General features: G+C 39.7%; 45 protein-coding genes, 6 tRNA genes and 1 riboswitch (3 of these 52 running past the window's edge). Of the genes, 37 read left to right on the top strand and 14 right to left on the bottom strand.

Annotation, left to right across the window (positions count from 1 at the left end; translation table 11 throughout):
- Window positions 1-3, top strand: the 3' end of a protein-coding gene (thrA, locus tag GM920_RS13000; RefSeq protein WP_182957927.1) for a bifunctional aspartate kinase/homoserine dehydrogenase I. Its footprint begins 2,445 nt before the window's first position; only the last 3 of its 2,448 coding nucleotides appear in the window; its start codon lies off the left edge, out of view; the stop codon is at window positions 1-3.
- Window positions 1-935 carry the 3' portion of a homoserine kinase gene (locus tag GM920_RS12995; RefSeq protein ID WP_182957924.1) on the top strand. 1 nt of this gene lie to the left of the window's left edge, so the window shows 935 of its 936 coding nt (coding positions 2-936); its start codon straddles the left edge of the window (only 2 of its three bases are visible, at window positions 1-2); its stop codon occupies window positions 933-935. The genes thrA and GM920_RS12995 overlap by 4 nt, the downstream gene beginning before the upstream one ends.
- A 5-nt stretch (window positions 936-940) precedes the next feature.
- Window positions 941-2,260, top strand: a complete 1,320-nt coding sequence (thrC, locus tag GM920_RS12990) for a threonine synthase (protein ID WP_182957921.1) — start codon at window positions 941-943, stop codon at window positions 2,258-2,260.
- Here the strand turns inward: thrC and GM920_RS12985 are convergent.
- The 6 genes from GM920_RS12985 to murQ form a co-directional block, all read right to left on the bottom strand.
- On the bottom strand, window positions 2,238-2,669 hold the full coding sequence (locus tag GM920_RS12985) for an META domain-containing protein (protein ID WP_182957919.1): 432 nt from the start codon (window positions 2,667-2,669) through the stop codon (window positions 2,238-2,240). The two genes, thrC and GM920_RS12985, sit on opposite strands and share 23 nt — an antisense overlap.
- 74 nt (window positions 2,670-2,743) lie before the next feature.
- On the bottom strand, window positions 2,744-3,700 hold the full coding sequence (locus GM920_RS12980) for a methylenetetrahydrofolate reductase (protein ID WP_182957917.1): 957 nt from the start codon (window positions 3,698-3,700) through the stop codon (window positions 2,744-2,746).
- A gap of 36 nt (window positions 3,701-3,736) precedes the next feature.
- Entirely contained in the window at window positions 3,737-7,396 is a 3,660-nt protein-coding gene (gene metH / locus GM920_RS12975; RefSeq protein ID WP_182957914.1) for a methionine synthase, read from the bottom strand.
- Between the two features lie 119 nt (window positions 7,397-7,515).
- A riboswitch (SAM riboswitch) is annotated at window positions 7,516-7,626 on the bottom strand.
- Window positions 7,627-7,898: 272 nt separating this feature from the next.
- A complete protein-coding gene (locus GM920_RS12970; RefSeq protein WP_182957911.1) occupies window positions 7,899-8,651 on the bottom strand; it encodes a Bax inhibitor-1/YccA family protein in 753 nt (250 codons plus the stop codon).
- 55 nt (window positions 8,652-8,706) lie between these two features.
- On the bottom strand, window positions 8,707-9,276 hold the full coding sequence (locus GM920_RS12965) for a hypothetical protein (RefSeq protein WP_182957908.1): 570 nt from the start codon (window positions 9,274-9,276) through the stop codon (window positions 8,707-8,709).
- 11 nt (window positions 9,277-9,287) lie between these two features.
- The gene (gene murQ, locus GM920_RS12960; RefSeq protein ID WP_182957905.1) at window positions 9,288-10,094 is read right to left on the bottom strand and encodes an N-acetylmuramic acid 6-phosphate etherase; all 807 of its coding nucleotides are present in this window, start codon (window positions 10,092-10,094) and stop codon (window positions 9,288-9,290) included.
- Between the two features lie 184 nt (window positions 10,095-10,278).
- Here murQ and GM920_RS12955 point away from each other — a divergent pair, with 184 nt between their 5' ends.
- Window positions 10,279-11,853, top strand: coding sequence for a S41 family peptidase (locus GM920_RS12955; protein WP_182957902.1), 1,575 nt, complete (start codon window positions 10,279-10,281; stop codon window positions 11,851-11,853).
- Between the two features lie 8 nt (window positions 11,854-11,861).
- Here the strand turns inward: GM920_RS12955 and der are convergent, their stop codons facing one another.
- Both der and era read right to left on the bottom strand, forming a co-directional pair.
- Window positions 11,862-13,163 carry a ribosome biogenesis GTPase Der gene (der, locus tag GM920_RS12950; RefSeq protein ID WP_182957899.1) on the bottom strand — a complete coding sequence of 434 codons (1,302 nt, stop codon included), beginning with the start codon at window positions 13,161-13,163 and terminating at the stop codon, window positions 11,862-11,864.
- 47 nt (window positions 13,164-13,210) lie between these two features.
- Window positions 13,211-14,089 carry a GTPase Era gene (era, locus tag GM920_RS12945; protein WP_182957896.1) on the bottom strand — a complete coding sequence of 293 codons (879 nt, stop codon included), beginning with the start codon at window positions 14,087-14,089 and terminating at the stop codon, window positions 13,211-13,213.
- A 111-nt stretch (window positions 14,090-14,200) separates the two neighbouring features.
- Between era and GM920_RS12940 the strand changes: the two genes are divergently transcribed.
- From GM920_RS12940 to GM920_RS12895, 10 genes are all read left to right on the top strand, one after another.
- Window positions 14,201-14,276 (top strand) — tRNA-Met (locus GM920_RS12940).
- Between the two features lie 40 nt (window positions 14,277-14,316).
- Window positions 14,317-14,388 (top strand) — tRNA-Glu (locus tag GM920_RS12935).
- A gap of 70 nt (window positions 14,389-14,458) precedes the next feature.
- Window positions 14,459-14,534, top strand: a tRNA-Met gene (locus GM920_RS12930).
- Between the two features lie 39 nt (window positions 14,535-14,573).
- Window positions 14,574-14,645: transfer RNA gene (locus GM920_RS12925), tRNA-Glu, on the top strand.
- A 69-nt stretch (window positions 14,646-14,714) separates the two neighbouring features.
- Window positions 14,715-14,790 (top strand) — tRNA-Met (locus GM920_RS12920).
- Window positions 14,791-14,830: 40 nt separating this feature from the next.
- A tRNA-Glu gene (locus tag GM920_RS12915) sits at window positions 14,831-14,902 on the top strand.
- Window positions 14,903-14,998: 96 nt separating this feature from the next.
- Window positions 14,999-15,163: a hypothetical protein gene (locus tag GM920_RS12910; protein ID WP_182957894.1), complete on the top strand. Its 165-nt coding sequence runs from the start codon at window positions 14,999-15,001 to the stop codon at window positions 15,161-15,163.
- A gap of 138 nt (window positions 15,164-15,301) precedes the next feature.
- Entirely contained in the window at window positions 15,302-15,775 is a 474-nt protein-coding gene (locus GM920_RS12905; RefSeq protein ID WP_182957891.1) for a hypothetical protein, read from the top strand.
- A 483-nt stretch (window positions 15,776-16,258) separates the two neighbouring features.
- Window positions 16,259-17,533: a YeiH family protein gene (locus GM920_RS12900; protein WP_202986106.1), complete on the top strand. Its 1,275-nt coding sequence runs from the start codon at window positions 16,259-16,261 to the stop codon at window positions 17,531-17,533.
- Window positions 17,534-17,605: 72 nt separating this feature from the next.
- Window positions 17,606-20,152, top strand: coding sequence for an ATP-binding protein (locus tag GM920_RS12895; RefSeq protein ID WP_182957888.1), 2,547 nt, complete (start codon window positions 17,606-17,608; stop codon window positions 20,150-20,152).
- 1 nt (window position 20,153) lies between these two features.
- Here GM920_RS12895 and GM920_RS12890 read toward each other — a convergent pair whose 3' ends face one another.
- Together GM920_RS12890 and GM920_RS12885 are read right to left on the bottom strand one after the other, a co-directional pair.
- Window positions 20,154-21,482 carry a sigma-54-dependent transcriptional regulator gene (locus GM920_RS12890; protein WP_182957885.1) on the bottom strand — a complete coding sequence of 443 codons (1,329 nt, stop codon included), beginning with the start codon at window positions 21,480-21,482 and terminating at the stop codon, window positions 20,154-20,156.
- Window positions 21,483-21,571: 89 nt separating this feature from the next.
- Window positions 21,572-21,883 (bottom strand): hypothetical protein, encoded by a 312-nt coding sequence (locus GM920_RS12885; protein WP_182957883.1) that lies wholly within the window; start codon window positions 21,881-21,883, stop codon window positions 21,572-21,574.
- A gap of 332 nt (window positions 21,884-22,215) precedes the next feature.
- Between GM920_RS12885 and GM920_RS12880 the strand changes: the two genes are divergently transcribed.
- The 17 genes from GM920_RS12880 (at window position 22,216) to GM920_RS12800 (ending at window position 42,035) form a co-directional block, all read left to right on the top strand.
- Entirely contained in the window at window positions 22,216-22,653 is a 438-nt protein-coding gene (locus GM920_RS12880; protein WP_182957880.1) for an RrF2 family transcriptional regulator, read from the top strand.
- Window positions 22,654-22,745: 92 nt separating this feature from the next.
- On the top strand, window positions 22,746-23,537 hold the full coding sequence (cobA, locus tag GM920_RS12875) for a uroporphyrinogen-III C-methyltransferase (protein ID WP_182957877.1): 792 nt from the start codon (window positions 22,746-22,748) through the stop codon (window positions 23,535-23,537).
- Between the two features lie 187 nt (window positions 23,538-23,724).
- On the top strand, window positions 23,725-25,320 hold the full coding sequence (locus tag GM920_RS12870; RefSeq protein ID WP_182957874.1) for a S8 family peptidase: 1,596 nt from the start codon (window positions 23,725-23,727) through the stop codon (window positions 25,318-25,320).
- Between the two features lie 223 nt (window positions 25,321-25,543).
- Window positions 25,544-26,272 carry a tyrosine-protein phosphatase gene (locus GM920_RS12865; protein WP_182957871.1) on the top strand — a complete coding sequence of 243 codons (729 nt, stop codon included), beginning with the start codon at window positions 25,544-25,546 and terminating at the stop codon, window positions 26,270-26,272.
- A gap of 101 nt (window positions 26,273-26,373) precedes the next feature.
- A complete protein-coding gene (locus GM920_RS12860) occupies window positions 26,374-27,189 on the top strand; it encodes a polysaccharide biosynthesis/export family protein (RefSeq protein ID WP_182957868.1) in 816 nt (271 codons plus the stop codon).
- A 35-nt stretch (window positions 27,190-27,224) separates the two neighbouring features.
- Complete coding sequence (locus GM920_RS12855; protein ID WP_182957866.1) at window positions 27,225-29,573, top strand: GumC family protein; 2,349 nt, start codon at window positions 27,225-27,227, stop codon at window positions 29,571-29,573.
- Window positions 29,574-29,585: 12 nt separating this feature from the next.
- Window positions 29,586-31,133, top strand: coding sequence for a hypothetical protein (locus GM920_RS12850; protein WP_182957863.1), 1,548 nt, complete (start codon window positions 29,586-29,588; stop codon window positions 31,131-31,133).
- Between the two features lie 101 nt (window positions 31,134-31,234).
- A complete protein-coding gene (locus GM920_RS12845; RefSeq protein WP_182957860.1) occupies window positions 31,235-32,242 on the top strand; it encodes a nitroreductase family protein in 1,008 nt (335 codons plus the stop codon).
- Between the two features lie 26 nt (window positions 32,243-32,268).
- Complete coding sequence (locus GM920_RS12840; protein WP_182957857.1) at window positions 32,269-33,510, top strand: polysaccharide pyruvyl transferase family protein; 1,242 nt, start codon at window positions 32,269-32,271, stop codon at window positions 33,508-33,510.
- Complete coding sequence (locus GM920_RS12835; RefSeq protein WP_182957854.1) at window positions 33,503-34,840, top strand: O-antigen ligase family protein; 1,338 nt, start codon at window positions 33,503-33,505, stop codon at window positions 34,838-34,840. The genes GM920_RS12840 and GM920_RS12835 overlap by 8 nt, the downstream gene beginning before the upstream one ends.
- Complete coding sequence (locus tag GM920_RS12830; protein WP_182957852.1) at window positions 34,837-36,096, top strand: glycosyltransferase; 1,260 nt, start codon at window positions 34,837-34,839, stop codon at window positions 36,094-36,096. Before GM920_RS12835 ends, GM920_RS12830 begins: the two co-directional genes overlap by 4 nt.
- A gap of 36 nt (window positions 36,097-36,132) precedes the next feature.
- Window positions 36,133-37,017 carry a glycosyltransferase gene (locus tag GM920_RS12825; protein WP_182957849.1) on the top strand — a complete coding sequence of 295 codons (885 nt, stop codon included), beginning with the start codon at window positions 36,133-36,135 and terminating at the stop codon, window positions 37,015-37,017.
- A gap of 65 nt (window positions 37,018-37,082) precedes the next feature.
- Window positions 37,083-38,273, top strand: a complete 1,191-nt coding sequence (locus GM920_RS12820; RefSeq protein WP_182957846.1) for a glycosyltransferase family 4 protein — start codon at window positions 37,083-37,085, stop codon at window positions 38,271-38,273.
- Complete coding sequence (locus GM920_RS12815; RefSeq protein ID WP_182957843.1) at window positions 38,274-39,359, top strand: glycoside hydrolase family 99-like domain-containing protein; 1,086 nt, start codon at window positions 38,274-38,276, stop codon at window positions 39,357-39,359.
- 7 nt (window positions 39,360-39,366) lie between these two features.
- A complete protein-coding gene (locus GM920_RS12810; RefSeq protein ID WP_182957840.1) occupies window positions 39,367-40,062 on the top strand; it encodes an acyltransferase in 696 nt (231 codons plus the stop codon).
- 137 nt (window positions 40,063-40,199) lie between these two features.
- Window positions 40,200-40,922: an SGNH/GDSL hydrolase family protein gene (locus GM920_RS12805; RefSeq protein ID WP_235964519.1), complete on the top strand. Its 723-nt coding sequence runs from the start codon at window positions 40,200-40,202 to the stop codon at window positions 40,920-40,922.
- 6 nt (window positions 40,923-40,928) lie between these two features.
- Window positions 40,929-42,035: a DUF1972 domain-containing protein gene (locus tag GM920_RS12800; RefSeq protein ID WP_182957834.1), complete on the top strand. Its 1,107-nt coding sequence runs from the start codon at window positions 40,929-40,931 to the stop codon at window positions 42,033-42,035.
- 109 nt (window positions 42,036-42,144) lie between these two features.
- Here the strand turns inward: GM920_RS12800 and GM920_RS12795 are convergent, their stop codons facing one another.
- Genes GM920_RS12795 through GM920_RS12785 form a run of 3 tightly spaced genes read right to left on the bottom strand, consistent with a single transcriptional unit; the run spans window position 42,145 to window position 46,176 of the window.
- Window positions 42,145-43,686, bottom strand: coding sequence for a capsule assembly Wzi family protein (locus GM920_RS12795; RefSeq protein WP_182957831.1), 1,542 nt, complete (start codon window positions 43,684-43,686; stop codon window positions 42,145-42,147).
- A 27-nt stretch (window positions 43,687-43,713) separates the two neighbouring features.
- Window positions 43,714-44,793, bottom strand: a complete 1,080-nt coding sequence (locus GM920_RS12790; protein WP_182957828.1) for a mannose-1-phosphate guanylyltransferase — start codon at window positions 44,791-44,793, stop codon at window positions 43,714-43,716.
- Window positions 44,794-44,805: 12 nt separating this feature from the next.
- Window positions 44,806-46,176 carry a UDP-glucose dehydrogenase family protein gene (locus GM920_RS12785; RefSeq protein ID WP_182957825.1) on the bottom strand — a complete coding sequence of 457 codons (1,371 nt, stop codon included), beginning with the start codon at window positions 46,174-46,176 and terminating at the stop codon, window positions 44,806-44,808.
- Between the two features lie 270 nt (window positions 46,177-46,446).
- Here GM920_RS12785 and GM920_RS12780 point away from each other — a divergent pair, with 270 nt between their 5' ends.
- The 5 genes from GM920_RS12780 to GM920_RS12760 all read left to right on the top strand — a co-directional run bounded on the left by GM920_RS12780 (window position 46,447) and on the right by GM920_RS12760 (window position 52,344).
- Window positions 46,447-47,838 carry an undecaprenyl-phosphate glucose phosphotransferase gene (locus tag GM920_RS12780; protein ID WP_182957822.1) on the top strand — a complete coding sequence of 464 codons (1,392 nt, stop codon included), beginning with the start codon at window positions 46,447-46,449 and terminating at the stop codon, window positions 47,836-47,838.
- Window positions 47,839-47,860: 22 nt separating this feature from the next.
- Window positions 47,861-48,919, top strand: coding sequence for a dTDP-glucose 4,6-dehydratase (gene rfbB / locus GM920_RS12775; protein ID WP_182958504.1), 1,059 nt, complete (start codon window positions 47,861-47,863; stop codon window positions 48,917-48,919).
- Complete coding sequence (gene rfbD / locus GM920_RS12770) at window positions 48,909-49,775, top strand: dTDP-4-dehydrorhamnose reductase (RefSeq protein WP_182957819.1); 867 nt, start codon at window positions 48,909-48,911, stop codon at window positions 49,773-49,775. Before rfbB ends, rfbD begins: the two co-directional genes overlap by 11 nt.
- Window positions 49,776-49,782: 7 nt before the next feature.
- On the top strand, window positions 49,783-50,643 hold the full coding sequence (gene rfbA / locus GM920_RS12765; protein ID WP_182957815.1) for a glucose-1-phosphate thymidylyltransferase RfbA: 861 nt from the start codon (window positions 49,783-49,785) through the stop codon (window positions 50,641-50,643).
- A 927-nt stretch (window positions 50,644-51,570) separates the two neighbouring features.
- Complete coding sequence (locus GM920_RS12760) at window positions 51,571-52,344, top strand: LuxR C-terminal-related transcriptional regulator (RefSeq protein WP_182957812.1); 774 nt, start codon at window positions 51,571-51,573, stop codon at window positions 52,342-52,344.
- A gap of 57 nt (window positions 52,345-52,401) precedes the next feature.
- On the opposite strand, the gene GM920_RS12755 is transcribed toward GM920_RS12760, so the two are convergent.
- Window positions 52,402-54,924, bottom strand: coding sequence for an NACHT domain-containing protein (locus GM920_RS12755; RefSeq protein WP_182957809.1), 2,523 nt, complete (start codon window positions 54,922-54,924; stop codon window positions 52,402-52,404).
- 301 nt (window positions 54,925-55,225) lie between these two features.
- Between GM920_RS12755 and GM920_RS12750 the strand changes: the two genes are divergently transcribed.
- On the top strand, window positions 55,226-57,671 hold the 5' portion of the coding sequence (locus tag GM920_RS12750) for an Ig-like domain-containing protein (protein WP_182957806.1). Its footprint extends 8,474 nt past the window's final position; 2,446 of the gene's 10,920 nt are visible here — the first part of the coding sequence; the start codon lies at window positions 55,226-55,228; the stop codon falls past the right edge of the window.

The following is a 57,671-nucleotide window of genomic DNA, read 5'->3' as shown; positions in this document are numbered from 1 at the left end:
TGAGAGAATCTATAAAAGTTTTTGCCCCGGCTACAGTAGCCAATGTGGTGTGTGGATATGATGTGCTGGGTTTTGCAGTGAATGAACCTGGCGATGAAGTGATCATGAAATTAACAGGTGGTTCCGGAATCACCATTACCAAAATTACCGGAGATGATGGGCGATTACCCCTGGATCCGAAGAAAAATACGGTAAGTGCGAGTGTACAACATTATTTAAACCATATCGGGAAACCTGATACGGGAATAGAAATTGAGCTGCATAAAAAAATGCCAATCGGCAGTGGATTAGGTTCCAGCTCTGCCAGTACAGTAGCAGGTCTGTTCGCGGTGAATAGCTTATTTGATAATTTATTGACCAATAAAGAATTGGTTCCTTTTGCGATGAAAGGGGAGGAACTCGCCTGTGGATATGGCCATGCGGATAATGTGGCACCAGCTTTATTGGGTGGTTTTGTGCTGATCAGAAGCTATGAGCCTTTAGATATTATCAGTTTGCCTCATCCGGAGGATTTATATGCGGCAATCGTTTATCCAGAGGTGGATGTGCCTACAAAAGATGCCAGACAGATGATCCGTTCTAAGGTCTTGTTGAAAGATGCAGTGACGCAATGGGGAAATGTTGCCGGTCTGGTAAGCGGTCTGTTTTTGAAGGATCATGATCTGATTGGACGCAGCATGACGGATATTTTGGTGGAACCTACCCGATCTATTTTGATTCCTGATTTCTACAAAATGAGGTCGTTGGCGATGAAAACCGGTGCGATTGGATTTGGAATTTCTGGTTCCGGACCCTCAGTATTTGCCTTAACAAAAGATGAAAATACGGCAAAATCCATCACTCAAAAGCTCCAGCAACATTTAAAAGGAATCGGCATCAACAGCCTTTCTTTTGTCTCCTCAGTAAATAAAAAAGGCCCTGTTATCTTAGATTAAGAACGATGAAATTATACAGTACAAACAACCACGATTTAAACGTTGACTTTCCAACAGCTGTTTTTAACAGTATGCCTTTGGATAAAGGCTTATATATGCCAGTAAATGTTCCTTTGCTGGACGAGGAGTTTATTCAGAATATTCATAAGTATGGTTTGCCAGAGATTGCTTTCAAGGTAGCTGCTACTTTATTAGATGGGGCGATTCCATTGGATGATCTGAAAAAGATCGTTGAGGATACCCTTAGTTTTGATGCGCCGGTAGTCGAATTAGCCGAAAACACTTATGTTTTGGAGTTGTTTCATGGCCCATCATTGGCATTTAAAGACTTTGGTGCACGTTTCATGAGTAGGGTGATGGCTTATTTCTTAAAAGATGGAGAGCAAATGCTCGATGTTTTGGTAGCTACTTCCGGGGATACCGGAGGGGCGGTGGCTCTGGGCTTTCTTGGCGTACCCAATACCAGGGTTACAATTCTTTATCCGCAAGGGAAGGTCAGTGAAATCCAGGAACTACAGCTTTGTACCAATGGCCATAATATCCATGCGATAGCTGTTGATGGAACCTTTGACGATTGTCAGCAGCTGGTAAAACAGGCTTTCGCCGATGTGAGTTTAAATGAAAAATTGAGGTTAACTTCTGCAAATTCTATCAACATCGCCAGACTAATTCCACAGACTTTTTACTATTTTAATGCCTATGCAAGATTACGTAGAGCAGGTAAAACAGCAGTTGTTTTCTCGGTTCCTAGTGGTAATTTTGGGAATATTGCTGCGGGATTATTGGCTTATAAAATGGGCTTGCCAGTTAAACGGTTTATCGCAGCGACCAATGTAAATGATACTGTTCCCCGTTACTTGGCGACTGGTATCTATGAAACCAGGCCTTCCGTACAGACTTATGCAAATGCGATGGATGTAGGTGCGCCAAGCAATTGGGTACGGATTATGGATCTTTTTAATCAAGATCGCGAAGCGTTAAAAAAGCTTTTGAAAAGCTATACTTATACGGATGCGCAAACACTGGCAGGCATTCAGTCCATTTATGATCAGTTCGGGTATATCGCCTGCCCACATACCGCAATTGCTGCCCTGGCTTTACAGGATTATAAAAAAGAAAACCCACAGGAAAATGCTGCGGGTGTATTTTTATCGACTGCTCAGGCCTGTAAGTTTCCAGATGTCTTTCCCGCAGAATTAGCGGCTAAAATTAAGATTCCAGCTGTTGTACAAGAACTAGACCTTAAATCTAAAAAAATGGAGAAAATGGATACGGCCTATAGTTCCTTTAGGAATTACCTGGCTAAATTTTACGAAAACGCATAATCGCAATGTCACCCATCATAAAATTCAGGGTGCTATCGCTGACAACATAACTGCTGGTTTTTCTCAGCATTTCCATAAAAGTGGCCTCTCCTTCACCAGGACAGGCCATTTTTGTCATGGCCATCGGATGGGTGAAATTGATCGTGCTGTCATCCGCCACTAAAGCGCCGGAAAAAGAATTACAGCTAGTATAACCACTAACTTTCTTATTGGTTATGTCAAAAGTAAGGGTTGGTTTTTTTGCCGGATACAATCCGTTAAATGCGATTCTAGGGCCAGATATGTAGTTCAACTCCCAGCTTCCTCCCAACTCAGACAATCCACCATTTCCTATTGATCCAGGTTTTAGGGTGGTGCATGCAGCGAAAGTACTGGTCACAACGATTGCCAGCAGGATGATTCTTTTCATAGCCTTAAGATATTAATGATAGCCGAAAGGTACAAAGAGTATTCCAAAAAACACCCATCGGCTATCAGGAAGGCCTAAAACACAGCGTTTGCGATCTTCTTTGTAGGCTCAGGATTTCCCATAGTATAGAAGTGTAGCACTGGTGCACCCATTTCTTTTAGTTCTTTACATTGGTTGATCATCCATTCAATTCCTACCTCTTTCACATCCTTTTCAGACTTGCAAGATTGTATCGCTTCGCTCAGTTCAATAGGAATATCCAGGTGGAAAATCTTTGGTAAACTGATCAGTTGTTTGCTACTGGTAATTGGCTTTAATCCTGGGATAATAGGGACATTAATCCCATTTTCGCGGCATTTCTCTACCAGAGCTTTATATTTTTTATTGTCGAAAAACATCTGGGTAACGATGAAATCTGCACCCAAATCTACCTTATGTTTTAAGTATTTAAAATCGGTATCCAGGTTTGGCGACTCATAATGTTTCTCCGGATATCCGGCTACTCCAATACAGAAATCAGTCTTCTCAGAGTTCTCCATATCATCATGCAGGTAGCGACCATTGTTCATGTCTACCACATGTTGTAACAATTCTGAGGCATAAGCATGACCATCTGGTGTAGGGATAAATGCATTGTCGCTTTTTCTGGCATCACCACGTAACACCAGGACATTATCAATGCCCAGGAATTGAAGATCGATCAAAGCATTTTCCGTTTCATCTTTGGTAAAACCTCCACAGATCAAATGAGGAACCGCATCTACTTTATATTTATTCATGATCGCGGCACAAGTAGCCACTGTACTTGGGCGTTTCCGATACGCCACTTTTTCTAGCAGGCCATTCGCATGTTGTTTGTAGATGTAATCTTCTCTCAGATAAGTCACATCAATAAAAGGAGGGTTGAATTCCATCAAAGGATCTATGGCGTCAAAAATGCCTTTAATACTTTGTCCTTTTATAGGTGGCAAGAGCTCAAATGAGAAAAGGGTTTTTCCTTTTGCGTTACTGATGTGGTCTACGATCTTCATTAAAATATTGCTTGTTAGGTGTCGTTATCTTATTATTTAGTAAGCCAGGTTAGGGCTCAACCATCTTTCCACTTCTTCCAGTGGCATGTCTTTTCTTGTGGCATATTCTTCCACCTGATCCTTAGTGATTTTTCCCAGTCCAAAGTACCTTGACTGTGGGTGGGCGAAATAAAAACCACTTACGGCAGCTGTAGGATACATGGCATAACTTTCTGTTAGGCGGAGACCGATTCTATTTTCGGCATCCAGCAATTCAAACAGTGTTCCTTTTTCACTGTGTTCCGGACAGGCAGGATAACCTGGTGCCGGACGAATTCCTGCGTATTCTTCTTTAATCAGGTCTTCATTGCTCAGTTTTTCATCCTTGGCATAACCCCAATAATCTTTACGTACCAGCTCATGCATTCTTTCTGCAAAAGCTTCTGCAAGCCTATCTGCCAATGCTTTTGCCATGATGCTGTTGTAATCGTCATGGTTGGCTTCAAATTCTGCAACCAGTTCATCGCAACCAATACCTGTGGTCACGGCAAAGCCTCCGAAGTAATCTGCTACGCCTGATTCTTTTGGAGCAACAAAGTCGGAAAGTGCATAGTAAGGTTCTCCAGCCACTTTTTCCGCCTGTTGGCGAAGGGTATGGATGGTAACTTCTTTGCCTTCAACATCTAGAATGATGTCATCGCCAACCGTATTTGCCGGCCAGAATCCGATCACGCCTTTAGCGGTTAGTAATTTCTCATCTACAATGCGTTTCAATAATTCCTGAGCATCATCAAACAGTTTTTTCGCTTCATCTCCTACGGTCTTATCGTTGAAAATTTTAGGATAACTACCTCGTAACTCCCAGGTATGGAAGAAAGGCGTCCAGTCGATATATGGCACAAGTTCTTCCAGTGGGTAATCTTCAAATACTTTAGTTCCGGTAAATGCAGGGGCAGGCGCTACCTGATCCAGATCGATCTGAAACTGATCTTTTCTGGCTTCTTCAAGTGTTTTAAAGCGCTTATCAGAGCGTTTATTTAAATGTGCTTCTCTGGCTTTATCATATTCCTGTTTAATTCCATCAATATAAGCACCCCTGGTGTCTGGGTTCATCAAAGTACTGCAAACAGTTACACTTCTGGAAGCATCCAATACGTGAATTGCAGGGCCTGAATAATTTGGCGCTACTTTTACCGCCGCATGGATTCTTGACGTAGTTGCGCCACCAATAATCAATGGAATCGTAAATCCTTCACGCTCCATTTCTTTGGCAAAATGTACCATCTCATCCAGAGAAGGGGTAATTAAACCACTTAATCCGATGATGTCGGCATTGATTTCTTTGGCCTTCTGAATGATGGTTTGTGCAGGTACCATCACGCCAAGATCTACAATCTCGAAGTTATTACAGGCCAATACTACGCCTACAATGTTCTTACCGATATCATGCACATCACCTTTTACAGTAGCCATTAGGATTTTTCCTGCCGAAGAGCTGGCTTTTCCATCAGGATTGTCCAGTTTTTCCTGCTCAATGAAAGGAAGGAGGTAAGCTACTGCCTTTTTCATTACCCTTGCAGATTTTACCACTTGTGGCAGGAACATTTTTCCGGCGCCAAAAAGGTCTCCAACGATATTCATCCCATCCATTAATGGACCTTCGATCACGTGGATTGGTTTTGGATATTTTTGTCTGGCTTCCTCTACATCGGCATCCAGGTATTCTATAATTCCTTTAACCAGGGAATGAGAAAGTCGTTCTTCTACACTGGTTTTTCTCCACTCTTCGTCTCTTACAATCTCTTTACCTTTAGATTTGATGGTCTCAGCAAATTCTACCAGTCGTTCTGTAGCATCCTCTCTACGGTTCAGCAACACGTCTTCCACGCGTTCCAGTAATGCTGGTGGAATCTCCTGGTATACTTCCAACATTCCTGCGTTTACAATCCCCATATCTAAACCAGCTTTAATGGCATGGTAGAGGAAGGCAGAGTGCATCGCTTCCCTAACGGTATTGTTTCCGCGGAAAGAGAAGGAAATGTTAGATACCCCACCACTTACTTTGGCATGAGGTAGGTTTTCTTTGATCCAACGTGTCGCATTGATGAAATCTACGGCATAGTTGTTATGTTCTTCCAGACCGGTAGCTACGGTCAGGATATTCGGGTCAAATATAATGTCTTGTGGAGCGAAGCCTACTTCATCCACTAATATGTCGTAAGAGCGCTTACAAATTTCTTTTCTACGCTCAAAGTTATCCGCTTGTCCTTGTTCATCAAATGCCATCACCACCACAGCTGCGCCATAGTTCATGATCTTTTTGGCACTTTCTATAAACTTCTCTGGGCCTTCTTTTAAGGAAATGGAGTTTACAATTCCCTTTCCTTGTAAGCATTTTAGTCCGGCTTCAATAACCGACCATTTTGAAGAGTCAACCATGATTGGAAGCTTGGAAATATCCGGCTCCGAGGCAATTAGATTCAGGAATTTAACCATGGCCGCTTCACCGTCCAACATCCCTTCATCCATGTTTACATCGATGATTTGTGCACCACCTTCTACTTGCTGACGTGCAACAGTTAAAGCAGCTTCATAATCTCCGCCTAAAATCAGCTTAGAGAATTTTGGTGATCCCGTGATATTGGTACGTTCTCCGATATTAACGAAAATGCTTTCAGGAGTAACGGTTACTGCTTCTAATCCACTTAATCTTAAATATGGAGGTACGGTAGGGATTTTTCTTGGGGCAATTTTTTTAGCTTTAGCAGCAATACATGCAATGTGTTCCGGAGTGGTTCCGCAACAACCACCTACGATATTTACGAAACCATGTTGGATGAAATCTTCCACCAAATGGGCGGTTTCATGTGGCATTTCGTCGTAAGCACCAAACTCATTAGGTAATCCCGCATTTGGATAGGCAGAAACATAACAAGTCGCTTTTGCAGAAAGCTCTTCAATGTGTGGTCTCATATCTTTTGCACCCAAAGCACAGTTAAAACCGATGCTGATTGGGTCGGCATGGATCACAGAGTTCAGGAATGCCTCTACCGTTTGTCCGGATAAGGTTCTTCCTGAAGCATCGGTAATGGTTCCAGAGATCATGATCTCTATCTTTTTACCGATTTCTTTCTCGTATTTTTTAATGGAGAATATGGCAGCTTTAGCATTCAGCGTATCAAAAATAGTCTCAATTAATAAGACATCAGAACCGCCATCTACCAATCCACGTACCTGCTGGTCATAAGCGGATACCAGTTCATCAAAGGTTAGCGCCCTGTAACCAGGGTCGTTCACATCTGGTGAAAGGGAAAGGGTTCTGTTGGTTGGCCCTACTGCACCTGCTACGAAAGATCTTCTATCTGGATTTGCGGCCATGAATTCGTCTACCGCTTCTCTTGCAACTTTTGCACCAGCAAAACTCATTTCATAATCCAGCTCTTCCATCTGGTAATCTGCCAGGGAAATACGTTGGGTACTAAATGTATTGGTCTCAATAATATCTGCACCGGCCTTTAGGTATTCGGTATGTATCGCTTTGATAATATCAGGACGGGTAAGGTTCAGCAAATCATTATTGCCTTTCACATCACAAGGGTGATCTTTGAATCTTTCACCTCTAAAATCTTCTTCTGTCAGGACGTAACGCTGGATCATGGTGCCCATGGCTCCATCAATAATTAATATGCGTTTCTCTAACTCTGCTCTAATGTCCATTTTTTTTATTTCTCCGGGTATCGCGTAAACAAACGATGGCCGGCTAGGATGTATCCTGTCGGTTAAGTTTTATACGCAGTCAAAAAGCTTATTGAAAAGTCCGGTATCGGGTCGACTTTAACTTATCTTTCGGGTACCAATGGTCCGGTTTCCAGTAGAATGTAGCACCTTGTAAGCACAGGTTGCTAAGACATCGCAGGGTCTAATCCCTCCGTCTTTCTCTATAAGCCCTGCAAAAGTGCAACAAAGAAAAATCATTTCCAAAAAAACAGCACTTAAAGCATATAATATTGCAATAGCTGGTGTTAATTTGGAGTGCTTCGGAATAATGTTCTGAAAATCTGTGGTTTTGTGCTCGGAAACGGTGCCGTATTGAAGGTTTGCCTTATGGATATTCAGGCAGTTTTCGGAAGTAGCAGGCAGCAAGAAGGGCTGTCAAATTTTTGACAGCCCTTACATTTATGTTTTTCCGGAAATTCAGTCCCGAATTGTCTTTTACAGTTTATTTTCTGCTTCCGAAGATTCTCAGTAAGAAGATAAAGATATTGATAAAGTCCAGGTATAGTGACAAAGCACCCATAATAGCTAATTTCTTACCATCAGCTTGTACGATCGGGTCACCACTTTCTTCTAAACCTGCACCAATACGTTTCAGTTTTTGAACGTCATAAGCAGTTAATGCTGTAAAGATGGCTACACCGAAGAAGCTCATTACATAACTGAATGTTGGGCTACCTAAGAATAGGTTGATCAGGCTTGCGATAAATAAGCCAGCTACACCTACCATTAAGATAGGACCAAATTTGGTTAGATCCACATCTGTGGTGTATCCTAAAAAGGCCATAATTCCAAAGATACCTGCTGCGGCACCAAAACAGGCTGCAATAGATCCTGCGGTATATATTAATAAGATAAAGCTTAGACTAATCCCTAATAAAATAGAGAATAGTGCAAATACACCGATTAAGGCACCGTAAGAAAGACGGCTAAATCCCGCTCCCATCAGCAATACCAATCCCAGTGGGGCGAACATGGCTATATATCCTAAAACTGTTCTTTGTCCGGTTTCAAAGTTGATCAATTGGCTTAATGCCGCTGGAGAATTTGAGATGAATAAGGCTGCCAAAGTTGATAAACTCAAGGCAACGAACATCCATAAGAATACATTTGCGAAGAATTTCTTAGCAACGACTCCTCTTTCCTGCTCCACAAATACTGATTTGTGTGCCCATTCGTAATTATTGTTGTTATCCATTTTTCTTTTAAATTTTATAGTTAAAGATACTAATTAGTTTACATTCACACAAAACCTATGCCCCAAGCCTTTTTGTCAGCGTTTCCTCTACTTTCTTGAAAATTTGAAGTGGTTTTAAGGTTCTCCATGCCAAATCGTCAAGTTGACCGCCAAAGTTGATGTAGTAATCGAGGTTAGCACTTCTAAACTCTTCGATCACATGTTCCTGGAAATTGATGCCGGTAATCCAGCCATCTTCCACATCTTGGAACCACTCTTCATAATAGCTGTCTTCGGATGCATGGAAGTTTAAAATGTTTTCTCCGATGAGGATAAACTTATTGATGCCTTCGTCAATCATAAGTTCCAAAATCTCACGTTTCAGGAGCATGATGTCGTTGTCTATGGCATCATTCCACTCTCCGATGAACTCAATAATCGCATAATTTCTATCGTAATCCGCATACAAGACTTTTATGTATAGCGTGTTGGAACCAAAATCATCCCATTGTGGGTGGATTAGAAAATTGTACAGCTGTTTGTCAAAATAGAATTCTGAATATTCAGTGTCATAAAATGGAGAACGTTCATCTTCCGCCGCGATGTAATCATCACGCCAAAGGTAGAAAGGTTCGATTTCGTGCATATAATTTCCTGTTATTTGCTGCCAGCTTCTACTGCTTTACGCACGCTACCGTAACGTAAAAGCAAGTCTTCCGCCTTCGCGTAGTCAATATTTAGTTCTTCCATCACCATTTGTGTGCCACGATCTACCAGTTTATGGTTGGTCAGTTGCATATCCACCATTTTATTTCCCCTTACGCGGCCGAGCTTAATCATGACAGTGGTGCTGAGCATATTTAAAACCAGTTTTTGTGCGGTTCCAGACTTCATGCGGGTCGAGCCGGTCAGGAATTCCGGACCTACGACTACCTCTACGGGAAAATCGCTTTCAGCAGCAATAGGGCCACCTTCATTACAGACGATACAACCAGTTAGGATGCCATGTTGACGTGCGGTATTTAATCCGCCAACCACATAAGGTGTGGTACCGGATGCAGCTAATCCGATTAAACAGTCTTTTTCATTAATTTGATATGCTTTAAGGTCGATCCAGGCTTGTGCTGAATCATCTTCTGCGTTTTCTACGGCTTTTCTGATTGCAGTATCGCCACCAGCAATAATACCGACTACCCAGTCGAAGGGCACCCCAAATGTTGGTGGGCATTCCGAGGCATCTACCACACCTAATCGGCCACTGGTACCTGCACCGATGTAAAATAAACGACCACCGTTTTTCATGCGTTCCGTAACGGAAATCGCCAGTTTCTCTATTTGTGGGATCACTTTTTCCACCGCAAGTGGAACAGTCTGGTCTTCTTTATTTATGCCCTGAAGAATTTCAAGGACAGACATTTGGTCGATGTGCTGATGTGTTGATTCCTGCTCCGTTACTCTGATCATGTTTTTTTTGTTAAAACTCGGGATTTTCTTTTTAAACGCGAAATATTCGGTTATGATATGGACGCTGCGGGTACAAACCTGCAACATTCTTGTTAATTCTTAAAAAGAGTAAACAATTGTTAATGATTAGGACTTAATTTACTAAATGATAGGGTTATTTTATAACTTTACGAAGTAATAAACCATGAAAAAGACCACCCGAAACCACCTTCTACTCGCGCTTACCTATTCCCTTACTTTAATTGGGGGGATGTTTGTTGGGTATAAGTTTTTAAAAGATCAGGGCTATCAGCTTCAAAAGCCCATGGCTTATGCGGCAGATAGTAGCAGGAAGGTCGATGAAATCATTCATATCATCAATAAAAACTATGTAGATGAGGTAAATGCGGACAGTATGCACCATTTGCCGATTGACAGCTTACTCCATCAGCTGGACCCACATAGTGTTTACCTGCCTCCGGCAAAAGCCAATGAATTTGCAGAAACATTGGGTGGTAATTTTGAAGGGATTGGGATTGAGTATTACATTTTAAATGATACTTTGTTGGTGACCAATGTGGTTAAAGATGGCCCGGCATTTCTTTCGGGAATCCGTCAGGGCGACAAGATCCTGAAAATCGATACCATGTTTGTGAGTGGGAGAGACCTGCCAAGAGAGCAAATGATCGGTAAGATCAAAGGTAGGAAAGGTACTGCAGTCAAATTAATTATATTACATCCAGGTGTTGCCCAACCTGTTTTGCTGAGCGTAAACCGTGCCCGGGTAAAAGTGAGTAGTATTGATGCCGCTTACATGCTCAATCCAGAAATCGGTTATGTCCGCATCAGCAAGTTTGGTGCAGATACGGACGCTGACTTTGTAGAGTCAGTGCGCAATCTGAAAGGAAAAGGAATGAAAAAGTTAGTGTTAGATCTTCGCGATAACGGGGGAGGTTACCTGACTGCTGCAACTGGCCTGGCCAATCAGATTCTCTCTGAAAACAAGCTAATTGTATATACACAAGGGAAGCATGAGCCGCGTACCGATTACTTTAGTACTGGTGGCGGGGAGTTTGAACAGGGGAAACTGGCGATATTAATTAATGAAAATTCGGCTTCCGCCAGTGAGATTCTTGCCGGAGCCGTACAAGATTTGGATCGTGGGATTATCATAGGACGTCGTTCCTTTGGTAAAGGACTAGTACAAGAGCAATTCCCTTTTGTGGATGGTTCTGCCCTAAATCTAACCATTGCCAGGTATTATACACCACTGGGTAGAAGTATCCAAAAGTCGTATAAGAAAGGGTACAATGCCTATCAGAATGAAATTGAAGATCGTTTCAATGATGGGGAGTTGACCTCAACGAGTGTGAAAGATAGCTTGAAAAAAGGGAAAGCCTTTTTAGGCGGTGGCATCCAGCCAGATGTCTATGTAAAAATGGATACCAGTGGTTTCAATAGCTTTTATGCGAAGCTGATTGCGAAGAAAGTGCTGTTTGATTTTGTGTATGACGTGTTGGGAAACCGCTATACCCCTGCTTTTTTAGAACAAAACCTTGCAACCTTTACCATTAATGATACAGATTACAAGGATTTGCTGAAATATATTCAAAGTAAGAATATTGTGATAGAGCCTAAATTACTACAGGCTGCAAAACCTTTAATCCTGAATGATGTCAAAGTTTTGCTTTGTAAATACAACCTGGGTGATGCCGGTTATTACAAAGCACTCAATTTAAATGATGCGATGGTCAAACAGGCATTATCCAGTTTGCAGTAATTTATAGCTTATTTCTGTCTGAAATAAATCTGAATTGGTACTCCGCTAAAATCGAAATTTTCACGTAGTTTGTTTTCAATGAAACGCTTGTACGGTTCTTTGATGTACTGAGGTAAGTTACAGAAGAAAGCAAACATTGGTGAAGTACCATTGATTTGCGTAATGTACTTGATCTTGATGTACTTTCCTTTCAATGCTGGTGGCGGATATTTTTCAATAATCGGCAACATCACATCATTTAATTTAGAGGTAGGAATTTTCTTTCCTCTGTTTTTGTGTACTTCCAAAGCAGTTTCAATGGCCTGGTGAATACGTTGTTTTGTAAGCGCTGAGGTGAAAACAATTGGTACATCAGTGAATGGTTGCAATTTAGTACGAATCTGATCTTCAAAAACCTTAGTGGTTTTGCTGTCTTTTTCTACTAAATCCCATTTGTTTACCAAGATCACGATTCCTTTTTTGTTTTTCTCCGCCAGGTGGAAAATGTTAACGTCTTGCGATTCTAACCCTTCCATGGCATCAACCATTAAGATCACAACATCTGCTTCTTCCAAAGCTTTGATGGTACGCATTACAGAATAAAACTCGATGTTCTCTTTTACTTTGGTCTTTTTACGAAGTCCTGCAGTATCGATGAACATGAATTCATGTCCGAATTGATTGTAGTGGATATGTATAGAGTCTCTTGTTGTTCCAGCAATTGGAGTTACAATATTTCTTTCTCTACCAATCAGTGCATTGATTAGTGATGATTTTCCAACGTTAGGTCTGCCAACAATAGTAAGTTTAGGTAATGTATTCTCTTCTTCTACTACATCTTCGAAGTGTTTGATGACATCATCTAATAAATCACCTGTTCCAGAACCAGTCATAGAAGAGATCGGGTAGATCTCACCTAAACCAAATCCGTAAAATACGGAAGCATCATTTTGTAATTGAGTATTGTCTACTTTATTTACAACAATGAATACAGGTTTATTGCTGCGTCTAAGTAACTGTGCAATTTCGTCATCCAGGTCGGTAATGCCGGTTACGACATCCACCATAAACAACAATACAGTTGCTTCTTCGATAGCAATTACCACTTGTTCGCGGATAGCTGCTTCAAATAAATCTTCGGAATTGGCTACATAGCCTCCGGTATCAATAACAGTAAACTGCTTATCAGTCCATTCTGCCGATCCGTAATGACGATCACGGGTTACACCGCTAAAATCATCAACAATGGCTTTACGACTCTCTGTTAAGCGGTTAAATAGGGTAGATTTGCCTACGTTTGGTCTTCCGACGATTGCGATAATGTTGCTCATGTGTATGTATGAATTGTATTAATTATTAAGGGGTTGCAAAGGTAAGCTTAATTTTCGTACCCGAAACTTTTTAAATAGTTCTTTTTACTTCGCCAGTCCGGAACAACCTTTACGAAAGTTTCTAAAAAGACTTTTTGATCCAGGAATTTCTCAATATCCTTACGGGCCTCAGTACCAACCTTTTTCAGCATGGCGCCACCTTTACCAATCAGGATGTTTTTCTGTGAATCACGTTCTACGATGATCTCTGCACTAATCCTGGTGATTTTTTCTTCTTCTTTAAAGGAAGTAATCACGACTTCTGTACTATAAGGAATCTCTTTTTGGTAGTTGTTGAAGATCTTCTCTCTGATGATCTCCGAAACAAAGAATCTTTGTGTACGGTCTGTCAAATCTTCTTTATCATAGAAAGGAGCATGTTCTGGTAATTGTTCCAATACCGTTTCCATGATGCCATCTAAGTTATATAGATGTAATGCGGAGATGGCATATATATACTTAGGATTTAATTTTTCCTGCCAGTAAGCCATTTTCGTTTCTACTTCTTCTTGTGTTGCATTGTCGATCTTATTGATCAGGACAATCATCGGGATCGTGGTGTCAATGATCTTATCTAATACATCGTTCTCATCGTGAGTTTCGTTAATGTCGGTAACGAACAAGATAAGATCGGCATCAGTAAGCGCTCCTTTTACGGAACTCATCATAGAATCTTGTAAACCATAACGCGGTTTTATGATCCCCGGAGTGTCCGAAAATACGATTTGATAATTTTCTTCATTGACAATTCCCAGAATACGGTGACGGGTAGTCTGAGCTTTCGGAGTAATGATAGAAAGCTTTTCACCCACCAGGGCATTCATTAACGTTGATTTACCCGCATTGGGCTTACCAATTATACTTACAAAACCTGCTTTATGTGACATGAAAATATTTTTTGAAATAAATTTGCACCACAAAGAAACGAATTATATCTTTGCATTCCAATTCGGAGGAAGAGTTAACCAATTAATTAACACAATCGGAATTGTATATAGTGCGGGATGGAGCAGTTGGTAGCTCGTCGGGCTCATAACCCGAAGGTCATCAGTTCGAGTCTGGTTCCCGCTACCAAAAAAAGATTCGTCAACACATTGTTGAAGGCAATCAAAATGGCCCGTTCGTCTAGGGGTGAGGACGCCAGATTTTCATTCTGGTAACAGGGGTTCGATTCCCCTACGGGCTACAATCTTCCTTACGTGTAAGGAGGAGATTAATAAACTTGACTACAGTGGTAGGAGAGTAATAACATAGAGTGCGGGATGGAGCAGTTGGTAGCTCGTCGGGCTCATAACCCGAAGGTCATCAGTTCGAGTCTGGTTCCCGCTACCAAAACAGGTTCGTCAACGCAAGTTGAAGGCAACCTTAAATGGCCCGTTCGTCTACCGGTTAGGACGCCAGATTTTCATTCTGGAAATAGGGGTTCGATTCCCCTACGGGCTACAATCTTTCTTAGTTTAAGAAAGAGATTAACAAACTTGACTACAGCGGTAGGAGAGTAATAACATAGAGTGCGGGATGGAGCAGTTGGTAGCTCGTCGGGCTCATAACCCGAAGGTCATCAGTTCGAGTCTGGTTCCCGCTACCAAAACAGGTTCGTCAACGTTAAGTTGAAGGCAACCTTAAATGGCCCGTTCGTCTACCGGTTAGGACGCCAGATTTTCATTCTGGAAATAGGGGTTCGATTCCCCTACGGGCTACAAAAGCCGCTTTACGAAAGTAGAGCGGCTTTTTGCTTTGGAACGTTTTTCGAATCCCCATAAAAGTTCGATATATTACCACTTGAATTAAAAGCTATGGAAAAAACAACCGTTTTAAACATCTCAGTATTTTTATTAATCGTTTTAGGTATTGCTATTATTTTTGTTGGTCTATCCGGTCCAAAGCTCATGTTGCCTCCAGTGATTACAGGTTTGGGCTTTTTCGTAATTAGTTGGGCGCTTTTTGCATTAAAAAAATAGAACAATACCTTCCTTTTCTTGTTTGTTTCGATAATGAATCTGCTAATTTCTTAGGTCAGTCGTTTCATTAAAAATAATAAATCATTATATTGAGTTAACATTAGGCATTAACCCTTTACTTATCGAAATCATTTTATCATGAAAAAAACAATTCTTTATCTGGCCTGTGTAGCGGTACCATTGGTGTATAGCTGTACTCAGGGGAACAATTCAGAAAAATCAGCTGCTGCCAAAGGTGATACCACGGTGAGTAGCGAATGTTATGGCGCTATTGATGCCTTAGATACTGCAGACCTTCACCTGAATACAAGTAGTTTGGGGAAAGTTACAGGAGATCTTTCGATCAATTTCCATGAGAAGGGGGATAATATTGGTAAAGTGGCTGGAAGTTTTAAAGGAGATACCTTGTTTGTGGATTTTACGTTTAAGATAGGCAATGACAATCCAACCATTTACAAGAACCCATTGGCATTTTTAAAGAAAGATGGTAAGCTGATACTAGGTGTTGGTCAAATTGAAACTTCGGTAGGTAGGTCTTATTTTGTAAAAGGAAAGCCAATCTCCTTTGATAAAGGGAGGTTTACTTTTGTTCCGAAGGATTGTAAAAAATAATAATACGTTAAAAGAAAAGCTGCGGGAACTCTTTGTTTTCGCAGCTTTGTTGTGAAATATACTTTTCTTAAGATCAGAGATTCCTCTTTCTGGGGTGCTCTTTTTCAATAAAGAGCAAGAAAACCCCCTCAATTATCTTCCTTAAATCTTTTGTAACCTGGGTGTTTTACGGCCTTTTATGCCCTGCAGTATCTAATAAAGGGGGTTAATTCTGTAAATGAAATTATTTGCAAATAAATTCTATTAAATTAGTAGACTTTATTATATTTGACCCAGTAAGCTTTAAGAATTTGATTCTCAGTTCGTCCGAACTGATGCTTTAAAAATATTAGATGTTTGGTTAGATCTAAGTTTTGTTTGGTTAAAAGCCAGGTTGGATGACCTGGCTTTTTTATTGTCCGGAAAGAATTATCCAGGTTTTTGGGGATGAATCATTGGGAAATTAATTATTAATTTACGGCACACATAAAAACAAACCTATAAATGACCAAAATTTCAACCAAAACTAACAAATTTCTAATCCATGAGGATTGGGCAGTAGTCATCCTGGGGACACTTGTTATTCTAAGTAGTCTTTTCTTTTTCTTATTGCCTATTCCGGTTTTCAAATGGGAAAACACCAGCATTTTAACTGATAAAATCTTTCAGCTGGATAACTTAAGTGCTATTTTAATACAATTTGTATTTATGAGTGGGATTGGCGCTTTAGGTGCATTTATCATGGGTAAATCTGTGAAAAACTTTTTAAAGGGCTTTCCGGTAGTGTACCTACTCACCATTATTGCCTTGTTGATTGCCGGGAGCTCTGGTATGCGTGCCTTGAATCTGGAAGCCGTAATTTTTAGCTTAATGATTGGTTTAGCCATCAGCAACTTCTTCAAACTCCCAAAATGGTTTACAACCGCTTTGTCTACCGAGCTTTTTGTCAAGATAGGATTGGTATTGCTAGGAACCACAGTCATCTTTGCAGATATTTTAAAAGCAGGCTCTTTGGGGTTGATTCAAGCTTTGGTCGTCGTGGTTTCCGTATGGTATTTCGCCTATTGGCTTTGCCGAAAGTTAAAAGTAGATGATGAGTTGACGATGATGATTTCCAGTGCAGTATCAATTTGTGGAGTATCCGCCGCGATAGCGACCTCCGGAGCTATTAAAGGAGATGCTAAAAAATTATCATATGTGATTTCTATGGTATTGATTACTGCTATTCCAATGATGATTTTTATGCCCTATATCGCACAATATTTTTCTTTCCCACAAGCAGTCACAGGTGCTTGGTTAGGAGGCAGTATTGATACTTCCGGAGCGGTAGTAGCCTCAGGAACTTTAGTAGGTGAAGAGGCTTTGAAAATCAGCACCATTGTTAAATTTTCACAAAATGTTTTGCTCGGAATTGCCGCTTTTGCCATCAGTATTTACTGGTCTTATACCAATCATAAAGATGAAAATGGAGAACGTGTGAAACCAACCATCGGTGTGATCTGGGAGCGCTTTCCTAAATTTGTACTTGGTTTCATTGGCGCTTCTTTATTATTCTCGTTTTTTTTACCCCAAGAGACCATAGTTAATGTGAAGGACAGCTTAAAAAACCTACAAGGCGCTTGGTTTGCACTGGCTTTTACCAGTATTGGATTAGAGACGAATTTTAAAGATTTGTTCGGCAATCAAAGTAAAAAACCACTGTATGCTTTCTTGCTTGCGCAATTGTTTAATGTCATCATCACCTTGGTTATCGCTTTCTATTTGTTTGGCAACAGCTAATTTTTTTAAAATAGAGATCATGGCAGGCTCCTTGCTGTTCTATCTGTACATTTGAAATTGGGTTTGTGAAAAATGATTGATACTCCAAAGAGAAGTTTATTTAAAGCAATAAAAGGAAAGGTAATTTTAGCCTTACTGCTTGCCTGTTTTGCGCTAATAATGGCCTGGGTGGTAAGTAAGGTGGCTTTCAATGAAATGCTGAATACCGTAGAAAATATTTCTGCGCCTAGTGAACGACTGCGGATGGTAAATCTCATCTCTTTAAAGATTAGCAGACTGGACCAATTGCAGAAAACGCAAGCTTCAAATGATCCAAAAAATTACAGTAAACTCTTAAAAGAATCCAGAGAGCTACGCGCTTCTTTGGATTCGTTATCTAATTTATATGCGAAAGATTCCGTGCAACTTCAGCGGATTAGCAGTATTGAGAAGCTCCTGAAGGAACGTGATAACCAATTTGTCAATTATCTGAAAGTAAGAGAGCGATTAGTCAATAACAAGTCTTTCTCCACGCAGGTGCAAAATTTGAGTGAGTTGGTGAATAAAGGCGGAAATGACAGTACCGTTTTGGCTTCTCAATTGCAGACTTCCACCACTACCATTTACTCATCGGAGGATAAAAACAGAGGCTTTTTTGGGCGCCTTTTTGGAAAAAAGAAGGAAAACGAAGACAATAAATCCTATAAGATCATCAATGAGAAGAATTTGAAGGTTGATACCATCTCACTTTCAAATGAGGATAAAAATTCTAAAAGTCTGGAAGAAACACTTCGGAGCATTGAAAAAGAGCAAAAGAGGAATAGTGCCCGGTTTTTGGATAAAGAAGCAGAATTAGCTAATGCAAATAATCTTTTGATCAATCAGATGATGGATATCCTGCGTAAGGTGGAAAGTGAGGTGGTGACTCAGATTGAGCTGAATGGTGTCCAGGCTAAGCATGTCGTGAACACTGGAATCAATACCATCAGCATCATTATGTTGGTTTTTTTTCTGCTCATGCTCCTAATGCTTTATTTCATCCTGACTGATATTACCAGAAGTAACCGATATAAGAATGAGTTGGAGCAAGCCCGAGATCTGGCAGAATATCATGGCATGGCCAAGCAGCGTTTCCTTTCTAATATGAGTCATGAGATTAGGACGCCATTACAGTCGATTATTGGTTATGCTGAATTGATTCGTCAACAGGAAAAACCAAAAGCCAGGGATATTGATGCCATTTATCATTCTTCAGAACACTTGTTACAGATCGTAAATGAGGTGTTGGACTATAACCGGATCATTTCCGGTAAGTTTACATTCGTAGAAAAACCTTTTGATATTGCTAAATTATTAGAAGAAGTGATTTTTGTGATGCGGCCACAAGCAGAGCGAAAATCTTTGGATCTGCTCACAGAGATCTCTTTGCATGAAACAAAATACATCAGTGGAGATCCTTTCCGCCTCAAACAAATTCTTTATAATTTATTGGGGAATGCCATTAAATTCACAAATGAAGGTGAGGTAGTTTTATCTGTTTTTTATAAAAGACAAGGGGAAAGCCTTCACTTTACCTTTATGGTAAGAGATACTGGTATTGGTATTTCTGAAGCTTCAAAAGCCTTAATTTTTAATGAATTTGAGCAGGTTAACACCAATGATCAGGAAGTGTTACATCAGGCTGGAACTGGTTTGGGACTAACGATTATCAAGTCCTTAATTGAAAGTCAGGGGGGAAGGATTTATGTGAAGAGTAAAGAGGGGGTAGGCAGTGTTTTTACAGTTTACCTTACTTTTAAAGTCGCAGATAAGCCAATAGAGGAGACTTTGTCGCAATCAAAAGATCGTTTACGGTGGAAGCCGTTCAAAGTCTGGGTTGTGGATGATGATCCCTTGATTTTAGAGCTTTGCAGCATGATTTTTGAACGTAATCATATAGATTATAAGAGTTTTCATTCTCCGTTGGAACTGCTCCATGAGGCAGACGCATCAACAGGATTGAAATATATTCTGCTGGATATGAGGATGCCGGAAATGAATGGCATAGAATTATGCCGTTTACTCCGGGAGAAAATGGGCAGCGCTGTCAATATTTTTGCGATTACTGCACAAGTGCTACCAGATGAAAGAGCGTTTCTATTGAACAATGGATTTGATGGCTTGGTTATGAAACCATTCCGTGAAAATGAATTACTCGCGGTTTTCTCTGAAGAACTGGAAGCTGCTTCTTTTTCAAAAGAAGAGGAGGCTGTATTGCAAGGTCAGGAAAAAACAATTTTAGAAGAAGAAAATACGCTTGAACCGGAAATTGAACTGGATTTGACTCCCTTAAAGAAAATGACTTTCAATGATGAAGATCAGTTGAAAAAGATCTTGGATCGATTTACCTTGGATTGTGAAAATGATTTGGGGGAAATGAAACAGGCTTTGAAAAATGAGGACGCTGCAACGCTTAGTTTACTCAGTCATAGACTTGCTGGACGCATCTCACAGATTGGCTCCAGAAGCCTGGCTTCAGATTTTCGTCAGTTGGAAATTGCCTTTCATAAACAGGATTCTCCTGATGAAAATACGAAGGATACGCTTGATGATTTATCAGAAAAATTAAAGAAACTGATTGATCAAATCAGAAAGATGTAGTTTACTCTATTTCATAACGTTCCATTTTACTGTATAGGGTCTTACGGTCGATATTCAGTAATTTGGCAGCTTTTGATTTGTTGTATTTTACTTTAACCAGCGTTTCCATGATCAACATTTTTTCATTGACTTCATTGATGGCTTTAAGGTCAGAACCAATAGGTTTGGGAACCTGGTTGATAGAAATGATCATTTCTTCCGGTAAAGAATCGATCTCTGCAGTTTCATTAGGCGTCAATAGTACCATTCTTTTGATCACATTTTTCAGCTCTCTTAAGTTTCCTGGCCAATCATACTGCAGCAGTAAATCTTTTGCAGCCGGAGAAAGGTGTTGTACATTTCTATTCAACTCTTCATTCGAGAGTTTAATGAAATGATTGATAAATAACTCCACATCTTTTCCTCTATCCCTTAGTGCCGGAAGCTGGATTTTAAACTCATTTAAACGGTGATAAAGATCTTCCCTGAATTCTCCATTGCTGACACTATTCTTAAGGTCGTCATTGGTTGCGGTAATGATTCTGACATCAACTTTAATGCTTTTTGTGCTGCCTAGTGGTTGAATGGTTCTTTCTTGTAAGGCGCGTAGCATTTTCACTTGTACTTCATAGCTCAGGTTTCCTACTTCGTCCAAGAATAAAGTCCCGCCATTAGCTGCTTCAAACTGGCCTTTTTTATCATTGAGCGCACCGGTAAAGGCTCCTTTGGCATGGCCAAATAATTCACTTGCGGCAAGGTCTTTTGACAATGCACCACAATCTATCGCCACAAAAGGTTTGTCTTTACGCTTGCTATGCATGTGTAATGCCCTGGCTGCATATTCTTTTCCTGTTCCTGTTTCACCCTGAATGATGACCGACATGTCTGTTGGGGCAACCAGATTAATGTGTTCGTATAATTTATCAGCAATACTGCTTTTTCCTTTGATGGCATCAGCATGTTCGATCGAATTGCTGGTAGCAGGTTTTTCTTTTTTACCTAAAGCATTGTTGATAATCATCAGCAATTCATCAGGATTTACAGGCTTCGTAATGTAGTCGAAGGCACCTAGTTGTATGGATTTTACAGCGGTTCTGACATCGTTAAAACTGGTCATTATGATGACTGGTTGGCTCATTCCCATTCCTCGGATATGGGATAAGACATCAAGCCCGGTTCCATCAGGAAGGCGGTAATCTACCAGAAACAAGTCGAAATTTTGTTCTTCTGTTAATTTCAGACTCTTCTTCACATCATTGACAGCAGCAGGCTCATGGCCATGCTTGCTCAGGAAGCCTTCCAGAATTTGCGAAAAAGTAAGGTCGTCTTCAATAATCAGTATTTTTGCCATAAGAATCTCGCTTGTAATTACAGCAAAAATACGAAAGCCGGGGGACATCCGGCTTTCGTACACTATATTAATTGTTATTTATTGATGGTTTACTGAATAATAGCACCGTCTTTAGCAATTTTTAAAGAAGCGGTTTCTTCTTGTTTTTTAACATCAACCTGATAAAATTCAGTTTTGTCTGCGTTCACGATTAAGAAAGCTGCTGTTGGAGTCCATTCTTTATATTTGTCTGAAGCCAATGTAGTTTTTACTGCATCTGGAAGATCTTTCAATTCAACCGGAGTTTTAGTTGTGCTATCTTGTTTTACACTAATGATAACTGGATTTTTAACGTCAGTTGCTTTTACTTGTGTTAAACCTGCGAATGCTAATAATGCTGCTGATAAGATGATCTTTTTCATAACTCTATATTTAAATTTAAAATTCTTTTTGTTTCAATTACGGTTAGCTATGGTTCATAATGGTGCCAAAAGCGATGTGTGTGGCTTAAAGTAGTGGTAATCAGCCTTTAGTTGGGTTGTGCCAAAAGAAGAACTGTTGCATTGTTCCACACTTTGTGGTTAAAAGAAGCAGGAGGGAGGACTATTGGAGCTAGGATTGCTGCAATCTTCAGGAAGATGGCCGGTAAACATGTCAAAAAAGCTATCTATTGGTATAGATAGGTACTTTGCCGGCTATTTCTGACAAATTATTACCTGATGAGAAAGTAATGTATTTTTCTTAACTTTGTCTTATGCTATCTAAGAAGACTAAATATGCAATAAAGGCACTTGTTGCGCTCGGAAAAAATGCTGGAAATCCTCCTATGCAGATCGTAAGGTTGGCAGAACAGGAAATGATCCCCCGCAAATTCTTAGAGCAAATTCTATTGGATATGCGTAACGCAGGATATCTATATAGTAAGAAAGGTGCTGGTGGTGGTTACAGCTTAAATAAAGAACCAGGTGATATATACCTTGCGGATATTCTCCGCATCACCGATGGCCCCATTGCCATGGTACCCTGTGCCAGTCTTAAGTTTTATCGTAAATGCGATGAATGCCATGATGAAGTTACTTGTGGAATTAGAAAAACCTTTATTGATGTGCGCGATGCCACACTAAAAGTATTGGCACAAACCTCTATTGCTGATGTGATTGCGCGCGAAACTGATGGTAATTTTAAAGAATAATAAATAATTCCAAATAAAGTCTACTACTTCTATAGTCTTTTTATATATTTGTATTATAAATACAAATATATAATCCCTTTAAACCTAAGACTATGATTTTAAATAAGATTGAAAGTGGTGTAAAAGAGCCAAAAATCACATTGGTAGGTGCTGGTCCAGGTGATCCTGAATTGATCAGTTTAAAAGGAATGAAAGCCATCAATACAGCAGATGTCGTGTTGTATGATGCACAGGTGAATGAAGCATTGCTAAATCACGCACCTGAAAAAGCAATTAAAATATTTGTAGGGAGTAAATCAGATGATGATTCCTTTTCCCAGGATGCAGTAAACAAACTGATGATTGATTATGCTTTAAACTTTGGCCATGTGGTGAGGTTAAAAAGTGGTGATCCTTTTGTGTTTGCCCGCGGATTTGAGGAAGTGGATTATGCAGAATCTTATAATATCCAAACCGAAATCATCCCGGGGATCTCCAGTGCTTTAGGAGTTCCCGGTTTACATAAAATTCCGATGACTTATGATGCGCTGAGCGAGAGTTTCTGGGTCTTAAGTGGCACAAATGCAGCCGGCGAACTTTCTCCAGACCTAAAAGTTGCAGCAAAATCTAAAGCAACAGTAGTGGTATTGATGGGAATTGAAAAAATCAGGGAAATCACAGCGATTTTTCAGCAGGAAGGGAAAAACAGATTACCAGTAGCGGTAATTGAAAATGGATCTTCTGTAAATGAAAATATTAAGATAGGGGTGGTAGATACGATAGCCGAGCTTATTGAGGATCATCAGATCTCTGCACCCGCATTATTGGTGTTTGGTGATGTGGTGTCTTTACATCCTTCTTTTGCCAGAATCAAGAATTTCTATGAACTGATCGCGATGCAGTAGATCCGGATTTTCAGGTTATAACATCCTTTCTTTGTTAAATTAACTTTTATTCATAATTTTTAAGATTGGCCGGATATGCTATCCGGCTTTTTTGCGTTTAACAGAGGGGGTAAATGGATCGTCGCAGATTTGATACGAACAGCATTCCTCATTTATTATTTAACTTTGCAAAAAACATCTATATAATATGAATATGAAGAAAGCGAACTTTTACTATCGTGGAATATTAAGTTTGTCCTTATTGGCAATGGTTCCATTTGTGTCAGTAGCGCAAAAACCAAATTGGCAGAATCTAGACCTTAAGGCAGATTCAACCTTTGGAATCAGTACCGAGAAAGCTTATAAAGATTTGTTAAAGGGAAAGAAATCGAAGCCTGTGATTGTTGCAGTCTTAGATGGTGGGGTGGATATTAAACATGAAGACCTTAAAGATGTCATCTGGGTAAATAAAAAAGAGAAGGCTGGAAACGGAATAGATGATGATAAAAACGGATATATTGATGATGTAAACGGTTGGAGTTTTCTAGGATCTAATAAAGGGTCTATTAATTATGAAACTTTGGAGCTGACACGTTTGGTGCGCAGAGACAATGAAAGATTTGCAAATCTAGATGCAAAATCGATAAAAGCGGAAGATCTTCCTGCATTTGAGGCCTATCAAAAGAATAGAGCTGAATTTGAAAAGCAACTGGTAGAAGCTAAAGAAAATCTGGCGCAATATACTGGTCTGAAAATGGTAGTTGACGAAGTAGTGAAAAAGATAGGTAAAGAAAACCCTACTGTTGCGGATTTCCAAAATTTTAGTCCTGCAAATGATATGGAAAAGAACGTGCAGAGAATCATGGTGCAGCAATTGCAAAACACGAGCTTCAAAGAGTTTTATGAAGAGCAGGTTAAAGGAGGCTATGATCATTTCAAAGATCAGGTGGATTACAACCTGAATATTGATTTCGATCCAAGATCAATCGTAGGTGATGATCCTAATGATGTAAAAGACCGCTTTTATGGTAATAATGATGTTGCTGGACCAGATGCATTACACGGTTCTCACGTTGCGGGAATTATTGCTGCGGAAAGAAATAACAAAATTGGTATCGATGGCGTAGCAGATAATGTGGTGATTTTGCCAGTTCGTAATACGCCAAATGGTGACGAACGGGATAAAGATGTAGCCAACGGGATTCGTTATGCAGTTGACAACGGGGCAAAAGTAATTAATATGAGCTTCGGAAAAGCCTACTCATGGGATAAAAAGGTCGTTGATGATGCAGTGAAGTATGCAGTATCAAAAGATGTACTTTTAATACATGCGGCAGGAAATGACAATAAAAACCTGGACGAAGCGCAGAATTTCCCTAACCCGGAATATTTGGATGGTGGTGTAGCTTCCTCATGGATCACTGTAGGTGCTTCAGGTTGGAAGAATGACGAAAAGATAAAAGCGGACTTTTCTAACTACGGAAAAACTAAAGTAGATGTTTTTGCACCTGGTGTAAAAATTAATTCTACTACTCCGGGTTCTAAGTACCAAAAATTGGATGGTACCAGTATGGCGGCTCCGGTGGTTGCAGGTTTGGCTGGTTTAATACGTTCATATTACCCTAATTTAACGGCATCTGAAGTGAAGGATATCATTATGAAATCTGTGGTTAAGGTGAACCAAGTGGTTAAAGTAGAACAAGGTGATAAAGTAAATGAAATTCCATTTGCTGACCTTTGTGTTAGTGGTGGTATCGTGAATGCCTATAAAGCACTTCAATTGGCAGCTCAATACAAGAAGTAATTTAAATTTTTTAATTATGAAGCCTGGCATCTAATGATGTCAGGCTTTTTTTTGTGCCTAAACCGCTACCTATTAATGGGTATATTGCTTTAATTACACGTTGAATCAACAAAATATAACGCAGGTAATCCAACGCTATTGTATTTTTGTTAAAACGACAAGCAGATTTTGTATGGGGTTATGAAGTGTTGGCTTGTTTTTCATAAAAAATAAAAATTCTAAGATGTTTTCTTTTTTTAACAAAAAAACGCACATCGACCATATGGAATGGTTAGGTGTTGACATGCATGCTCATTGGCTTCCGGCTATTGATGATGGTGCTAAGGATATGGCAACGGCTGTAAATTTCATGAAAAGCTTACAAGAATTAGGTTTTAGAAAACTGCTGGCTACACCTCATATTTTTACGGAATTGTACCCTAATGACCGGGTGATTATAGAAAACACCTTAGAAAGCACCAGGCAGGCTTTAACTGCAGCATCTCTAACCATAAATACTGATGCTGGAGCGGAGTACATGGTGAATGAAGATTTCGAAATTACCAACGACCTCGTATGTCTCCCCAAAAAACACATCTTAATAGAGATGTCTTATATTTCGGAAATGCCGAATATTGAGCAAATCATTTTCAACCTCCAGGTGAAAGGATATGTAGTGGTGTTGGCGCACCCTGAGCGCTATAGCTTTTATCAAGATAAACACCAACGCTTTCATCGTTTCAAAGAAATGGGCGTATTGTTTCAGTTGAACTTACTTTCCATCTCCGGATATTATGGAAAAGACGTGAAAAGACTCGCAGAATACCTGCTTCAAAAGAAATACTATGATTTAGCAGGAACGGACCTACATCACGACAAACATTTGCAGGCATTGAAGCTTGAAATACAAACTGGACGTCTATATGCTAAGCTAGGAAATGTGGATTTTAAGAATATGGAGCTGTTTTTCTAGCTAAATACCCATTTGTAGCTAGGTGTAATTGAAATTTAAAACGATTATTTTTGCTTTCACATGATTCTGGTGATTAAGCCGTTTTTTAGATCGAAATTACTATGGTTAAAGTTTTGTTGTCAAGAAAATGCCTGAATTATTTGGTTATTTTCTCTATTATTTTACTGAACTCTTGTTCAACGACAAAAAAAGTTCCTTATTTCCAGGATATTACTGCTAATGGTCAATCAAATATTGAAAATTCCACTGTTTTTAAGGGATTGACAATAGATCCTGATGATATTTTATCGATTTCTCTGGTAACAATTGACCCGACTACGGGTATGCCGGTAAATCAATTGGCCGGACAGACGGTAAATAGCAATGCTGTAGCTGCGATTGCGACGGCAGGAAGTAGTACTTCCGCTTCCAGTGGCTTTCTCGTAGATAAAAACGGAGAAGTAGATCTCTCTATTATTGGGAAGGTGAAAGTCGCAGGCCTAACTACCTACCAGGCACGAGAACTCTTAAAAACTAAAGCTACCGTCTTTTATAAAGATCCCAATGTGCAGGTCAGGTATGCAAATTTCAAAGTAACGGTATTAGGAGAGGTAGCAAGACCGTCTTCTTATATCCTGCCAAATGAAAAAGTGAGTATACTGGATGCCTTAGGTATGGCTGGTGACCTCACTATTTTTGGAAAAAGAGAAAATGTATTATTAATCAGGGATAATGATGGCAAGAAAGAATTTGCACGCTTAGACCTTAATTCCTCCCGGATTTTTGACAGTCCATTTTATTACCTGAAACAGAATGACGTCATCTATGTGGAACCTAATAAAGGTAAAGCAGCCTCATTGAATCAGGCAAGAACACAAACTTTTGCGGTTATTGGAACGGTATTGTCTGTTTTAATTGTATTGTTTTCAAGAATTTAACCGCCATTACTCTATTAACTGCTAGACTATACTAAATGAAGAACATAAATTCTGAAGATAAAACCGCGCATGAAAATTCAGATGGCCTGGATGTTAAACAACTCCTATTACGCTTATTGGACAATTGGTATTGGATTGCGTTATCCGTATTCCTCTGTCTTGCGCTTTCTTATTTATATGGGAAGTATAAGACGCCCTATTATAAAATTTCAGCAAGGGTTCTGGTAAATGATGAGAAAAAAGGATCTGGGTTGTCAGGAGGTGGTGATATTTTAGGTGACATTGGTGGTCTTTTAGGTACCAAAAGTACCGTAGATAATGAAGCAGAGATCCTTAAAACCAGGCACCTTATGGAAGAGGTCGTTAAGGACATGAATTTGAATGTCACCTACTACCGAAAAGGGGCAATTAAGAATGTAGAATTATATGAATCTCCTTATCAAGTAAAGGTTTTAGCCCCATTAGATACGATTAAGGCTACCGAAGTACAGGTTAGTTTTGTAGAAAAAGGAAAAGTATCGGTTACTGCCGATGGCTTGGATACCCTGGTTGCTTTTAATCATTCCTTTAGGATTCCAGATGTTGGAATGGTTCAGATTGTAGAAAATGCAGCAATTTCTCCCGCTAATGAAAATTATAGTTTTTCAATTATGTCTGTGGATGCCCGCGTCATTGACCTGATGTCTGCCTTAACTGTAGAAGTTAAAAATAAGCAGGTGACCATTATTGACTTAACGATGAATCATGCCGTCCCGAAGAAGGGAGAAGATGTCTTAGGGAAACTGATTGAAAAGTATGTACAAGCTAATCTTAAAGATAAAAATGAAGTTGCGGATAGTACGGTAAAGTTTATTCAAAATCGATTGGTGCATATCAGCGGTGAATTAGGCGGACTGGAAGGAAATATTCAAAATTTCAAACAGAAGAATAACCTGGCGGACATGTCAGAGCAGTCCAAGTTATTGGTGCAGACAACAGGACAGTATGTGAATGATCTGGGGAAAATAGAAACTCAAATCAGTGTTTTAAGTAGTTTACAGAATTATCTAAAAGATGAAGGCAAGAATAAAAAAGTATTGCCAAGTTCATTGATCCCAACAGATATGGTATTCAATGGGGTAGTTGAAAAATATAATGCCCTGACTTTAGAAAGGGCGAGACGCATGATTGGTGTAACAGAATCTAACCCTACCATTCAATTGATGGATAAGGAGATTTCGAGTGCCAGAGCGGATATTGAAACTAATATTGCCAGTACGCTAAATGGTTTTGTGATCACCAGGAACCGCATTAATGAGCAAATGAAAAAGGCAGAAGGCCAGGTGAGAAATGTTCCTCAGATGGAACGAAATTACCTGAACCTCGCCAGACAACAACAGATCAAGCAGGAGCTCTACATCTTTCTCATGCAGAAAAGTGAGGAGACGGCCATTTCAAAGACAGCCAACATCGCAAATTCAAGAACAATTGACCCAGCTAAATCAGAGATCAAGCCATTTAGTCCTAAGAAAGCTTACGTTTACCTGTTCGGATTGATCGCCGGACTGGCCATCCCTATGGCATTAATGTATATAAAAGACCTTTTAAATGATAAGGTACAGCTTAAAGAAGATGTAACTAAGGCTACAAAAGCGCCGATAATTGGAGAGATCAGCCACCAGGATGAGAGCATGGCTATTGCCAATAGTTCTCGTTCTGCAATTTCAGAACAGTTCAGGGCATTGAGGACTAATCTTTCCTTTTTCTTTAAGAATAAAAATGAGAAGGTTATCCTCTTGACCAGCAGCATGTCTGGCGAAGGGAAATCATTTGTTGCCATTAATCTCGGCCACATTCTGGCTTTGGCAAATAAAAAAGTGCTGCTGATGGAATTGGATTTACGTAAACCTGGTCTTTCCACAAAATTAAAGCTTCCCGGGACAGTTGGGTTTACCAATTACATCGCCAATACAGCATTGAAAATCGAAGATATCATCATGCCACTGAAAATTCAGGAGAACTTATTTATGGTCAGCTCAGGCCCGATACCTCCAAATCCTGCAGAGTTATTATTGAGTGAACGGACACAATCGCTTATGGAAGAATTGAAGCAAAAATTTGATTATATCATCATTGATGCACCACCAATAGGAATCGTGACAGATGCACAACTTATGGCTTCCTATGCAGATGTCTGCATCTATGTGGTGAGACAGAACTATACGCTAAAACAGCAGCTGAGCATTTTGGATGAGTTGCAAAAGAGTCAAAAAATGAAGGGTTTAAGTGTGGTGATCAATGACATCCAGGCCACCAAGGGATACGGCTATGGCTACACTTATGGGGACTATGGAACCAGCCCTCAGAAAACAGGTTTTTTCAATAAATTATTTAAATCAAAATAACAATCATATCAAATGAAATCAGGAAATAAGGTAGTGATGAATATGGGCATTTTGTATGCGCGGATGTTGATCACCATGGGGATTTCATTGTATGCAACGCGGTTGGTCTTAACGGCGTTGGGCGCGGCAGATTATGGGCTTTTTAACCTGATTGCCGGACTGATTGCCATGCTTTCTTTTTTAAATACTGCAATGGCAACTTCTACCCAGCGCTACCTGTCTTTTTATCAGGGGAAAAATGACCTGACGATGCAAAAAAGGGTTTTTTCAAATAGTCTAATCCTCCATCTAGGGATTGGAATTGTGATTGTTTCGGGCTTGGAAATCGCAGGTTTATTCTTGTTCAATGGTTTCTTGAATATACCCCAGGATAGAATCCATATCGCTCAGATGATTTATCATTTTATGTCCGTTACCGTTTTCTTTACAGTGATTGCCGTGCCTTTTACCGGTTCTTTGGTGGCACATGAAAATATGCTTTGGGTTGCGATTGTGAATGTGGTGGAAACGCTGTTGAAATTGGGAATCGCCTACCTTTTGTATATTGTTGCCCAGGATAAATTGGCCGTTTATGGCTTGTTGACCGCCGGAATTAGTATCGTCAGCTTTTTACTATATGCCATTTATTGCTTCCGTAAATATGAAGACTGTTCTTTGAAAGGAATTTTTTCAGTGGAGACTAAGTTGATGAAGGAACTGACCTCTTTCGCGGGTTGGAATTTATTCGGATCGCTATGTGCCTTAGGTAGGGCCGAAGGCCTGGCAATTTTATTGAATATCTTTTTAGGAACGGTAGTGAATGCCGCTTTTGGTATCGCCAATCAAGTTGCAGCGCAACTTAACTTTTTCTCCTTTACGTTGCTTCGTGCCATCAATCCTCAGATTATGAAAAGCGAAGGGGCTGCCAATCGGGAAAAGATGTTGAGACTGTCTATGATCGGGAGCAAATTCGGATTCTTTTTACTGGCATTCGTAGCCGTTCCCTGCATCTTTGAAATGAATACAATCCTGAACTTATGGCTTACTACTGTTCCGGAATATACGGTGGTATTTTGCTCATTAATGTTATGCGCAACTTTAATTAATCAGCTTACGATTGGTTTACAATCCGCAGTACAGGCTACAGGGAAAGTAAAAGCTTACCAAATGGTGGTAGGCTCCGTTTTATTGCTCGCTTTACCATTGGCCTATGTCCTGTTAAAGTTAGGATATCCTCCATACTACGTTTTTATCGGTTATTGTTTCGTAGAATTAATCGCCTGTACATTGAGGTTGTTTTTCTTAAAAAGTATCGCTGGACTATCTATTTCCCTTTACTTCTCTAATGTCATTTATAAAATTATCATCCCCCTTTGTCTATTGATCCTGACCTGTTATTTGTCGGTTTCTTACCTCCATTTTCAATTCCGGTTTTTCTTTACCGGAGCTGCCGGAGTCCTGGTCTTTGCAACGAGCATTTATCTCTTCGGACTCTGTGAGGATGAGAAGTCATTTCTGAAGAAGATGATTTCAGCTTTGTTCGATAAACTGCAGGCAAGGAAGCAATTGAAACACGTTTAAAACCAACCAAATATAAATTGAGCATGAACTTAACCCGCGCCGAAAAATAATCATTTCGGCGCATTTAAGTAGATCACCATTTAAAAACTATAACACTCCGGATGAAAAATTTAATTAAAAAAATCGTTCCAAAATCAGCTAAAAGGCTTTATAGATCGAAGCAGACGCAGTTGTCGATTATTAAAGATTATATATATGACTATCGGAAGTTTAAAAGAGAATCTGCTTCATTCAAGTTAAGAAGTAAAGAAATGATGCAGGCATATATCCTGAAGGAATATCACGCTGTAGAAAAAGGATTGGCCCTTCGTGAACCACGTCCTGGCTTTGGAGGACCGAGGATTGCTGCGTTGGCAGATATTGTGGATGATTATGTGATGAAGTATGGAGTAGATGCGATTACAGATATGACCGCTTACACGCTTCGTGAATACCTGAACTTTGATGAAGGCCACCATCAAGTGTCTGCTGAATTAAAGGATAAATTAGAGCGGTTATTGTTGCGTTGTGATGAATCAACGCTGAATAAAACCGGAGGGACAAAGACGGTTCCTAAACAGGAGATTCTGGATACCTTGAATTTTGATTTTGAACGTTTCTTCAAATCTAGAAATAGTGTCAGAGATTTTTCTGATGAGCCAGTACCTACAGCCACAATACTTAAGGTAATTGATACGGCCAGGTATACGCCTTCAGTATGCAACAGACAGTCATGGAAGGTCTATGTGATTGAGCATTCCAATGTGGAATTGAAGCGAAAGCTTTTGAATGTGCAAAATGGCAATAAGGGTTTTGGCGAGCACATCAGCTCTTTAATTGTCATCACTGGGAAGCTGTCTTCTTTTTTCGCTTATGAGCGAAATCAGGTTTATATCGATGGTGGAATGTTTGCGATGTCTATCGTTCTAGGCTTACATGCTAAAGGATTAGGCGTTTGCTGTCTGAATACCAGCTATGCAAAAAAGCAGTACGAAGCATTTACAAATGCTATGGAAATGGACAGTGACTGTGCCCCAATCATGTTTTTAGCGGTAGGTCACCTCAAAGACAATTATAGCGTCGCCATTTCAGAACGTAGACCGCTTGCAGATATCGTTGAAGTAAGGTAATAGAAATAATTTTTAATATATAATTGATGAATAAGTTAAAAGAAGTATTTAAAGGGATCTATGTAGAGGTATTCTGGTATTTAGCCCTTTTTTGTTCCCTTTTTGTAAAGGGTAAAAAAGAGGCAAGGAAGGTCTTAGTCCTTCCTGCTGCCAATTTGAATGGTGGTTTTGGAGAAGACATTATGATCACCTCCTTTATCAATAATTTCGCAAATGATGCGCAGGTTAATATTCTAAATGGTTATAAAATCATCAGAGAAGATTATAGAACAATCAATAAAAATGTAGTATTCCTGGATGGGTTTAATGAAAAGGTTAACTTTCTTAAACTGTTATTTCTGATCAAAGATTGCGCTTTAGTGTATGTGATTGGTGCAGATATCATGGATGGAACTTATAGAGTGCACAATTCTATCAACCGCTTAAGGGTGATTGAGCTGGCACATCGCATGGGTGTGAAAGCCCAGATCTCGGGCTTTAGTGTGAGCAAAAACATACTCCCAGTAGTGAAAGCTAAATTTTCAGCGGTATCAAAAGATGTTAAATTGAAAATCAGAGATGTGGAATCTTATGTCAGAATGAAAGATTTTATTCCTGCTGACCGGTTGATTCTCACCAATGACATTGCTTTTATTTGCCCGGATCTTCCGGCTGTATATCAAAGTCAAACCTATGATACTTATAAAAGCTGGGTAGCTAGGGTCACCGCAAATGGCAAAACTGTAATTGGAGTTTGCCCAAATGCCATCCAGGCTAAAAAGATTGGCTTTGATAAATACCTTTCTGGCTTCAAGAGTTTACTGGAAGGGTTTCTAGCCGCAGATAACTATGCTTTTGTGTTTCTTTATCATGACATCAGGCCCATTTGTGATGAAGCCAGCGACAGTACCATCAGCTGTATTCTGGATGAATATTTTCGCGAGAAGGGTGTAGACTGCTTTTATACCGATCAAATCAAAAACGGGGTGGAGCTTAAAGGTTATGTTTCATTGGTAGATTTTACCATTACCGGAAGAATGCATTTGGGAATTTCTGGGCTGACCTATGCCAAGCCAATGTTTGGGGTCTCTTACGCCAATAAATTTGAAGGCATGGTGAAGTTGTTTGATATCGATCCAAACCTTTGCCTGATTGATTATGATAAGCTGGACAACTCAAAAGAAAAGATCAGCCTGTTTACGAAGAACTTCGCGGCTATTCAAAATAGTGTTAAAAAGAACATCAACAATGTAAAATTAGAAACTACCAATAACTATACGCATGGGTAAAGGAATACTATTATTTCTGATCATCTTTTGCTATATCTTTAGATCGGTAGCCCTTAAATCTAAAAATAAGGATACCAAGTTTCTGTGGGTCAGCTTTTTCATTTTTTGCATTCCATTTGAATTTGGAAAGGCATTAAATACCCCGAAATTTAATGAGATAGCCGGAACGGTACAACCGATTTATATGATCTCCTTAACCATAGGGATGATCATTGCGGTATTGCCTTCTGCAAAAAGGAGATGGATGGAGTATTCCTTTAAATCAAATAATTGGGTCAATTGCATTGCGCTGCTGCTCATTTTATCTTTTCTGAATCCCTATAATTCTTTTCCTACAGGAACCTGGGTACTGGCCATCTTTTTCTTGTCAAACATACTTTTATTTAAACTGCTCAGCAGTTTCCTGAGTATGGAGGATGTGCTGAATGGGCTGTTTGATGGCCTGATGATATTAACCGTTGCACAGTTTTTTCTAGCCATTTGTTTCCCGGTATTGGGTATCTCTGCGGTGACGAAGCTGTTTCATGAGTCTGCAGAAATTTGGGCCACCAGGCTGGATACGAGGAGTGGAGCTGTGGGTTTCTTTAATCACCCCGGCAGATTGGCTTTATTCATGGTCATTACTGCCGCATTCTTTCTAGCTACCTATCTTTATGACTTCAGAAAAAAGGCCAGCAAAATAGCACTGATTCTGTGCATACTGATTATTTTTCTAACCTATTCCAGAACTTCCTATCTGGCATTGATCATCACGCTTTCCGCTTGTTATTACCTGAATAAAAATGCCCATAAAAATCTTTTTTCCATTGGCAATGTCCTGAAATTTGTGGTGCCAACGGTATTGGCATTGGTGTACCTGATTGCCTATTCTCCTTTGTCTGAACTTTTCATGGGAAGTGATTCTTCCGATCAGTACGACAACAGAATAGTGCATTTTCTGATGGCCATCCACTTGTTTGATGCTTCGCCAATTATTGGAGTAGGATTAAATGGGCATCTTTCTTACCTATCCCAGCATTTGGGAATCGTAAATCAGGTGACTATGGACGATTTCTTTGCCATCAATCCGATCCATAATATTCACCTGATTGTCCTCGCTGAACTGGGGATTTTGGGCATGATTTTGTGGATTGGCTTTTTATTTGGCAACATATTTAAAGCTAAAAAAGAAATTAGCAAGGGACACAATGAAATCCTTTCCCTGAGTATGATCGGCCTGTTTATAGCCTACATAATTTATGGACTTACCGGCTGGGCTCCATTTTCAACCGCCATTTTACCCATATTTCTTTTCATCACCTTTTTTTCAATTAAATATAGACAACAATGAGGAAGATATTAATTGTTACGCCCTATATGCCATTTCCTCTAAATTCGGGAGGCAGGATTGCCCAATTCGAATTCGATAACGAGTTGCGCCATCATTTTGACATGACCATTGCATTTACCATGAAAGCTGCCGACCAGAAAGACCTGGAACAGCTGAAAATATTATGGCCAAATGTGAAATTTAAACCTTACCTGATCACAGAACAATCTCTTTCTGGTAAGTTTAGCTCCGTCTTATTTCGGTTCTCAGAATTTTTAAACCGGCTAATTGGTAAAGGCGTGTTTTCTGCTTTTTGTAAAACAAATTTAGATAGACTCCTGAAGTTGAATACCACACTTTTCAGGTCCAAAAGCTTTGGCTTCCCTCGTGGATTCATTGACCATTTCAGGAATGTACTGCTAGAAAATAACTTCGAATTTGTGCAGGTGGAATTTCATCAGCTGATTTCTTTTGCAAAATATATTCCAAGAAGTTCTTATCGGATTTTTGTACATCACGAGCTGCGGTTCGTAAGGGAAAAGAGAGAACTGGATCTTTTTAGTTTTCAGTCTGCATTCCTAAATCGGGTGTATAAAAGAAATAAATCATTTGAACTCTCTGCCCTGGAAAAGTATGATATGGTCTGCACACTTTCGGAAGTAGATAAGGTCATTCTTGAAAAGGATCTTAAGAAAGCGCGTTTGGTATCATCCCCTGTTCCGATCAAAGCTTTAGGAACTGGAATGGATTATTCTTTTGATCATAAATTGGTTTTTCTGGGTGGAGAGGATCATTTTCCAAATAAAGAGGGACTAGATTGGTTCTTAAGAAATTGTTGGACCGGATTGAAATCAAATTACCCTAAACTGGAGTTGATGGTGATCGGAAAATGGCACCAATCGAGTATAACTGAATATGAGGCACAACTGGGTTCCGTAAATTTCATGGGCTATGTAGAAGACCTGTCAGCAGTACTGGCAAATAGCATTTTTATTGTCCCGATTCGTATTGGTAGTGGTATTCGCATGAAAATCATTGAGGCTGTAAATATGGGGATTCCATTCGTCTCCACAGAAGTCGGGGTAGAGGGATTGTGTTTTAAAAATGGGAAGGATTGTTTAATTGGAAATACAGCACAGGAATTTTGTTCTTCAATCGCCAAACTTATCGAATCAGATGACTTAGGAAGTCGTTTATCAAAGAATGCGTTGAACACTTTAAACGAAGAGAATTCTTATGAAAAACTGATGGATAAAAGATTGGCAATATATAATTAATCTAGCTTGATCAGCAGCAGACAAATTGATAAGTAAATGAAAAATATTGAAAAAAAGCCCTCGGTATTTCATCCAAAGACAACAGCTACAAGCATGAAAACGCAGTTTTCTAAACCGAAATTACTCGTTTTAGTGGTGTTGTATAAAAAGATGATTTCTGAATCTCCTACCATTAGCACGTTGTTGTTACAGCATAGAGATTTGTTTGAAGTAGAATTGGTGATTTGGGATAATAGTCCAGAGAAATGTCCGGAAGCCCAAATCCATGAACTTGAAAAGGAATTTGGTCAGTTTCAATATCGCTGGACAGCTGAAAATACCTGGTTGTCAAAACTCTATAACCAGGTGCTTGCAGCGCATACTTATGATTATGCTTTGCTGTTAGATCAAGATACTGAGATTCCATCTTATTATTTTGATAAGCTCAGCGAGGCGCTGTTTAAATCCCCGAAGGTAGCACTGTTTCTTCCCCTGGTACTCCATAAGGAAAAAGTAGTTAGCCCCGGTTCCTGGGTTTATTTCAAAGGAAAACACTGGAAAAAGATAAAAACAGGGGTCATTCCGGCAAAGAACGTATTGGCCATTACCAGTGGTATGGTGATCTCTGCAAAAGTGTTTTGTACGCATCAAATGAAATTCGATGAGCGTCTGAGTCTTTATGGAATTGATACTGGCTTTATGCTCAACTTCTCCAAATTTGAAAAGCAGTTGTGTGTTTTGCCTATCAAATTTGATCATGATACGGTATTGTGGTCGAATCCCTCAGCGGATGTGATGCTGGGCCGTTTTAGGAATTTGAAAAGTACCTGGCCAAAGATTCTTTCAGACAGACCGGTGGCAAGGATGCTGGTTTATTTTTACAGTATGGCAGTGTCTTTTAAGCTTGCGCTTAAATATCAGGATGCCAGATTTTTGAAATAAAGGAATAGCAATGTTGACAATTGATCATCATTGAAATAAATCTTTTAAAATGTAATCGCTTAACAATGAATATTATTTGTGTACACCAAAGTGCTGATATGTATGGTTCTGACCGGAGCTTCTTACAGGTAGTAAATTACCTGAGCTTGTCGCCCAGCTTTGAAAAGATAACCGTTATTCTTCCTAGAAATGGCCCCTTGGTTAATGAATTGGAAAAATTAAAGGTGGAGATCATTTTCATGGACCTCTCTTTGTTAAGTAAAACCTATTTGTTGAAACTTCAATGGGGGAAAATTATTTTTCCATTGTTTTCATTTTCCTCGAAAAAGAAGCTGTTTGACCAGTATGATGTCGTCTATGTGAACACTTCCGTGATCCTTGACTTTTATCTTCTGGCTCCCTTCCTAAAGCAAATGAAAATCATTCATATTCGGGAGATTCCAAATGGTATTTTGAGTAAAGTACTGTCTTTCTTTTTGAAATGTTCGAAAGCTAAAATCATATTTAATTCCCAATCTACCTTGAATAGCTTTAGCCCTTTGGCCCAAAGTCTGGTGATTCACAATGCATTCGAAGGCTTTGCCAAAATAGAACAACAGGAGTCTATACCTGTGGATTCCAAAAATGAACTGAGGAGCCTGGCCAATGGAAATCCTACAACCGGAATCGAAAGAGAAGAGGTCGCCTCTGAAATCAACGCGTTAAAAAAAGAAGCACTAAAAATATTGCTGATTGGTAGAATTAACAGTTGGAAAGGACAGGATTTCGCGATAGAAGCATTGGCTGAAATGCCCGATGCTCCTGTGCTATTGAGAATCGTTGGTAGTACTTCTGCCGGAAATGAGGATATGGTCCTTGACTTAAAGAAAAAAGTAAATCAGCTTGGCCTAAGTGATAAAGTGGAGTTTATGGACTTTGTTTCAGATACTGCAGAAGTCTATAGCTGGTCGGATGTAGCGATTGTACCAAGCACCAAGCCAGAACCTTTTGGTAGAATTGCGATTGAAGCCATGAGCTTAAGTAAACCTGTTATTGCTGCAAATCATGGTGGCTTACCTGAAATTATTGAGCATGGGCAAAGTGGCTTCCTGTTTGAACCAAGTAACAAAACCGATTTCATTCATGCCATTAGTAAGTATATAGCTGATCCTGATTTGCTAAGAGAACATGGAGAAAACGCTAAAAAAGTATATGAGGAAAAGTTTTCTTTACTCGGGTTTTATAAAAAATTAGATGAGGCCTTTAATCTGAATTAAATGAAAAAATCAATCCGCAGTATTTTTCTAATTGCTATGGCATTATTGGCTGTGCGTATCAGCCCTGTTTACGGACAAAACAATTCTGGTGCTCAATTGAAAGTTGGTGCTTATTACTTTGATGGCTGGACGGGTAAAACAAGCCATATCAGCAGGTCATTGACGGAAAATTATAAAGAGCGTGCTCCAATTTGGGGCTGGGTAACCAGTACGCCTCAAATTATGCGGAAGCAAGTAACAGCAGCAGTAAATGCAAATCTTGATTTTTTCAGTTTTTGCTGGTATTACTCTGATCTTTCTAAAAAGAACCTAGAGGAACCCAGAAATAATGCACTCCGTTTATTCGTCAACTCAAAAGATAAACAAGGATTAAAATTCAATCTGTTAGTGGCCAATCATTACGGCTATATTATTGGTCCTGCCGACTGGGATAAGGTGTCGAAAGTTTGGCTTGATCTTTTTGAAATGAATGCTTATTTGAAGTTTAATGAGAAGCCTTTGATTTCTTTCTTAAGCTTAAAGATGCTCATGAGTTCATTTGGTTCTGCAGCAAAGATTAAATCGGCACTGGATCAATTGAGAGCAGCAGCAGTAGATCGGGGTTTAAAAGGAGTAAATATTGGGATTAGTGTCGCTCCTGATGAAAAGGAGATCGCACTGGCTAAACAATGTGGATTTGATGTCTTAACGGGATATAATTACCACGATCAAACCTTAATCAATGGACAATCGCTGAGCCCAATCACTGCAATTAGCAAAAGGGAAAAGGCAGTCTGGAGTCAGTTTTTGAAATTTGATCTGCCGTATATTCCAGTAAGTACCTTAAACTGGGATCCCCGCCCATGGGACGAAATGAACAAAATAAAAAAACCTTCCCCGCATTTTACAGGCTATACTCCTGCATCGGTTTTTCAGTCTGTTCAAGGGTTGAGAAATTGGGTGTTAGAAAATAATCCAACCAAATCAAGTGATCAGATCGCGGTGCTTTATGCTTGGAATGAATATGGAGAAGGCGCATGGCTAACACCATCAGGTATGTATAAAAATGGACTTTTGGAGGCCGTAAAAAAGGCGCTAACAAATTAATACGTGAATGAAAACATTATTTCAATCGATCATCAGGAAGAGAAATCCTGCTTTCAAGTTTGATGAAAACATCAGTAGCCGTACCTTATTCAATCTGGCAGTCAGTAAAAGCTTTGAGCTTTTTAGAGGGGTATTGTTCCAGGTTTTTCATTTGAAAAAGCCGAAACCAATCTTTTTAGGAAGCGGGGTTCGTACGTTCAATAATCAGCACATCAGCATCGGAAAATGGGTTAAAATTGATACTGGTGTATATTTGAGTGGCCTGGGTAAAGGGAAACTGATCATTGGAGATTCTTCCGGAATAGGTGCTTATTCCCAATTGGTCATTTCTACTTCTTTTAACAATTTAGGAGAGTTTATTCATATTGGTAAGCAAGTGGGAATCGGTCAATTTGCCAGTATTGGTGGTTCTGGTGGTGTTTCTATTGGAAACAATACCATCATTGGACAATATTTTAGCTGTCATCCGGAAAATCACAATTACAGTGATCCAAATAAACTGATCAAAAATCAGGGCACTACCCGTGCAAAAATTACTATTGGGGAGAACTGCTGGATAGGAGCCAAGGTGACTATTCTGGCCGGAGTTTCCATTGGGGATAATTCAATCATAGCTGCGGGAGCGGTGGTCAACAAAAGTATGCCTGCAAATTCTATTGTGGCCGGCGTTCCTGCCCGCGTGATTAAAGGTATTTATGATTAGAAAGTAGAACCCCGAATTGGAAAGCTGCTTAGGTTAAGAAAATGCGGCAGCAACGAGTAAAGTTGGCCATAAAATGGTCAGGCCTTATAGTCAGAAAAGGAATGTAAATGAAAAATGGATCATGAAAAATGCCGCAAATGAAAGAGGAGAAGATGTTTAATAAGATGAAAATGTTTAAAAGAATAGCCTTAGTAATTTTTTATAGCCTGATTTTAACGGTAAACCTTCGCGTTTACGGCAACGGACTGCCGGATTCCATTCCATTGAAGGTCTTGATTTTGGGAAATAGCATTACCTGGCATGGGGCAAAACCCGCTGTAGGCTGGTCGGGCAACTGGGGAATGGCAGCAACTAGCGTAGATAAAGATTTTGTGCATTTGTTGAGGTCAAAGATCAAAACAGCAAGTCCTGAAACGGAAATTTCCTGGGCCAATATTGCCGATTCCTTTGAGCGGAAATTCTGGAAATATGAGGCCAGTGATTTCAAAAAATTCAAAGCATGGAATCCAGATTTAATCGTACTTGAAATAGGAGAGAACATCGACGATACATTGGCTGTAAAGCACCTTTTGGGCAAACATTTGGATCGCTTTGCCAGAGAGCTATCTGGAGGAAAGGATATTAAAATTTGTCTGGTAGGTAGCTTCTGGCCAAATCAACATGTCGATAAAATTATGATGGATGCCAGTGCCCGTAACCATTGGATTTACGTAGACCTACAGGGTCTTTATAAAGACAGAAATAAAAACACGGCTATTCAGCAATATCAAAATCAAGGAGTGGGGATGCACCCTTCGGATATTGGAATGGAAAATATAGCAAATAGAATTTGGAATGAAATACAACACTTATTTAAGTAATCTATAATGAAAATAGCAATTATTGGTACCCGGGGCATCCCAAATCATTATGGAGGATTTGAGCAATGCGCAGAATATTTAGCATTGGGTCTGGTGAAAAAGGGTCATGAGGTTCTGGTTTATAATTCGCACAATCACCCTTATCAACAGGGTAAATGGAATGGCGTGGATCTACGACATTGTTATGATCCTGAGTATAAACTTGGAACAGCAGGTCAGTTTATTTATGATTTAAACTGTATCCTTGATGTAAGGAAGCAGGATTGTGAGGTGATTTTACAGCTGGGCTATACCAGTGGTTCAGTGTGGGGATGGTTGTTGCCAAAGAAGGTAGTCGTAACCACCAATATGGATGGACTGGAATGGAAACGTACGAAATACTCTAATAAAGTAAGGAAATTCCTACAGTGGGCGGAAAAATTAGGTGTAAAATATAGCGATCACCTGATTTCTGATTCTATCGGAATTCAAGATTATTTGAAAGAAAAATACCAAGCGGATTCTACTTTTATTGCCTATGGTGCCACGTTGTTTGAGCAACCTACGATAGGTGTTCTTAAAAGTTACGACCTGGTTGCCTATCAATATGATATGTTGATTGCCAGATTGGAGCCTGAAAATAGCATTGAAATTATCCTGGATGGCGTAGCGAAAGCAAACATCAAACGCCCGTTTTTAGTGGTGGGTAAACATGAAACAACTTACGGTAATTATTTAAAAGAGAAGTTTGAAGGTCATCCGCAGATTAAGTTTATCGGCGGAATTTACAACATCGATATTTTAAACAACTTACGGTACTATGCGAATATCTATTTCCATGGACATACCGTTGGTGGTACCAATCCATCGCTATTAGAAGCTATGGCATCTAATAGCTTAATGTGTGCCAATGACAATCCTTTTAACAGGTATATACTAGGGGAAGATGCAATTTACTTCCGTACTGCAGAGGAAGTAGCAGATCATCTGAAAAGTGTCCGTTATGACCAGGAAAAGTATCAAATGATGAGAAAAAATAACTGTGATAAAATTACGGAAATCTACGACTGGGAATTGATCGTAGCCCAATACGAAAAACATCTTTTAGCGGTAAAAGGTGTGTTGACCAGATGATTTTAGGTTTTAAAAGATGCCGGGGGGCATTTTCCATAGACAGTATTGTAGCAAATCGCGCTGCAATACTGCCTGGAATTTTGATTAAACAGGGTAAACTCTTCTTTTACTATTGAAAATCCTTTTTCAATTTTAGCATCAGACCAAAGGAATTATTCAACAATTTCCCTTGATCCAGGGCCGTTGCAAAACCCGCACTGTATCCGTGTTTTATTGGCTTTGTGCCTTCTAAATAAAAGGAAAATTGGGAGACCGCCTCAAATATCTCACTATTTATAGGACTTTTGATGCTCCCTGTAGTGTTTCCGTATTTGCTGGTTCCAAAAGTTCCATAGTTATCAGAATAGGTAACTTTAGTCATGAAATCCCAGTCGTAAACCCTTCCGCTAAGTCCGGCATGAAATGCGACCACACGGTTGTTGATGAAGTAATCAGCTGGTTTTACCGCTTGCCCGGCTCTTGCATTATGCCTTGGAGTGATCAGTGGATTTCCGATTCCCATACCCTGATAAGACCAGCCATCTTTATAATAAAAGTTGTTATAATAATCCTCGTCTCCAGATTTGGTAAAGGTAGACCATGGGTATCCTGCCTGATCTTTTGAATAGAACAATTCAACCAGTATTTTCTTCCAGGCAAAACCGGAACTTGTTGTATTATAGCGCTTATTCTCCAATGAAAGCCCATTTAGGCCATCTTTAATATTGGCTAGCTTAGACAATGCGCCAACATCGTAAAAGGTTTGTCGGTAAAGCATGACCTTAATGTCATTGAAATCGTACTCCATTCCAAGGTCAATAGAGCCGAGTTGGTTCCCTATTTTGGAGGTAGGAACTCCCTTTGTTCCATAAGATTTTCCAGTCACAACATATAAAAAGGTCTCCGCAGGAGATAATTTGAAGTTGTCGCCATAGGCCGCATTTTCATTCCCCCAGAAAACCTGATGGTTGAATCCACCATACATTTTAAAGCGCCAATTTTCTTTTCCTAGCCGTACATATAATGATTTCTGATGGAAATAGCTGACCGGTTTCGCGTCATGGATGTAGTATTTAATGCTGGGCCCGGCAATGATGCTGTCCAGGATTCTCGTTCTTCCCAACCAACCATGGACAAAGTTTCCTTTCACAGCAAAGAGACCGCCAAATATAGGGAGGGTATAATAATTGGGGATAGAAAGTTCCAGCTTTGGGATTCCCGGAGCATTCCCGGAAACGGAAAAATTACCGGTACTCAATACACTATCGCCATTTAAACCCATCACATCTTTTGATCTGCCAGCTTTAAGCTGGAAAATGCCCATTCTTCCTTTCGCATAAGCGGAGATCAATCGAAGATTCGAACCTTTTCCTCCATTTGCCCGGGCTTCAAATCCGAAGCCCCAGTCGAAAAGTTTCTTCCTGGCAAGGCTGTCTGCAGGACGATAGGCTTTCTCCGCTTTTCCGATAAAGCTTCCCGATAATCCAGAAAGTGGGACGGAGCCAAACTGGTTGGAACGCATCCAGAAAGGAACAACCTGGTTCGTTGTGCCTATGGCTTGTGCTTCGAGTGAATATTTAATTTCAGGTTTTTGTGCCTGAACTACACTTGAAAAGGTAAAGAGCAATAGGGTGGGGAGCAGCGCTTGTTTTACTTGTTGGATGCCAATCATAGCGATGGTTTTTAATTTGATTTAGGCTTATACATAGTGGTTGCCATAAGTTTCTGCCATTGTCTTTACGACTTCTTTAATTTCTTGTTCCTGATCTTTTGGGTAAATCAGCAAGGCATTCCCATCATCTACGACAATAAAATTGTCTAGCCCACGGATTACCGCCAGCTTATCTGAATTGATTTGAATGATGCTGTTCTGTGTCTCTTTCAGGTTGATTTGTTTGGCAGAAATGACATTGCCAGAGCCATCTTTATCTGCAGATTCATGTAAGGAAGCCCAAGTGCCCAGATCAGACCAGCCGAAATCCGCAGGAATAGTGAAAATGTTGTCTGCCTGTTCCATAATGGCGTAATCGATCGAGATATTGGGAGCCGTAGGATATTTTTTGTCAATAAAATCTCTTTCTTCCGGATGGTTGTAATACGCATTTCCGCTTTCAAATAAATCATGAATGCTACTGGCGTGTTTTTTCAAAGCATGGATAATCGACTTCGCTTTCCAGATGAAAATCCCTGCATTCCAAAGGTAATTCCCTTCTTTTAAGTACTCCATTGCCGTAGAAAGGTTGGGCTTTTCCCTGAATTTTTCCACCTTGTAAATTCCTTTTTCGCTTTCCTGCCCGTATTGGATATAGCCATAGCCGGTATCTGGTCTGGTTGGACTGATGCCTAAAGTAACCAAAGCTTCATGCTGAGCAGTATAAGTTAAAGCCGTTAGGATTTTCTCTACAAAAATAGCCTCATATTGTATGAAATGATCTGAAGGCGCGACCACTAGGTTTGCTTCCGGATTCAATGCTGCCAATTTAAAAGCGGCGTATGCGACGCAGGGAGCGGTGTTGTTTCTACTCGGTTCGCATATGAGTTGTTCCGGAGAGATCCCGTCTAACTGTTCCAAAACAAGGTCGCTATATTGACTATTGGTAACAATAAAAATATGCGATGCCGGGCATAACTTTAAGAAGCGCTCATAAGTAATTTGTAGTAATGATCTGCCTGTTCCTAAAATATCTAAAAACTGCTTCGGAAAATGATTACGGCTTTTTGGCCAAAAGCGACTGCCTACACCGCCAGCCATAATCAATACATAATTGTTTTTATCCATGTTTTTCTGGTGTTATAAAGACACAAGTTCGTTTGGTTTGTGCGCTTCTTCTATAGCTAAAGTAGTGGCGGAATTTGAGATTAATGACCTGCCAATGCTGTTATAGTAGTATCCCAGATCAACCATTTTTTGGAGATCATAAAGGTTTCGGCCATCAAAAATGACTTTGTTGCCCATGATTTCTTCCATCTTTTCAAAATCAGGATTTCTAAAAACGGACCATTCTGTAGCGATTAATAAGGCATCAGCATCTTGTAAAGCCTCATATTGGTTGTTCGCATAATTAATCCGATCTCCCAACAAACCCTTAATGTTGTTCATGCCTTCAGGATCAAAAGCCGTTACCGTAGCCCCATTAAGTAGTAATCTGTTGATGATGTATAAAGCCGGCGCCTCACGGATATCATCGGTTTCAGGTTTGAAAGCCAATCCCCATAAGGCAAAATGTTTTCCTTTCAAATTCCCTTTGAAATACTTCAATACTTTATCTACCAATACTGTCTTCTGTTTCTCATTGACGGTCATCACCGCTTTTAGAATCTGGAAATTATATTGATGTTCTTCGGCAGATTTTGAAAGCGCTTGCACATCTTTGGGGAAGCAGCTTCCTCCATAACCAAGACCAGGGAAGAGAAATCGTTTTCCAATACGGTCATCTGAACCTATTCCTAAACGTACTGCATCAACATCCGCATGAACCAACTCACATAAATTAGCAATCTCATTCATGAAAGTGATTTTTGTAGCAAGGAAGGCATTTGCAGCATATTTTGTTAGTTCTGAAGACTTTTCATCCATAAACAAAATCGGATTTCCAGACCTCACATAGGGTGCGTAGAGATCAGTCATCAGTTTCATTGCCTTTTCACTTTTAGTGCCGATCACTACACGATCTGGTTTCATAAAGTCTTCTACAGCAACACCTTCTCTTAGAAATTCAGGATTGGAAACCACATCTACTTCTACGGCTGTATTGGCCTCAAAAACGGCCTTTACTTTATCAGCTGTGCCCACAGGCACTGTAGATTTATTCACAATCACTTTATAGGATGTGATCAATTTTGAAACATCTGCAGCTGCACCCAGAATATAGGAAAGGTCAGCTGTACCATCCTCTCCTGGAGGAGTAGGCAAAGCCATAAAGATGATTTGAGCATCCTTAATTGCCATAGCCAAATCGGTAGTAAAACTTAACCGCTTCTGTGAAATGTTCCTCAGAAACAAAATGTCCAGTCCTGGTTCATAAATTGGAATAATCCCATGCTGCATTTTTTCAACTTTCAGCTGATCAATGTCTACACAGATCACCTCATTTCCTGTCTCAGCGAGACAAGTGCCGGTTACTAGACCGACATACCCTGTTCCTATTACCGCGATTTTCATAAATGATTTATTTTTTAATCTTATTTTATTGTAAAAATACCCATCATTTTGCGAAATGAAGTCCTGTGGATGTTGTTAATGTTGTTGTTTTTGTTAAAATACCTATTTGTGGGGAGCTTTTTATTCCGTAATGGAGTTAATTTTGGTAAATGTTATAGCGTTTTTATTATAGGAAGATTATTTCCTGTTGTTTTTTCTCTTTAACCTGTTTTTTCAGCATTATTTATTGATAATACTTTAATAATTCAACTTTAATTTATCCAAAATCAGATGCAGACTCGTTATTTGTACCTACTTAGATATATTTTGCCAATTACGGATGTCGTAATGCTTAATTTGATCTACATTTTAGCTTATTATCTTACGGAGTATTTAGGGAAAACAGTTTCTTATGAGTTATGGCAACACTATATGGTTGTTTGTAACCTTTCCTGGCTGTTTAACTCTGCAATTTTCGGACTTTACACAGACTATGGATCCAGAAGATTGGAAAGGATTTACCGCGGAACCTGGCGAAGTATCGCATTGCATGCGGTGATTTTTGCCTTGTATCTGCTTTTCTCTAGAGATATTGAATTTTCACGGACTTTTTTGGTGGTATTCTATGCCTTATTGGTATTCGGTTTTGTCTTGAATCGTTTTCTGGGCACAGCCTTTCAATCACTCCTGGTGCATAAGTTTAATGTCAGTAAGAAAGTAGCTCTGATTGGTGTTAACCCAACAGGTCTCCGATTGGCGCATTATCTTGACCGCCAATATAACATTGATTTTTATGGGTATCTGGATGATGGTAGTCGCATTTATGGAGACGAAAATGGGCACCTGTCCACAAATTTCATATCTAAAATGGGTAAGGCTGCATTGAACGGTGTAAAAGATATATACGTGGCTTTAGAGCCGCATAAAATGGCTTTGGTGCAACCATTTTTGCAGGAGGCCGACAAACATTGTCTCCGTGTTAAGTTTATTCCAGATATGGCCACAACCATTGCTACACCTTATACCATCAGTTATGTAGGTGGAGAATTTCCAGTGATTTCCTTAAGGAAAGAGCCTTTGGAAAGTATCGGTAACCGATTTAAAAAGCGCGCTTTTGACATCATCTTCAGTGTCGGTGTGATTGTGTTTTTGATGAGCTGGTTATATCCACTCATCGCCATCTTGATCAAACTGGAAAACAGGGGTCCTGTGCTATTTAAACAACTTAGAAGTGGCCGTAATGATGAGCCATTCTATTGCTATAAGTTTAGAAGTATGAAGGTTAACAATGATAGTGATCAAAAACAAGCCACTAAGGATGACGATCGTATCACCGGAATTGGAAAATTTCTACGTAAATCCAGTCTTGATGAGTTGCCACAATTCTTTAATGTCTTGATGGGCAATATGAGTGTAGTAGGGCCAAGGCCACACATGTTGAAACATACCGAAGAATATCGCGCCATCATTAATCAGTTTATGGTACGTCATTTCCTAAAGCCAGGGATCACCGGATGGGCACAGGTAAACGGCCTTAGAGGGGAAACCAAGGAAGAAGGGTCTATGCAAAAGCGCGTACAACATGACATTTGGTACCTTGAAAACTGGACGGCAATGCTGGAAGTGAAGATTGTTTTTATGACAGTCATCAATATGATCAAAGGAGAAGATAATGCCTACTAATAGCTTTTAACCTATAAAAATGATGAAAAAGATTTTAATTACCGGGGGAGCGGGTTTTATTGGCTCTCATGTAGTCAGACAGTTTATTAAGAATTATGCTGATTACCAGATTATTAACCTTGATAAACTAACTTATGCGGGGAATCTATTGAATCTGACCGATTTAGAAAATGATCCAAATTACCGTTTTATCAAAGGAGATATCACTGATGCCGTATTTATCAGGGAACTTTTTCAAGTTGAAAAGCCTGATGCAGTGATTCACCTTGCTGCGGAGTCCCATGTAGACCGCTCAATCAGCAATCCAATGGAGTTTGTGATGACTAACGTTATCGGAACTGTGAATTTGTTGAATGCGGCAAAGGAATCTTGGAAAGGTGATTATGATAATCATCGTTTCTATCACGTGAGTACAGATGAAGTATATGGCTCTTTGGGCGAAACAGGTATGTTTACGGAAACAACGGCTTATGATCCACATAGCCCATATTCAGCCTCAAAAGCCAGCTCTGATCATTTTGTGCGCGCTTACCATGACACTTATGGCTTAAATGTAGTCATCTCCAACTGCTCCAATAACTATGGGTCTCATCATTTCCCGGAGAAACTAATTCCATTGGCGATCAATAACATCAAAAATAACAAACCTGTTCCGGTATATGGAAAGGGAGAGAATATACGGGATTGGCTTTGGGTAGAAGACCATGCTTCTGCCATAGACAGGATCTTTCACCAAGCTAAAGCTGGTGATACTTATAATATCGGTGGCCATAATGAATGGAAAAACATTGATCTGATCCATTTGTTATGTCGCATTATGGATGAAAAACTTGGTCGCGAAACAGGGACATCTGCGAATTTGATTACCTATGTCACAGATCGTGCAGGGCATGACCTTCGCTATGCGATCGACTCCAGTAAACTGCAAAATGAACTGAACTGGACACCTTCCCTACAATTCGAAGAAGGTCTTGCAAAAACCGTAGATTGGTATCTTGAAAATGACGAATGGTTAGAAAATGTAACCTCAGGGAATTATCAAGACTACTATAAACTACAATACGCAGATCATGAGCAATAAAAAAAAGGTAATCGTTTTTGGCGGAATTGGCCAACTTGGGCAATGTCTTAGCAAATTAACCACATCAGGCAATTTACAAGGCTTTGTTTTTTTGGATGAATTCGAAGGAAATATTTTAGATCTAAAGGTTTTAAAGGCCTTGTTTCTTAAGGAATCACCTGATTTTGTAATCAATTGTGCTGCCTATACTGCGGTAGATAAAGCGGAAGATGAACCGGAACTTTGTGGAAAAATCAACAGCACAGGGGCAGGTAATCTGGCCAGGCTTTGTGCAGAATTTCAGGCTACATTGATCCATATCTCTACTGATTTCGTCTTTGAAGGCGAGGTTCCTGTGCTGCTGAAAGAAACAGATGTGGCACAGCCGATCAGTGTTTACGGAAAAACAAAACTTCAGGGAGAGCTGGAGATTGCAAGTCATTTGGAAGCACATTACATCCTGCGCACGAGTTGGCTGTACTCAGAATTTGCCGGGAATTTTGTGAAAACGATGCTTAAACTGGGTGCTGAGCGTGAGGAGCTGCGTATCATCGTAGATCAGGTCGGAACCCCAACTTATGGGGTGGATCTTGCTGCGGTTATCCTGAAATTGATTTCCATGGACCATAAAACAGCTTATGGAACATACCATTATAGCAATGAAGGGCTTTGTTCCTGGTATGACTTTGCGAAAGCAATATTCGAAATTTCTGAGACAGAAGTACGGGTACATCCCATTCCTACCAGTGCTTATCCGACCAAGGCCCGCCGTCCAGCCTTCTCGGTCATGGATAAAACTAAAATAAAAACCACATTTAACCTTGAAATTCCTTATTGGAGAGACAGCCTGGTTAAGTGTATTCACGCAATAAAATAATTAATACATGAAAGGAATTATACTTGCCGGGGGAAGTGGTACACGTCTGCATCCCTTAACCCTGGTGATGAGTAAGCAAATGATGCCGGTTTATGATAAGCCGATGATCTATTATCCATTGTCCACTTTAATGCTTGCAGGTATTCACGAAATTTTGATCATTTCTACGCCTCATGACCTTCCTAATTTTGAGAAATTATTGGGTGATGGAAGCCAGTTGGGATGTAAGTTCTCTTATGCAGTACAAAAGGAGCCCAATGGTTTGGCGCAAGCTTTCGTGATTGGTGCCGATTTTATTGGAACTGATAAGGTGGCCTTGGTATTGGGGGATAATATTTTTTATGGCGATGGAATGGCCAAACTATTGCAGCGCAGTGCAGATCCAGATGGGGGCGTAGTTTTCGCTTATCAGGTCTCAGATCCTGAGCGTTATGGTGTTGTGGAATTTGATGAAAACAAAAAAGCAGTATCCATTGAAGAGAAGCCACTTGCTCCTAAATCCGATTATGCGGTTCCTGGCTTGTATTTCTATGATAATTCTGTGGTAGAGATCGCTAAAAATATTAAGCCTTCTCCTAGAGGAGAATACGAAATTACAGACGTAAATAAGGTCTATTTGGAACAAGGGAGGCTTAAGGTAGGGGTGCTGAGCCGTGGAACGGCCTGGTTAGATACCGGTACTTTTGATTCTTTAATGCAGGCTGGGCAATTTGTACAGGTGATAGAAGAACGCCAGGGCTTGAAGATTGGCTGTATTGAAGAAGTAGCCTACAGAATGAACTTTATCAATAAAGAACAATTGGCTGCAGTGGCTGCCCCATTGCTGAAAAGTGGCTATGGCGGCTACTTGTTGAAAATGATTAAATAGAGAAATACAGTGTATTTTATTTAACTATTTTGTTTTCTTTTTTTCAGGATAGTTTATAATATTTTTAATCGTATTTTCTCTAATGACTTTTTTGAATATCACTATCTTGTGTTTGTGTGTTGGTTTCTGGATTTTGTGACGGTTTTGTGTCTATTTAGTACAATAATAGGGTCTTGAAAATTGTCATTTTGAAGAAATATCACATTCCTGCATATTTGATCCTTCAGACTTTTCATAAATAATTATAAAAGCATCCTTTTAACTATGTGTAATCCATTTATTGAATTCATGTTCAATAAAATCACTAGTTATAGGGATGCTTTTTTTGGGTACTTGGATTAATTTTTGCGGTTAAAAGGTTTTTAGAAGTTCAATCTCTTAGGAGTATTTTATTCTTAAGTGTTGTGAATCATTTGAATTTCTTTAAAATTAACATAACTCGTTTTTTATGCCGATGCTCATCTTTAGTTTAATCCCTTCAAATCTATATTGCTCTTCAAGAAAAGCAATAATCTTTCATTTGTATCGTTTTTCAATTGTCACTTTATTGATACCAAACGATCAGGTAGCCTGTTTTTTTGGTCTTTCAGAAGGAAATGATAGTTTTTGATTTGGAAAAAGATGATGCAGTCAAGAAAAACATGAGTTATATCCTTTTAAATATGAATCTAATCAATCCATAATTATTAATCTAATCCCTATTTACAATGTTAAAAATTTCTCTTAATTCTTTCGCTTCACGAGTCGTCAGCGAAATCAATCTACCACACGAAAGTCAAGCTTTAGAGGTCAATCTGTTAATGAATAATTGTATCTGGTAGCGGCCAGGGGTTAACCTCATATTAACCTCCTCATCTACTCATTTTACACTTTTAAAAAAGGTAAAGAACACGCTTTTTTATTTTTTTAATCTATTTAATTAACCTTATGGAATCTAATAACAACGTCATATACGATACCTGGAACAGGTATAGTGATTTTTATACACGTTCGACTATAGCCTTGCCTGAAGTGAATTTAGATCAGTTTTTGCCCTCATTTCTTAGCTCGGGGAACTTTTACTATGTAGTAGATTTTTGCGATAAAAAAATCAAATATGTAGACCCTGGTATAGCTGATGTGTTAGGCCTGGACCCGGCAACAGCCACTGTTGATGATATTTTAGGTCGCATTCATCCTGAGGATGTCAACTATGTGGCCCAAACCGAATCAGCAAGTGTGCGCTTCATGCTTGATCAAATGAACAAAGAAAGTATCAAAAGCTATTATAAAACCTCCTATTGCCTTAGATTTAAACTGGCAGATGGGAGTTATGAATTATTTCATAACGAATCTGTCTATCTTTCTAAAGATGATTCAGGTCGAATTGCTCAGGTGCTACATATTCATACGAATGTAAACCACATTACCTCTGTAAACAATTACATTCCTTCCCTGGTAGATACCAAGGGAACGAAGAAAGTATGGCCGGTAAATGTCAATCGTGACTCGGAAAACCATGCCTTAAATTTGCAGTTTAGCAAAAGAGAGATGGAAATTATTAAGCTGATTGCACTCGGAAATAAAAGTGAAGAGATTGCGGATACGCTATTTATCTCTTTGCATACCGTGCATTCACACCGCAAAAATATCATTAGGAAGTCTGGAGTAAAAACCAGCTCTGAACTGATTAGTTTGTGTGTTAGAGAAGGGTTAATCTAACCTGTACGATGAAAAGGGTCTGTTCTTGAAGCGCAGGCCCTTTTCTATTTAAAGGATTTATCCTACCGTGACTAACAACCGGTGAGGGATTTTTCTTTCCTCCATAAAACAGAGCCTTTCATATTTATATTCATTCACTTTGACCATGTCATTCAGGTCCTGGAAAATTGCAATCATGATGTCATAGATCATAATGCAGTTGAGATTCAGTTCATTTCTTTTGAAAACCTGTAGAGTTTCATAAGAATATTCATAAGCCTTTACGAATTCTCCGCGTAAGCGCAATTGATTAGCCTGCATCATCATAAATATACATTCCGAGTATTCTGTGAGCTTAAATCTCGATTTGTTCCGATGGATTTCAGTTAAAATACGTTCCATCTGATCTGTTTTCTTCCCCGGATTCAGTTTAGAACAAGCGATTCCATAAATATTCATGATAAATATGGGAAAGGGAGATCTTTTGGAAAATATCCTGGGATGTTGTTTTGTGATGGCTTGGATAATTTTTATGGTGCCTTCATCTGTGCCGTAGAAAGTGTTCAGCAAGATCAACATCAGGTACGAAATACCCTGTTTGGTGTCAATAGCCACCCTGTTTTCTGCAAATGAATAACGTAGTTTTTCAAGATCCTGAATCAGCGGGTGGGAGAGATCGGCCCGGTTACTGAGTTTTAAGTAGATCAACCAGCAAACTTCATAAGGATTAATGGACCAAGCGGTTAAATCCATCGCTGCGATCTTTGTTAGTCTTAAAGCAATGCTGTCTTGATCCATGCTCATGACATCAAAAATCGCTAATATACTTTGGTAAATCACCTGTTGTTCCTCATTGTCGGCTACATCCGCTAATACTGTGATGGCCTCCTTATAGCAGGAATCGATGAAATCAAAGTTGATCAGTTGTTTGATCAAAATGTCATGTAGTTTATGTTGAGCCAATAACTTATGGGTGTCCGGACTATACCTGGCGCGAAATTGAATGTTTTCTGCAATAAATAAAATGAGGTAATTGCGCTCAAAATGATGGAGATCCAAGTCGAATACATGTGTTAGTGCGCTAAAATCACCAATCCTGATGATAAAGCGAACGGTCCATTGCAACAAGTGAAATCGGACATTATTGTTCTCATAATTGCGTTGAATAAATTCAAAGAAAGTCCAGTTGACCTGTAAATGAAACTTTTCCAGTAACTCTATAAATAGGAAATACTCGAAGATATGTGGGTAGATAAAACGTACATATTCCCTCGGCTGGTAATCATCCTGGCTCTTTTCCTCCACTAAAATGCCTTCGGAAACCAATTCCATATAGGCGTTTTTAAAAGCAGATAATTCCGCAATCAACAAATCTTTAGGCACAGCATCTGCCTTCTTTCCGTACTCCGTAAGCTGGATTACTTTTTTAAGGAACAGAATTTTCTCGGTGTAGTAATTAGATTTATAGATCTTTTCCTGAATGAATCTGGAAATCAACTCGTGGAAAGTAATGCTACTCGAGTAATTGAAATAAGGATCCTCCTCTTTCAGCTGATAATAGAGTTGAATGTATAATGGGAATTTTAACTGCGATTTAAGTTTTGTATTTAACTCATGATCATCAGATTTGTTGATCATATGAATAATCCGGTCTATTTCCTTTCCTGTTAAAGGGGGAACATTTGACACTTCATCTGGATTGTAATAATTACCTGGAAACCATTTGGACTTTAAAAATGCGGAATGTCTGATGCAATCATAGAACCTCATCCAGGTTGTAGTGCGCATGCTCATCACCAGCTTTATCGCATCATTGTGCTCAATCGAACAAATGAAACTGATGATGTTCTCAAACATCTGTTTTTTTAAATCCCCCTTCACCATGACCTCAGAAAAGCCATCAATAACCACTATAAATTTTCTACCTCTGTCGATATGGTTTTTTTGGATATGTTCTAATAAACTCTCCTGATGTGGAATCCCCAGTTGTATTTTAAGACGATCTTCGAAGCTGAGGTGATGCTGATCTGGATTGAAAATATTACTCGCTGTAAGGAATAAAACCGTTGAATCTAAATGTATTGCAGTCTCAGCCTGAAAAAAATTTTCTACTAAATGGCTTAATAAAATGGTTCTGCCATAGCCGGGTTGTGAAATAAAACAGGTATAACTATAGTCACTCTTCATGAAATCTTCAAAATCATGCTCAGCGAATTTCCTGCTGATGGTCATTTCATAAGGAATTCCAGATCTGTTTTTAATGCCCTTTAACGTGAAGTTGGTTATCTTTTTAGCGTGCGAACGGATGTCAGACCAGGTGTGTACCTGGGATTGCGTACTGGAACTTAAGGTCGGTGTCCAATTCCGTTCATCTTCTTTGTTCACATATTCAGCAAGGGTCGTGAGCGTGAATTTTGAAAAATTGTGTTTGACAACAGCAAATCCAAATAACCGCTTGATTGTCGTTTCACTGACGTTTTTATTGAGTGTTTTGCTGATTTCAATGGAGATCCTTTTACAATCAGCAGGAGTGATGGTTCTAATCCCTGTTTTTAACAAGATGAGACTCTTCACTTCATTTAGGGTAAATATATCCTCCATAAGTAGGCTGAGTGGCGTTAATTTCTTGAACTAAACGAATATAATGCTTTCAGCACAAAAATGAACAGCTGTAGATCAAGTAAAAAAGGAATAAAATACACCATTATGGTATAAATACCTGTTGATTAGGTTTTTATACGTGTTTTTGCTTTAGGAGGAAATTTAATGCACAGCAAAATGAACAAAATGAACAAGGGATTCATTTCGCTTTGCTTAAATGAACAATTCGAACAGGTCTTAGGAGCTCAGGTATGACTAAAATTGCACTAAAGTATAATTAAGTCGTACCAATTCCGCTCCTATGAAATCTACATCTACCCTCCCGGGAATGCCTAGAAACTTAAAGGTAATAAATTTTATTCTTATAAGTTGTTTATTACTAACGTTAAATAATTTTAAATCGTATGGCCAAACCAGAAATTATGCAACGATTGCTCCTTCCACGGGATTAACTACTGCCGTGATCGGTCTGGGAGAACGGCCCCCCCGGCCTGACGCGGCCGGAGGTTCGGTACTAGGTCCAGGAAACGCTGCAATTGGAGATAATACGTCTTTTGCAACATTAACTTGTAATTATACAGCGGCGGCCCTCACAGGTACTGTTGGAGAAGCGTGGTTACAACTAAAATTTCCACAACCAGTAGGTGCGGGAAAAACAACATATATACGCTTTGATCCACTCACCACTGCCGGACTGAATCTGAGTATATTAAATCTAGTCACTAATTTGACCGGATTACTTAAAAATGAGACCGTAAAGCTGGAAGCATATTCCGGTGCAACAGCCGGTGGCACTGGAACTATAATACCTGCTGCAAATGTGATGACTACCATCGTTCAGGATCCCCAAGGAAATAATTACTTTGCGATCACCTCAAGTGATGAATATAATTCAGTACGAATTAGACTAAGTGTCGAGATAAAACTATTGGATATTGCAGATGGCTCTACCAGCATGAAGGTATATAATGCTTTTACCATCCCTGGAGGTGCAAGCTGTGGCTCTGGTTCCTTTGCCAGTGTTGGAGAAAGCGCTGGAATAAATGTCAGCTTGACCCCCTTGGCTACAAATCCTACAGCAGCAGCAGATAATAACATCAATACTTTTTCTCAACTTCAGGTTGGATTGGTGGGGGTTGGCGCAACGATTTCTCAAACCATTTTCTTTGGGGAACCATCCGCTTCAGATGCGGTAGCGAAAGTCTGGCTTTCCATTCCGTCAAGCATATTGACCGTCAATGTATTTAATGAGATCAAACTTCAAGCCTTTAACGGAAACACGGCGGTTGGACCCGCTGTAGCTGCAAATTCACTGCTTGGCGGTCTTGATTTATTGGGATTACTTTCAAGAAAAGCAGTTTTTCCTGTTTTTTATACCCCAGGTGGGGCTTTTGATCGTATTCAGGTTAGCCTTACCAATGGTGTTTCTCTCGGAGGAAACCTTGTAGGGGGTGGTCTAAACATTCATGAAGCACAAATTACGGTGGCAAAACCAACGTTTGCCGGGAAAACCGCCGGCGCCTTAGCTGGTATATGCGGAAATACGGTGAACTTAAGTGTGAGTACCCCGGTTAATGGCCTCAGTTATAATTGGTACCGTAAAAGCGGTACCTCAAAAACAAAGATCAGCACCAGTACCACAGGTGCATTTACAGAAACAGGACTAAATCCTGGAGCTTATATGTATTACGTTTCTGCAAATACAACCGGATGTTCGACTGAGTCAGACTTGGATAGTGCAACAGTAACGGTTACTGCGATTCCTGTTTTACCTGTTGTCACTGCCAATCCAATATGTTCCGGATCAGCAGGGATTCTTACAGTAACTAATGCAGAAAGCGGCGTAGTTTACAATTGGTATACCGCTTCTAATGGTGGAGCTCCCGTATTCACGGGCAGCACAATTACTACAGGTGCTTTAACAGAAAATACAACTTATTATGTGGAGGGTGTGCGCGGGGCTTGCCTTAGTGCAAGCCGCACACCAGTCACAATTACGGTAAATGGAATTCCAGCAGATGCACAAGTTTCTGTGGATAATGTGACCATAACCAGTGGGCAAACAGCAACACTTACCGCTACTGCAACAACAGGAAGCACCATCAACTGGTATGCTGCTTCATCCGGAGGTGTACCACTGACTACAGGATCTAGCTTCACTACACCTGCTTTAACCAGTCCGACTACCTATTTTGTCGGCGTATTAGGTGTTGCTGGTTGCCCAAGTGCAAATCGGATTCCTGTAACGGTATCGATAGCAGGAGTAATTCCTTCATTAAACTGTAAAAGTCCAAATGCACAAACCAACGGGGTCGATGGTTTATTGTGTCTGCTTTGTGGCGTCACTAACCCAACTAACGCAATAGATGCAGATCCTGCAACTTTCAGTACAATTCGTGTCAATGTAGGAGTGGCAGCCGGAGCTTACCAGCGCTTGATCTTTCCAGCAGCAGGTGTAGCAACAGATAGCATCCGTTTAATTTTGGGTACGCCAGGTGGTTTAGCTGATCTTGCTGTATTGGGAGGAATCACGGTAAATGTCATGAATGGCAACACCATCGTTAGTACTTACCAGTTAAGCTCTGGTTTAATCAACCTACAACTCCTTCAAGACAAAACAGCTAGAGCGACTATTCCGGCTGGAGCAATCTACGATAGGGTGGAGTTAAGGGGCAATGGCGTGGTACAGGCGTTAACCACACTGAATGTGTACAGTGCAGAAGTGATCTATCCAAACCCAGTGATTG

Source organism: Pedobacter gandavensis, assembly GCF_014172405.1.
GTDB lineage: Bacteria > Bacteroidota > Bacteroidia > Sphingobacteriales > Sphingobacteriaceae > Pedobacter > Pedobacter gandavensis.
This window is presented reverse-complemented; position numbering and strand designations above follow the sequence as displayed.

Coding starts and splice junctions, on each gene's coding strand:
- rfbA (WP_182957815.1), top strand. CDS start 49,783: ATGAAAGGAATTATACTTGCCGGGGGAAGTGGTACACGTCTGCATCCC.
- GM920_RS12980 (WP_182957917.1), bottom strand. CDS start 3,700: ATGAAGATCGTAGACCACATCAGTAACGCAAAAGGAAAAACCCTTTTC.
- GM920_RS12855 (WP_182957866.1), top strand. CDS start 27,225: ATGAAGAACATAAATTCTGAAGATAAAACCGCGCATGAAAATTCAGAT.
- GM920_RS12910 (WP_182957894.1), top strand. CDS start 14,999: ATGGAAAAAACAACCGTTTTAAACATCTCAGTATTTTTATTAATCGTT.
- GM920_RS12860 (WP_182957868.1), top strand. CDS start 26,374: ATGGTTAAAGTTTTGTTGTCAAGAAAATGCCTGAATTATTTGGTTATT.
- rfbB (WP_182958504.1), top strand. CDS start 47,861: ATGAAAAAGATTTTAATTACCGGGGGAGCGGGTTTTATTGGCTCTCAT.
- rfbD (WP_182957819.1), top strand. CDS start 48,909: ATGAGCAATAAAAAAAAGGTAATCGTTTTTGGCGGAATTGGCCAACTT.
- GM920_RS12800 (WP_182957834.1), top strand. CDS start 40,929: ATGAAAATAGCAATTATTGGTACCCGGGGCATCCCAAATCATTATGGA.
- GM920_RS12835 (WP_182957854.1), top strand. CDS start 33,503: ATGGGTAAAGGAATACTATTATTTCTGATCATCTTTTGCTATATCTTT.
- GM920_RS12900 (WP_202986106.1), top strand. CDS start 16,259: ATGACCAAAATTTCAACCAAAACTAACAAATTTCTAATCCATGAGGAT.
- der (WP_182957899.1), bottom strand. CDS start 13,163: ATGAGCAACATTATCGCAATCGTCGGAAGACCAAACGTAGGCAAATCT.
- GM920_RS12790 (WP_182957828.1), bottom strand. CDS start 44,793: ATGGATAAAAACAATTATGTATTGATTATGGCTGGCGGTGTAGGCAGT.
- GM920_RS12755 (WP_182957809.1), bottom strand. CDS start 54,924: ATGGAGGATATATTTACCCTAAATGAAGTGAAGAGTCTCATCTTGTTA.
- GM920_RS12760 (WP_182957812.1), top strand. CDS start 51,571: ATGGAATCTAATAACAACGTCATATACGATACCTGGAACAGGTATAGT.
- GM920_RS12820 (WP_182957846.1), top strand. CDS start 37,083: ATGAATATTATTTGTGTACACCAAAGTGCTGATATGTATGGTTCTGAC.
- GM920_RS12885 (WP_182957883.1), bottom strand. CDS start 21,883: ATGAAAAAGATCATCTTATCAGCAGCATTATTAGCATTCGCAGGTTTA.
- GM920_RS12795 (WP_182957831.1), bottom strand. CDS start 43,686: ATGATTGGCATCCAACAAGTAAAACAAGCGCTGCTCCCCACCCTATTG.
- GM920_RS12825 (WP_182957849.1), top strand. CDS start 36,133: ATGAAAAATATTGAAAAAAAGCCCTCGGTATTTCATCCAAAGACAACA.
- GM920_RS12810 (WP_182957840.1), top strand. CDS start 39,367: ATGAAAACATTATTTCAATCGATCATCAGGAAGAGAAATCCTGCTTTC.
- era (WP_182957896.1), bottom strand. CDS start 14,089: ATGTCACATAAAGCAGGTTTTGTAAGTATAATTGGTAAGCCCAATGCG.
- GM920_RS12890 (WP_182957885.1), bottom strand. CDS start 21,482: ATGGCAAAAATACTGATTATTGAAGACGACCTTACTTTTTCGCAAATT.
- GM920_RS12845 (WP_182957860.1), top strand. CDS start 31,235: ATGAAAAATTTAATTAAAAAAATCGTTCCAAAATCAGCTAAAAGGCTT.
- GM920_RS12780 (WP_182957822.1), top strand. CDS start 46,447: ATGCAGACTCGTTATTTGTACCTACTTAGATATATTTTGCCAATTACG.
- cobA (WP_182957877.1), top strand. CDS start 22,746: ATGATTTTAAATAAGATTGAAAGTGGTGTAAAAGAGCCAAAAATCACA.
- GM920_RS12830 (WP_182957852.1), top strand. CDS start 34,837: ATGAGGAAGATATTAATTGTTACGCCCTATATGCCATTTCCTCTAAAT.
- GM920_RS12870 (WP_182957874.1), top strand. CDS start 23,725: ATGAATATGAAGAAAGCGAACTTTTACTATCGTGGAATATTAAGTTTG.
- GM920_RS12970 (WP_182957911.1), bottom strand. CDS start 8,651: ATGGATAACAACAATAATTACGAATGGGCACACAAATCAGTATTTGTG.
- GM920_RS12815 (WP_182957843.1), top strand. CDS start 38,274: ATGAAAAAATCAATCCGCAGTATTTTTCTAATTGCTATGGCATTATTG.
- thrC (WP_182957921.1), top strand. CDS start 941: ATGAAATTATACAGTACAAACAACCACGATTTAAACGTTGACTTTCCA.
- GM920_RS12895 (WP_182957888.1), top strand. CDS start 17,606: ATGATTGATACTCCAAAGAGAAGTTTATTTAAAGCAATAAAAGGAAAG.
- GM920_RS12785 (WP_182957825.1), bottom strand. CDS start 46,176: ATGAAAATCGCGGTAATAGGAACAGGGTATGTCGGTCTAGTAACCGGC.
- GM920_RS12880 (WP_182957880.1), top strand. CDS start 22,216: ATGCTATCTAAGAAGACTAAATATGCAATAAAGGCACTTGTTGCGCTC.
- GM920_RS12865 (WP_182957871.1), top strand. CDS start 25,544: ATGTTTTCTTTTTTTAACAAAAAAACGCACATCGACCATATGGAATGG.
- murQ (WP_182957905.1), bottom strand. CDS start 10,094: ATGATCAGAGTAACGGAGCAGGAATCAACACATCAGCACATCGACCAA.
- metH (WP_182957914.1), bottom strand. CDS start 7,396: ATGGACATTAGAGCAGAGTTAGAGAAACGCATATTAATTATTGATGGA.
- GM920_RS12985 (WP_182957919.1), bottom strand. CDS start 2,669: ATGAAAAGAATCATCCTGCTGGCAATCGTTGTGACCAGTACTTTCGCT.
- GM920_RS12805 (WP_235964519.1), top strand. CDS start 40,200: ATGAAAGAGGAGAAGATGTTTAATAAGATGAAAATGTTTAAAAGAATA.
- GM920_RS12955 (WP_182957902.1), top strand. CDS start 10,279: ATGAAAAAGACCACCCGAAACCACCTTCTACTCGCGCTTACCTATTCC.
- GM920_RS12850 (WP_182957863.1), top strand. CDS start 29,586: ATGAAATCAGGAAATAAGGTAGTGATGAATATGGGCATTTTGTATGCG.
- GM920_RS12905 (WP_182957891.1), top strand. CDS start 15,302: ATGAAAAAAACAATTCTTTATCTGGCCTGTGTAGCGGTACCATTGGTG.
- GM920_RS12840 (WP_182957857.1), top strand. CDS start 32,269: ATGAATAAGTTAAAAGAAGTATTTAAAGGGATCTATGTAGAGGTATTC.
- GM920_RS12965 (WP_182957908.1), bottom strand. CDS start 9,276: ATGCACGAAATCGAACCTTTCTACCTTTGGCGTGATGATTACATCGCG.